Here is a 57,671-nt window from a genome sequence, read left to right on the forward strand (position 1 = left end):
CTGGTCCCCTCGTGGTGCGGATCATCGTGGACAACCCGACCCACGCGGCCGCCGTGCTCCGCGAGCACAATTACCACGTCGAGGAACGGGAGGTCATCTACACGACAGCGCCCAACGACCCCGGCGCGCTGTTGCGTGTCACGCGATTGATTGCCGAGGCGGGGATCAACATGGAGTATCTCTACGCCACGGCCATCGATGGACAGCCGATGGCGAGCCTGGTGGTGGGAGTGCCGGACGCGGAGCGGGCGGCTGCCGCTGCCGGGCTCTGACGGAGGAGCCAGAGCCCGACGCCGAGAGCCCTCCGTACAAAGCAAAACGGCCCTCGAACCCCCGCTTCCTGCCTCGATCCGCCGACCTCCCCTCTTCCAAGGGGAGGCCGGTGAACCGAATCATCACAGAAAGCCAGTCCGAGGACCGTCAGCGGCCTGAAGCCGTCCGGCGAGGCTCTGCAGCCCCGCGCAAGACTACTTCTTGGCCTCTTCCTTCTTGGGCTCGTCCTTCTTCTCGGTCTTGGCAGGCGCGGCCTTTTCGGCAGCGATCGTGATCTTGGTCGCCGTCATCTTGCCATCGGCCTCGGTGAAGGCAACCTTTACGGTCTTGCCCGTGATGTCGGCGGCCGCCACAACCTTCGTCCCGGCCATGATCTTGGTGTCCGCGGTCACCGCGAAGTTCTCGTCACCCTTCTTCGTCGTCACGGTCACGGTCTTGGTCGCGTCGTCGTACTTGGCAACCTTGCCGCTGGCGCTCAGAGGAGCCTTCTTCGCAACAGCCTTCTCGACCTTCTCGGTCTTCGCGGCAGCCTGCTCGGTCTTGGCCACGGCGGCCTTCTCAGCCTTGACGGTCTTCTCGGCGGCAGCCTTCGGCTTCTCGGTCTGAGGAGTCGTCTGGGCGAGAACGAGCGAGCTGAACGCGACAACAGCGAACGCGGCGGTCAGAACAGTGAAGATACGGCGCATCGGATAGCCTCCAGTGATGGATGTTGACTCAACAGCCGCCGCCCGGTGGACGGTCGGCATTCCCTGCATACACAAAGGACGTACCAGGCTGGCCTCGCGGGACGGAATGGTATAAATTACTCTTACGCAGGGACTTACATGACCGACACCACCGCCAAGGTCGTGACCGTCAACCGGCAATCCCGCCCCACCGTGGCAACCTTGTTGGTGCCGCTGCGGGTTCGCCTGCCGCTGCTCGTGGCGCTGGTCGTCACGGTGGTCGTGGGCGCGTCCGGCTACCTCGAGCTCCGAGTCTTCGAATCGAGCATCAGGAGCGATCTCATCGAAATTGCACGCTCGACTGCGCAGGCGGTGGCCGACGACGTCGAGATTGGCGAGGAACCGACCAGACGCGAGGACCTGGCTGAAAGCCTGCGCGAGTTCACGTATGCGTTCCCGTCGATCCGCGCTATCTCGGTCATCAGCGTCGAGAACAGCGAACCGACGCTCGTCGCCAGCACCTCATCCGCCGAGGGCAGCGAGGCGCTGAGCCTTGCGCGTCAGGTGGCAAAGCGCGACGACGTCGTGCACTCCGAGTTGCGGGCACAGATCCACCTCGTCGGCGTTCCCACCAAGCGAAACGATCGTGTATGGGGCGCCGTCGTCGCCACCTATTCGTTCGCGGCCGTCGAGGAACTCCGCCGGCAAGGGCGCATCGTCGTCGTCTGGTTCGTGCCAGCGGCCATCATCCTCGTGACGTTGGTTCTGGACCTGCTCACGCGCCGGCTGATTCACAAACCGATCGCCGGCATTCGCAAGACGATGCAGCGGGTGAGCGCCGGTGACCTGGGGGCGCGCGCGCCCGTCGCGCGTCCCGACGAAATTGGCGTCGTCGCCGACGGGTTGAACGAGATGCTCGCGCAGATGGAAGGATTCAACGAGGCCTTGCAGGAGCGCGTGCGCGAGGCAACGAGCGAGCTCCGGGCGAAGAACGAGGAACTGGTGGAGAGCTACCAGCGGGTGTTCTCGCTTCGCGAGGCGTTGGCGCGGGCCGACCAACTGGCCGCCGTCGGACACATGGCCGCCAACGTCGCGCACCAGGTGGGGACGCCGCTCAACCTCATCTCCGGCTACGTGCAGATGATTCGCGAGGAGGAGGGCCGCGATTCGCGGGTGACGCGCCGGCTGGAGATCGTGCAGGAGCAGATTGCCAAGGTCACCACGATCGTGCGGACGATGCTCGATCACGCGAGGCGGCCGATCCCGAAGGAATTGACGGACATCGGACAGCTCGCGCGGCGTGTCAGCGCGGTGGCGCGGCCGAAACTGGACGCGCTCGGCGTGAAGCTCGATCTCAGCGTGTCGACCGTGCCGCCGGTGATGGCGGACGCGGTGCAGCTCGAATTGGCGCTGTTGAACCTCGTGACGAACAGCCTCGATGCGATGCCGGCGGGCGGGGTGACGTCGATGACCGTGGCTGCGACCGAACAGGGTGCTGTGCGCATCCAGGTGGCGGACACCGGCACCGGCATCGCCCCGGAGTTGCTGCCGCGCATCTTCGACCCGTGGGTGACAACCAAGGAGGCGGGCCGCGGCACCGGCCTTGGCTTGAGCATCACGCGTGAAGTCGTCGCGGGCCATGGCGGCACGATCAGCGTCAAGAGCGATGTCGGTGTCGGCTCGGTGTTCACGATCGAACTGCCGGCGGCGACATTGGAAGGATGAAGGATGAAGGATGAAGGATGAAGGAGGAAGGAGGAAGGCAGGAAGGAGGAAGGCAGGAGGCAGAAGGCAGAAGGATGAAGGATGAAGGATGAAGGATGAACGGCAGCCGCAGAGGGCGCGGGGACTGGAGCCTCGGTGTCCTCCGTGTCTTTGTGGCTTTGTTCTCGGCGGTCTCTGCGACCTCCGTGTTCAGTATGAGGCGGAGAGGCGAATCAGGCGGCTATGCCAAGAATACTGATTGTCGATGATGACCGTGAGACGTGCCGATTCATGGCCGAGTTGCTCGAGGGGCCGGACCGCGAGATCGACGCGGCGTACGACCCGCAGAGCGCACTGTCCCTGGTGCACGAGCACGTCTTCGACCTCGTGATTTCGGACATCAACCTGAACGCCGAGAAGTCTGGGCTCGACATCCTCCGCGCATTCCGCGAGTCGAACCCGGGCGGCCAGGTGCTGCTCATCAGCGGGTTTGGCACGCTTGAAACGGCCATCGACGCCGTCAGGGCCGGAGCCTTCGATTACATCAGCAAGCCGTTCGACATCAGCGAGGTGAAGGCCACCGTCGAGCGCGCGCTGGCACAGACCGGGCCGCGGAGGGGCGGTGCGGCTCCGACGCGCGACGTGCGGCCGCCTGGACTGCTCGGGCGAACGGCGCCGATGCTCGCCGTCTACAAGCAGATTGCGCATGCCGCCGACGCGGTGGTGCCGGTGCTCATCATCGGCGAGAGCGGCACCGGCAAGGAACTGGTGGCGCGCGCCGTCCACTTCCACGGGCATAGGAACAACCGGCCATTCGTCCCGGTGAACTGCGGCGCGATCACCGAGAGCCTGCTCGAGTCCGAGCTGTTCGGCCACGTCCGCGGGTCGTTCACCGGCGCTGTGAGCGACACCAAGGGTATCTTCGAGCAGGCGAACGGTGGCACGGTGTTCCTCGACGAGATTGGCGAGACGTCACCCGCCCTCCAGGTGAAACTCCTGCGAGTGCTCGAAGAGGGGGAAATTCGACCAGTCGGCGCGAGCCGGCCCACCAAAGTCGACATTCGCATCGTTGCGGCGACCAACGTCGAACTCGAGAAGGAAGTGGCCGACCAGCGCTTCCGGCAGGATCTCTTCTACCGCCTGAGCGTGATCGTCATTCGCGTGCCGCCACTGCGCGAACGCCGGGCGGACATTCCGCTGCTCGTCGGACAGTTCCTGCTGAACGCGTGCAGCCGCGCCGGCCGCCAGGTGGAGTTCACACCGGCCGCGCTCGACGCGCTGGCGGCGTACGGTTGGCCGGGGAATGTGCGGGAACTGGAGAACACCGTGGAGCGGCTGGTGCTCTTCAGCCGCGGCACGATAATCGACGCCGGCGACCTTCCCCCCGCCTTCCACGGCACGCCGCCCGAACTGAGCGACAAACTGTTCAGCGGCCTGCCGCCCCTCGAAGAGATCGAACGGCGCTACCTGCTGCACGTCCTCGAGATGGTCAGCGGGAACCGCACGAAGGCGGCCGAAATCATGGGGATTGACCGAAGGACGCTGTACCGGATGGCGGAGCGGTTTGGGCTGGACTTGAAGGATGAAGCCTGAGAGAAGTGCAAAGTGCACGTAGCACCGAGCACTTATCTCCGTCTCAACACCCGCCCCCACCCTCCCGCAATCAGCGCGCTGACGTAGGTGATGGCGACCGGCCACTCCCAGGGGTTCTGGTAGGCCATGTAACGGGGGACCCACTCGGGGCCGAACTTCTCCTTGTAGAGGCGAAGCCCCTGGAAATTGTACCAGTTCTCGCCGTGCTGGAAGAAGAGGTTGGCGAGACGTTCGCGGGTGTGGGCGCCGCGGAACTCGCCCACGCTCGACAGCGGCGCCATGCCCATGTTGAACCGTTTGTAGCCCCGTTCCTTGCCGTAGAGGAACAGCGACGTAAACATGAAGTCCATCACGCGTGGCGCATCGGTCCGGTAGCGCATCAGGTCGATCGACAACTCCCCGCGGCGCGGGCCGGCCAGGATATTCGCAAACGCGATGATCCGGCCGGTCTGATCCTCGACGACGGCGCACGGAAAGCGCTTGATGTAGTCGGGATCGAAAAAGCCGATCGAGAATTGTCGTTCCTTGACGCCCTTGCTCTCCAGCCAATCGGCCGAGATCTCGGCCAGGACCGGCAACCGGCGCTCGACCTCGAACGGAGGCAGGACCCGAAAGCGCACCTGATCGCGGTCGGCCCGCCGCAGGAACTGTCGGTACTCCTTGCCGGCCCGTCCCTCGAGCGTCACCGTCTCGAGCGCAACGTGAGCCTCCTCCCCCAGCTTGAAGAACGCGTAGCCCCGGTCGTGCAGCGGCGGGATCCAGTTGAGCGATACCTGGTAGAACACGGGACGGCGGTCGAGTTCGCCGGCGAACGCGAAGAGCGCGTCGAGGAATGGTCCGCGGTCGGCGGTGCCACGCACGTCCGGGTCCGAGAAGACGACCAGATACGGGCCGATCGTGCGGTAGAGACAGAAACCGCGCGCGCCGTCCACGAAGACGTCCTTGTCGCCGTTGGCGACCATCAGCGGCGTGCTCTCGGATCCGATCGCCTCGTGCAGGTCGAGGGCGCGATCGATGTCCTGTTCCTTCAACCGCGTGAACCGCACGGGCACGCGCATCAGGACGTACGCCGCGCCCGCGCCCACGGCGAGGATGAGCGAGATCGCCGAACGCAGGAACCGGCTCCGTTCCACGTCGAACCATCGCGGGCTGCGGTACAGGACGACCTGGTGGATCGTCTGTGTCTCGACGCGGTGCGCGAAGATGCCGAAGACGATGAACACCAGCAGCGCGATGAAGGCCACGCCCACATCGCGCGATTCCACCCAGTCACCGCGGCTCGGCCGCGAGAACAACGGGCGCTGCGACGCCACGAGGACGCCAACCAGCCCGAGGATGACCGCCTCCTCCCAGTCCAGCCCCTTGAGAATCGCGGACACCGCGGCCAGCACGAGGAGAATGACGGTGGCGTGGCACGCGGCCGCGTAGCCCCGCGACAGGCCACGCGCCAGCACCAGCAGGAGCACGCCGGTCGCGGCGGCCGCGACGTGCGAAACCTCGACGATGGGCACGGGCACGAGTTCGTCGAGGGCGGTGAACCGCATCCGAATGGCCGGCGACGCGGTGCTCAGCAGGATCAACAGCCCCGCGGCCCCGACGATGCCTGCCATGAGGCGCCGGGCGAGTTCGACGCGTTTGGTGGCGCGGTGGGTAGCCCAACTGAGCAGTAGCAGCGAGGCCATGGCCCACGGCACGATGTAGTAGATCAGGCGGTAGGCCAGCAGCGCTGCCGTGGCCACGCTGCTCGAGGCGGGAAGGTGCGCAATCCAGAACGCATCGCTGCTGCCGAACCCGCCGGGCACGAAACTGACGAGGCCAATGGCCTGGCCGAGAAAGAACGACCGAATCGACTCGATAACCGGCTGCTCGGCGCCCGTCGACCGGATGCAGGCCATGTACGCGAGCGAGGCCAGCAACCAGTCCAGCCAGCCGACGAGCGTGAGCTGAAGGGCGCTGATCGCCCCGCCGCTCGGTGTGGCGAACCGCTCAATCCGATCGACGATGGCGCGGGCGATGTGAACGGCGATCAACACGAAGACGAACGCGACCGCGACCAACACGCCGTTCCAGAACGGGTTGCCGGCCTGCGGAACTGCGAGCGACGCGAGCGTCCATCCGGCGAGACCCGCGGTGAAGGCAGTGGCAATCGAGACCACCCCGCCTTCGAGATCGGACGGCTTGTCCACCGCGGGGCGGTAGAGCCAGAACCGAATAGCCGGGCCCGCCAGCGGGCCGAGTGTCAGGAAGTTGCTCCAGGCGAACGACACCGCCCCATATCGCCAACGCTCGGTCCAGCGCGACCGCGTGTGGCTGAACGCAATGACGTCGTACAAACCCATGACGCCGATGTTGAGCAGCGTGGCGAGCGCGGCAACCGCGAGCCACCACGAGTCGAGCTTGTGGAAGGCATCGCGAACCTGGCGTGGGTGGATCTCGCGCAGCGCGCCCCACGTGAAGGCGACCACGAGGATGATGACAATGGCAGGGAGGAGATGTGGGCTGTGTCCGACAAGCCAGAGAACCCCGGTCTTCAGCGCAGTCCCCAGGCCTGTCGGGCTTTCCGAGTCAGGGGCAATCCCGTCGGCCGGCTCGGTCGGCTCGGAGGCCGGCCCGTCGAGTTCGGGAGGGTGGCGTTGGTCCTTCACGTCGTCTGGCATGGGTTCGAGTTCCATACTATACGTCTGTGCCCGGTGGGCGGGAAGACGGAAGGGCGGTAAGCTGGCGGGTCCAGAACATTTGATCCTCCTCTCCCACCGTGATACATCTGTCCTCGCCCCGAGGCGCCCATCGATGAAGAACTCGATTGTCGGTCTGATGACTGCCGCGCTCTTCCTGTCTGGTTATCTGGCTCTCACTCCCGTCGCCCAACGGGCCGCCGATACGGTGCGCCGGCCGGGTCCCGTCGAGGACGGCGCGACACTGCTGCCCAACGGTTGGCGGATCGCACCGGCTGGACGCCACCTCCCGGTGGGCGATTTTCCGATGGCGTTCGTCCCCTCGCCGGACGGCCGGTACCTGATTGTCTCCAACAACGGCTACGCCACGCCTTCGCTTGTGGTGGTGGACAGCCGCACGTTCACGATCAGGAGCACGCTGCCGATCGACTTCGCGTGGCTGGGTCTCGTCTGGCATCCCGACGGCAAGCGACTCTACACCACGGGCCAGGCCATCGTCTCGGAATTCGGGTTCGAGGACGGGACGCTGACGCCGCTCCGGACCTTCGCGCTGCCGCCATCGAAGACGGGCCTTGGCGGCGGCCTCGCGGTGGACGCGCAGGGGCGCCGGTTGTTCGCGACGCGCCCGCTCGAGCAGGCGCTCCTCACGATCGATCTCGATCGGGGGACGGTCGAGAAGACGGTGGACCTCGCGGCCGAAGCCTACGCGTGCCTTCTGGCGCCGGACGGAAGGCGGCTGTTCGTGTCGCTATGGGGCGGTGCGAAGGTGCTCGTGTTCGACGCGTCGACCCTGACGCTTGTGGGCGAGGCAGCGGTCGGCGAACACCCGAACGCGATGGCGCTCTCGCATGACGGCCAGCGGCTGTTCGTCGCCTGCGCCAACACGAATGCCGTCTGGGTGGTGGACGCAGGCTCGCTCGCGGCCACCGAACAGATCGGGGTGGCGCTATACCCGAAGGCGCCGGCGGGCACGACCCCGAACGCCCTGGCGCTGTCGCCGGATGGCCGCACGCTCCTGGTCGCCAACGCCGACAACAACGCGCTGGCGGTTGTCGATGTCTCGAAGGCCGGGCAGAGCCGGGTGAAGGGCTTCATCCCAACCGGCTGGTATCCCACGGCGGTGGGTTTCGACGCGAAGGCATCCCGGTTCTACGTGCTCTCAGGGAAAGGACTGACGTCAAAGGCGAATCCAGGCGGCCCACATCCGACGACCGGGCGCAACGACCAGTACATCGCGGGGCTGCTGATCGGCTCGATTTCAGAGGTGTCCGTGCCGGACGCGAAGACGCTGTCGCAGTTGACCAAGCGCGTCCTCTCGCTCACACCCTACACGGACGTCAAGCGGCTGGCGCCGTCGGGGGCTCCGCTTGGCACGGCGATTCCGACGGTCGTCGGCCGTCCGTCGCCGATCAAGCACGTGTTCTACATCATTCGGGAGAACCGCACGTACGACCAGGTCCTCGGCGACGTGAAAGGCGGAGACGGCGACCCGTCGCTCTGTCTGTTCGGTGCCGACGTGACGCCGAACGTGCACGCCCTCGTTCAGAATTTCGCGCTCTTCGACAACTTCTTCGTCGATGCCGAGGTGAGTTACGACGGCCATGCGTTCTCGACCGCCGCGTACGCGACCGACGTCGTCGAGAAGATCTGGCCGACCAACTACGGCGGCCGGGGCGGCCGGTATCTGAGCGAGGGTGGCGGGCAGATGCGGAACGCCTACGGCAACCTGGCCGCGCCGTCGCAGGGCTATATCTGGGACGCGGCACGCCGGGCGAACCTCACCGTGCGCAGCTACGGCGAGTTCGTGCAGCACGGCACGGACTTCGAGGACAAGGTCTCCCCGCTCAAAGCCACCGTGCCAGGGCTCGAGGGGTTGGTGCACCCCGAGTTCCCGCCGTTCGACATGGACATCACCGATCAGGTGCGCGCCGACATCTGGCTGAAGGAATTCCGTCAGTTCGAGCAGAACGGCAAGCTGCCCCGCCTGTCGATCATCCGACTGCCGCGCGACCACACCGCCGGCACGCGAGCCGGGTCGCACACCCCACGCGCGATGATTGCGGACAACGACCTCGCGCTCGGCCGTATCATCGACGCGATTTCGCACAGCCGTTACTGGAAGAACTCGGCGGTCTTCGTGCTGGAAGACGACGCGCAGAACGGGCCGGATCACGTGGACGCGCACCGGTCCGTCCTCGTCGTCGTGAGCCCGTTCGTCAAGCGCCGCACGATCGATCACACGCTCTACACGACCTGCGGCGTCCTGCGGACCATCGAGTTGATTCTCGGCTTGCCCCCGATGAGCCAGTACGACGCGGCGGCAGCGCCGATCTACCGGGCGTTCACCGGCAAGGCCGATTTGAGGCCGTTCCAGGCCGTGGCGGCGCGGGTGCCTCTCGGGGACAGGAACCAGCGACACGCGCCGGGCGCGGCGGCGTCCGCCCGGATGGACTTCAGCGCCCCCGACCGCGCGCCGGATCTGTTGCTGAACGAGGTGATCTGGCAATCGGTGCGCGGCGCGTCGAGCCTGATGCCGCCACCCCGTCGCGCGGCATGGGTGAAACGGATTGCCGACGACGACGAGAACGACAACCACTGAGCACGCGAAGGCCACGACGGCTCGAGTCCCCAGCGCGCTTCGTGCGCGTCTCGGTGTCTTTGTGGCGAGGGAGGAACCGTTATGAATCGTTTGATACGTGGTGGGTTGTCTGCAGCGGTGATAGCGGGGCTCGCCTTGACGGTGACACTCGGCGCCGCAACGGCACCCAGGGTGCAGTTCACCGACGCGAAGCTCGAGAACGGTCTCCGCGTGATCATCGCGGAGGACCACACGGCGCCGACCTTCTCCATCGCAGTCACCTACAACGTCGGCTCGCGCAACGAACGTCCCGGTCGCACCGGGTTCGCGCACCTCTTCGAGCACATGATGTTCAAGGGGTCCGAGAACGTCGGCAGCGGTGAGCACTTCGTGCTGGTCTACGGCAACGGCGGCGACATGAATGGGTCCACGAACAAGGACCGCACGAACTACTTCGAGCGGCTGCCAGCCAACCAGCTCGACCTCGCGCTGTTTCTCGAGGCGGACCGGATGAAGTCGCTCGACATCACGAAGGACAACCTGCAGAACCAGATCAGCACCGTCCAGGAGGAGCGCCGGCAGAGCGTGGACAACCAGCCGTACGGCAGGACGATGGAGGCGCTCGATGGTCTGATGTACGAGAACGCCAGCTACAGACACTCCGTGATTGGGTCGATGCAGGACCTGACGGCGGCGACGGTCGACGACGTGTCGGCCTTCTTCAGAACGTATTACGCGCCCAACAACGCCGTGCTCGCCATCGTCGGCGACGTCAAGCCCGTCGAGTGCCTCGCGAAGGTCCGGAAGTACTTCGAAGGCATCCCGTCGCAGCCGCCGCCGCCCGAACCGGACATGACCGAGCCGGCGCAAACCAGGGAAAAGCGGTTGACGATCGACGATCCGCTCGTGCGCATGCCGCGGATCGATATCGCGTATCACATCCCGCCGGCCAACACGGCCGACTCCGAGGCGTTGAACGTTCTCGGCACGGTGTTGTCGAGCGGCCGCAGTTCCCGGTTCTTCGAGAACGTGGTGCGGCAGAAGCAACTGGCGACCCAGGCGTTCGCGGGTGCCTTGGAGAGCCGCGGGCCCGGCCAGTTCCGGGCGATCGCGCTGGTGGCGCCGGGCAAGGACGTGGCCGACGTCGAAGCGGCCGTCTATGCCGAGATCGACCGCGTGAAGACCGGGACGATCGAGGATTGGGAGCTCCAGAAGGCGCGGAACTCCGCGCGCCGATCGCTCCTGGGCGGGCTGACCAGCTCGCTGCAGCGGGCGGTCATGCTGTCCCAGTACGCGGTGTACTACAACGATCCGAACATCATCAACACAAAGCTCGGCAAGATTAGTGCGGTGACCGCAGCAGACGTCCAGCGGGTGGCCGGCAAGTACCTGACGCCGGAGAATCGGACCGTGGTCATCACCATGCCGAAGCCGGCGGCTGCGACGAAGGGAGGCGAGTAATGTTCACGCGTACAGTCACCGCACTCGCGCTCGTCGCGCTGTCAGCGGTCGGCACCTCCGCGCAGGTGCCGACGCAAAACGCACCGGCCCAGACGCCGTCCACCAAGGGGGTGGTCCTGAAGGGCAGGGCCCCGGTGTCGAACGACATCCTGAAGGTCACGTTGCCACGCGCACAGCAGGCCGACCTCGTGAACGGGGTGCACCTCATCGTCCTCGAGGATCACCGCGTTCCGCAGATCTCGATACGCCTCGATATCCGGGGCGCGGGCGGCTATTTCGATCCTGCCGACATGCCGGGCGTGGCAACCGTCGTCGCGGCGATGCTGTCGGAAGGAACGAAGACACGCACGTCGCAGCAGATTGCCGAGCAACTCGAGACGCTGGCCGCAAGCGTGAACATCAACAGCGACATGGCGTTCGAGTCGACAGGGGTCACCGCGAGCTGCCTGGTCGACAACCTCGACCAGGTGCTCGATCTCGCTGCCGACATCCTGCTCAACCCGTCCTTCCCCGAGCAGGAGCTGGCGCGGTACAAGCTGCGCACCAAAGCGATGTTGATGCAGCAGCGCGCGAACCCGGGGGCGCTCGCCAACGAGATGTTCTCGCGGTTGGTGTACGGTGGACACCCTGCCGGCCGCACGCTGACGGCCGCGAACGTGGACACGATCACCCGCGACGCGCTCGTTGCCTTTCACGCCGCCCGATATGCACCCGACCACGCAGTCATTGGCGTGGTCGGCGACACGACGTTGAAGGAGATCAAGGCCAAGCTCGACACGAAGCTGGCGGCCTGGACGAAGAAGGGGCTGGCGAAGCCCGATGTCGCCGACCCCGAGGCGATCTCGGCCGGGAAGGTGTCGCTCGTCGACCGAGCCAACTCCGTGCAGACGAACCTCATTGTCGGGACACAGGCGATCCCGAGGACGAGCTCCGACTACGACGTGCTGTCGGTGACCAACGCGATCATCGGCGGGGGACCGACCGGGCGGCTGTTCCTGAACCTGCGCGAGGAGAAGGGCTACACGTACGGGGCATATAGCCGGATGAGCACGCCGCGGTACCGCGGCGACTGGGGGGCCAGCACGCAGGTGCGGACCGATGTCACCGAGCCCGCACTGACCGAGATCCTGAAGGAAGTCGCGCGCCTGCGCGATGAACGGATTCCCGACAAGGAATTCCAGGACAAGAAGCGCTCGCTCGTGGCGAATTTCGCGCTGTCGCTCGAGACGCCATCGGCGATCCTCGGCAACTACGTGACGAGCTGGGCGTACGGGATGCCCGCGGACTACTGGGACAAGTACCCCGAGCGAATCATGGCGATCACGCAGGACCAGATCCAGGCCGCGGCCCGGAAGTATTTCGATTCGACCCGGCTTCAGATCGTCGCCGTCGGCGACGGGAAGAAGATCGGTGAGGGGCTCAAGAAGTTCGGAACCTTGGACATCTACGATACTGACGGGAAACTGGTCGGCGGACGGTAAAAGGTGCAGAGTGCTGGGTGCCACGTGCTACGTGGCACCTATTTCAGGCTCCCCCTCTTCACCACCTCTTCCATCGCCTCCGCGAACGTATCCACCTCCTCCAGCATCGTGTAGACGTTCGGCGTGATCCGCAGGCCCTGGAACTCGGCGTGTACGATCGGCGTCGTGATGATCCGGTATTTCCTGAAGAGATGGCCGTAGAGCTCGCCGGGCTCGATGCCGTCGATTCCAACGTTGGCCAGCGCGCAGGAGTGGGCAGGGTCGAGGTTCGTGTTGATCCGGATCCTCGACAGTTTCTCCAGTCGGCGCGCCCACCGTTCTTTGAGGTAGCGCAACCGCGCGGCCTTCCGTTCGAGGCCGATCCCGTGCTGGAACGCCAGCGCCTCGGCAATCGCGTTGTGGTTGGCCGCCGGGTGCGTCCCGATCTCCTCGAACTTGCGGATGTTGTTCTCGAGCGACAGGCTTGCCGGTGCCAGCGGCCAGAGACTGGCAATCAGATCCCGGCGGACATAGAGGAACCCGGTTCCGACCGGCGCCAGCGTCCACTTGTGCAGGCTGCAGCCGTAGTAGTCGCACTCCAGATCCTGCAGCTTGAAGGGGAAGTGCTGGAAGGCATGGGCACCGTCCACGATCGTCCTGATGCCGCGCGCCCGGGCGATGCGGCAGATGTCGCGCACCGGGAAGATCTGGCCCGTCAGGTTCACGACGTGGCAGACATGAATGATCTTCGTCCTCGGGGAGATCGCCCGTTCGACGCGCGCGGCGATCTCCTCGAGATTCGTGGCGGGCACGGGCAGCGAGATCTTCGTCAGCCTGATCTTGTCGCGCCGCACCCGCTGCTCCCAGGTATCGAGCATGCGCGGGTAGTCCTGATTCGTCGTCAGGACCTCGTCGCCCGGTTGGAGATCGATTCCAAGCTGCGCGATCTCGAGCGCCTCGCTGGCGTTGCGCGTGATCGCCATCTCCTCCGGGTCGCAGCCGAAGTCGGCCGCGAGCATCCGCCGCACGGTTTCGATGCCCGGCTCGAGGATCTGCCACATGTGGTAGACCGGCGCCTGGTTCGAGATGTCGAGATACCGCTTGAACGCCTCGTGCACGACGCGCGGGCTGGGGCAGACGCCGCCGTTGTTCAGGTTGATCAGCGTGCGATCGAGCGTGAACGCCTGCTGGATCTCGCGCCAGTACGTCTCGTCCTGCGCGACGTCCTGGGGCGACCGGTCCGCCACCGCCGCTGCCGCCGAGTGGAGACGGGCCAGCGCATCCTCCCGGAACCCGACGAGGCCGACGGCCGCCGCCGCCCCGCTGCGGGTCATGTGCTGCAGAAACGTGCGACGGCTGGGCATGTGTGCTCCTTCCACCGCTGTCGTTCGAGACACGAAACGCGAGGTTCGCGGAGTGCCGCACGCCGGTGCCCTGCAACCTCTGCGGGTTCGGTGTCGAACGTGTAGAATCACCAGAACGGGCGGAGTATAGCGCAATCAGATGTGGGGGAGCGGTGCCATGGACCTGCGTGATCGCGTTGTCCTCATCACGGGCGCCAGGCGAATCGGTGCGACGGTGGCCTCGGAGTTGGCGAAGCGGGGCGCAGACATCGCCCTCAGCTACAACAGATCGAAGGACGAAGCCGAGGCGACCGCCGAGGCGGTGCGTGCCGCGGGCCGCCGCGCCGTCGTCTGGCAGGCGGATCTGTCCGTGCCGCGCGACTGCGAAGCGCTCGTGGCCGCAACGGTCGCAGACCTCGGCCGTCTCGACGTCCTGGTCAGCATGGCCTCGGTGTACCGGGCCGTGCCGTTCGACCAACTCACCGTCGACACATTGCAGGCAAGCCTCGACGTGGACCTGAAATCGGCCTTCGCCTGCGCGAAGGCGGTCGTGCCTCACATGCGCGCGGCGGGTGGTGGCCGCATCGTCAATTTCGCCGACTGGCTGGTCGTCAGCCAGCGGCCGCGCTACAAGGGCTATCTCGCCTACTACGTCGCCAAGAAAGCGGTCATGGGACTGACCGAGGCGCTCGCGCTGGAACTGGCCGAGGACCAGATCCTCGTCAATGCAATCGCTCCGGGCCCGATTCTCGCCCCGCCGGAACTCGCCGACGACGAACTCGAGGCGGTGGAGAAGGCGACGCCGCTCGGACGATGGGGCGGCGGCGAGGCCATCGCCAAAGCCGTGCTCGCGCTCATCGACAACGATTTCATCACTGGAGAGACGATTCGCGTCGACGGCGGCCGGCACGTGCGCTGACCCGGACGACCCATCACCGTCGGCGCGTGCTATGCGAACAGGCGGTGCAGGGACTCGATCGCGCCCTCGAGTTCGGCGCGGTCGCGGGCGAAGCAGAATCGAAGGTGTCTTTCGCCGCCAGGTCCGAAGTCGGCGCCCGGAATGCAGCCGATGCGGCCCTGCCTGATGAGGTACTCGGTCAACTCCCACGATGCCGAGGCCGACCCGCCACCCTCCTGCGGCGCGGGCGGAAGCGGTTGCGTGGCGCGCGCACGCCAATTCCCGTCGAACTTCAAGAAGGCATAGAAGGCACCTCTCGGCGAACGTCCGGTGAACACACCGTCGAGTCCTCCGATGCCCGCGTAGAACAGGTCGCGCCGCGCCTCCAGCTCGGCGCGGTAGACCTCGACGATGTCCTGCGAGCCCTCGAGTGCGCCAATCCCGCCGTACTGCACCACCGACGACACATTGCTCGCGGTGAAGAACAGCATCTTTCGAATGCGATCGCGCAGCGCCGGATCGCCAACGGCCATGTAGCCGAGTCGAAGACCGGTCATCGCGTACGTCTTGCTGAAGGTGAAGACGGGGATCGTGCGCGGGTACATGCCGGCGATGGAAGCGATGCTGATGTGCTCGCAGCCGAACACGACATCCTCGTACGCCTCGTCGGACACGACCCAGAGGTTGTGCCGCTGCGCCAACTCCGCCACGCCCGCGACATCGGCGCGAGTCAGAACGCCGCCCGTCGGGTTGTGTGGCGAATTCAGGTAGACGACGCGGGTCTTCGACGTGATGCGGGAGGCGAGATCGTCGAGATCGAATCGCCACTCGCGATCCTCGCGAAGCGGGCACCGGACGATGGTGCCACGAGCGCTGAGGATGGTGCCTGCCGTCGGCGGCCACTGCGGATCGGGAATGACGACTTCGTCGCCAGGTTCGAGCAGCGACTGGAACAGGATGTAGAGGGCGTGGATGCCGCCGTTTGTGACCAGCACGTCGTCCGGCCCGCCCACGGGGATGCCGTTCCTCGTACGCAGTTTCTCGGCGAGCAGTTCCTGCAGGCGCGGCACGCCAGCGGTTTGCAGGTAGTGGGACCGGTTGTCGGCGATCGCCTGGCGCATGCCCGCCTTCACGGTTTCGGGCGCATCGAAGCTGACGTCCCCCTGATCCAGGCGGAACGGCCGGTCGACGGCGTACATCATGTCCCTGATGCGGACGATGCCGGAGAACGGAACGGTGTCGAGATAGTGCATGGGTCCTGACCGCGGCGCTCAGCGGGACGCGCCGACACGCTCGGTGATCGCGCTCAGCGTTTCGTGCGTCCGACCGAGCGCGAGGTTGCTGATGTAGAAACGCCGCACGCCGAGACCCATCATGGTCTCGATGGTGCGGACGCAGACATCCTCCGGCGTGGCGCCGGAGTCGAACTCGCGGGTCAGCGCCTCGACCGGTACCGGGATGAACTCCTGCAACTGCGCCAGCGTCCGGGGCTTTGCGCTGCGGTAGTAGAAGACGCCGAACACGCCGGGCATCGCGAGACCGCGGCGGTCGGCCTCTCTCAAGAAGCGATCCACCGGCGCCGGGTCGTGGTGCGACACAACCTGTGTCAGATAGAACTCGCCGGTGAAACGCGGGTCCACGAGGTAATCCACCTGCTTCGAGGCGTGCCGGTACGGGTTCGCCCAGCCGCCGAGGGAGAGATCGGATGTGTGCCCGCGGATCTCCTCCCGCAGTTGCCACGCGTGCTCGACGGAACGAGGGACCCCCACACGCCGGTCGCCGCCGAGCACGACGAGCGATCGGAAGCCGTGCTGACCGGCGCGGTCGGCATAGGCCAGGCAGTATTCGATCGGATGCTTGCTCGTGAGAAACGGCACCACCCGATCGAGCGGGGCATCGTCTCCGAGGTTGACGATGAGGTGGCGGAGGTTGTCCTCCTCGGGCACGCCGACCGCGCTGTCGGTCAGGAAGACAAACGTATTGCGGCGCGTCAGCGCGCGGACCGCGTGATACGTGTCGATCCACGCGTTCATGCCGTCGGCCGACGCGAGTTCGGCCCGCGGGGGCCGCAGTTCGGCAGCGAGAACGAGCGCTCCGGATTGAAGGGTGTCGAGAAACAGGTTCACGGACAGCAGCTTTCTCGTCGAGTGACACGGGCGTCTCGCCGTGTCGAGCACGGCGCGACGAAGTATACAATACGGCCATGTCCAGACCTGACGAGCGGGCCCTCGAGGCCCTTGGATCCATCCCCCGTCTTGCACTCGCGCACTACCCGACGCCCATCGAGGAGTTGTCGCGTCTTCGCGACGCGATCGGCGGCGGTCCGAACCTGCTGATCAAGCGGGACGATGCCCTGTCGTTCGGATTCGGGGGGAACAAGGTCCGCAAGCTCGAGATGGTCGTCGCGCGGGCGCAGGCGGACGGCGCCGACACGCTGATCACGACCGGTGGTGTGCAGTCGAACCACGCGCGCGTGACGGCCGCTGCCGCGGCGCGCCTGGGAATGCGGTGCGTGATTGTCGCCAACGGGACGCCGCCCGAACGCTTGAGCGGCAATGCGCTGCTCGACGCGCTGTTCGGTGCGGAGATCCAGTACGTCGCCTCCCGCGCAGAACGGGCGCCCACGATGGCCGCGACGGCCGAGCGCCTGCGCCTGGAGGGCCATCGTCCCGTCGTCATTCCGCTCGGCGCGTCGACACCGCTCGGCGCGCTGGGGTTCGTGAAGGCGATTGGGGAACTCGTCTCGCAGATGCCGAGCCCGCCTGACTACATCTTTCACTCGACCTCGTCGGGAGGTACGCAAGCAGGCCTCGTCGCCGGCTGCGCGCTCCACGCCGTCGCGACGCGCGTCATCGGCATCAGCGCCGACGAAACCGTGGCGGGAATCCAGTCCACCGTCCATTCGATCATCGAAGGGATGGGCGAGATGCTGAATATCGATGGGCGCGCCCTCGCGGCGGCCCGACCGATCGAAGCCGATGACCGGTTCGTCGGCGACGGCTATGGAATCCCGAGCCAGGCCTCGCGCGAGGCGCAGTCGCTGCTCGCACGCAGCCAGGCGCTGGTCGTCGACCACACCTACACGGCGAAGGCCCTGGCCGGCATGATCGGCTGGATCCGCGAGGGCCGGATCGCGGCGCACGAGACCGTGCTGTTCTGGCACACAGGAGGGCAGGTCGGGATCTTTGCGCTATAGTTCCCCAATGCCATCTCTGACCTTCCTGGGTGCCGCGCGCACCGTGACCGGTTCCAAGTATCTGCTCGAGGTGAACGATCGCCGCGTCCTCGTGGACTGCGGGATGTTCCAGGGACTCAAGGAGCTTCGTCTCCGCAACTGGGAGCCGCTGCCGGTTCCCGCCGATACGATCCACGCCGTCGTCCTCACGCACGCACACATCGATCACAGCGGGTTCCTGCCGCGGCTGTTCGCGCAGGGATTTCGCGGCCGCGTCTTCTGCACGCCCGGGACCGCCGACCTGTGCAGGATCGTCCTGCCCGACGCGGGTCGGATTGCCGAGGAGGATGCGCGCGAGGCGAACCGCCACGGCTACACCAAGCACGACCCGGCGCTGCCGCTGTTCACGGAAGCCGACGCGTACCGCGCGCTCGGCAACCTGCAGCCCGTCGGGTTCGATCGGCCCGTGCCGGTCACCGAGGGTGTGACGGTACGCTTCGTCAATTCGGGCCACCTGCTCGGATCCGCGTTCGTCACGCTCTCGCTCGACGAGGCCGGCGGCCGCCAGGTGGTCTTCAGTGGCGACATTGGGCGGTACGATCGGCCCATCCTGCCCGATCCCCTGCCGATCCGCGAGGCGGACATCCTGCTCGTCGAATCGACGTACGGCGACCGCGTCCACGAACCCGACAACGACGGTGCGGCGCTCGCGCAGATTGTCAACGACACGATGAAGCGCGGTGGCAAGGTGGTCATTCCGGCCTTTGCCATTGGCCGCGTCGAGGAGATCATCTACTGGCTGAAGAAGCTGGAAGATGCCGGCCGCATTCCCGTCGTGCCCGTGTTCCTCGACAGTCCGATGGCGCTCGAGGCACTGAAGTACTACACGCAGCGCGCAAGCGAACTGGACCCGGACGTGCAAACGATGCGCGGGCAGGTGTCGGCGTTCATGACGAAACGGTTCCAGGCCATTGCCACGCCGAAGCAGTCGGCAGAGCTGACCGGGTCGCGGATCCCGTCGATTGTGGTCTCGTCGAGCGGAATGGCGACCGGCGGCCGCGTGCTCAGCCATCTGAGGGCCACGCTGCCGAACCCGCGCAACACCGTGCTGTTCTCCGGGTTCCAGGCGGAGGGCACGCGCGGGCGCAAGCTGCTCAACGGCGAGCGCGAGGTCAAGATCCACGGCGAGCTGGTGCCCGTGAACGCCCAGATCGCTCAACTCCATTCGATGTCGGCGCACGCCGATTCCGACGAACTGCTTCGCTGGCTGTCCGGCTTCGAGCGCGCGCCGAAGCTCACCTTCGTCGTCCACGGCGAGCCGCAGACGGCCGAGACGTTTGCCGGGAAAATCGCCGAGAAGCTGCAGTGGCCGGTGAGGGTTCCGGATTACCTCGAGTCGGTTGAGCTTCCGTAGCTGGTCACAACCCCATAGGACCCCGAGATGTCTGAGCGCACGTACCTGCTCGCGCGCGTCGATGAAGCGGCCATCGTTCAGCTGTATGCGGACGGGTTCGCGTCGCTGCCGCTTCGTGAAAAGGTCCTGATCTGGCACCTCTACAATGCGGCGCTCGCCGGTCGCGACATCTTCTACGACCAGCGCTACGCTCACAGCCTCGAGATGCGGACGGTGCTCGAGGAGATCCTGACGCACGCCGACGGAGTCGAGCCGGCCACGCTCGCCGAACTCCGGCGATACACCACGCTCTTCTGGCTGAACACGGGTCCGTACAACTACCTCACCGCGCGGAAGTTCGTCTTGAACTGCGCGCCGGCGGACCTTGCCGCGGCCGCGCGCGCCGCCGCGGAGTCCGGCGCCCGCTTTCCGGCGGCCGAGGGCGAGTCGCTCGACGTGATGCTCCGACGGATGGAACCGCTGTTCTTCGACGCGTCGTTCGAGCCGCTGTGCACCTGCAAGACGCCCGGTGGGGGGCGAGACATTCTCGAGTCGAGCGCGAACAACCTCTACCGCGGCGTGACCATGGCGGAGGCCGACGCGTTCGACGAGCGGTACGCGCCGAACTCGCGGCTGGTGAAGAAGGACGGCGGGCTGGTCGAGGAGGTGTACCGCCTCGGCGGGCGCTACTCGGCCGCGATTGTGCGCATCGTGTCGTGCCTGGAGGCCGCGCTGCCCTACGCCAGCCAGGCGATGGCGACCGCGCTGCGGGCGCTCATCGCGTCGTATCGAACGGGAGAGTCCGAGGACCGCGCCGCGTACGACATCGCGTGGGTGGCGGACCGATCGTCGCCCGTCGACACGATCAACGGGTTCGTCGAGTCGTACCTCGACGCGCGCGGCGTCAAGGCGGCGTGGGAAGCCCTCGTGTTCTACGTCAACAAGGACAAGACCGAAGCGATCCGCGCCCTGGCCCGGGAAGCGCAGTGGTTCGAGGACCACATGCCGTGGGACCTTGCGTACCGCAAGCAGGGGATCCAGGGCGTCACCGCCAGCGCGATCGACGTGGTCATCGAGACGGGAAACGCCGGCCCCATCACGCCGGTCGGGATCAACCTGCCGAACGACCAGCAGATCAGGGAACAGCACGGAAGCAAGTCGGTGTCGCTCTCGAACGTGGCCGAGGCCTACGAGAAGTCGTTGTCGCCGGCCTACCGGCGCGAGTTCTCGTGGACGGCGGGAGAGGCGGCGCGCGGCGAGCGGTGGGGCGCGTTCGCAAGCGAGCTCACGACCAACATGCACGAGGTCATCGGCCACGGATCCGGACGCGTCGAGGAGCGGCTGAAGGGCAACCCTCAGGGAGCCCTGAAGGAGCAGTACTCCGCGCTGGAAGAGGCGCGCGCGGACCTCGTCGGCCTGTATTTCATCCCGGATCCGAAGCTCGTCGAACTCGGCCTGATGCCTGCCGAGAGTCGCGACGAGATCGTGCTGACCGCGTACGAAGCGTACGCGCGGAACGCGCTCGTTCAACTCCGGCGGATGCGCGAGGGGACACAGATCGAAGAAGACCACATGCGCAACCGCCAGTTGGTCGTGCACTGGCTGATCGCGAATACCGGTGCCATCCAGGTACGGCGGCGCGAAGGCAAGACGTTCTACGTGATGACCGACGCCGCGGCGTTCCGTGACGGCGTCGGGCGGCTGCTCGCCGACGTGCAGCGGATCAAATCGACGGGCGACTACGAGGCCGCCAAGGCGCTCGTCGAGACGTACGGCGTCCATTTCGACGCCCGGCTGCGTGACGAAATCGTGTCGCGCGTCGAGGAACTGCAACTCCCCTCCTACACCGGCTTCGTCATGCCCAGGCTCGAGGCGGTGAACGATGCGTCCGGGACGATCGCGGACGTGGCCATTTCGTACCCTATGGACTTCACCGCGCAGATGCTGGAGTACTCGGGACGGCGGTCGTCATGACGCGGGAGCGACGCTGCCGCGCCAATGACCGGTGATGGTGACTGCTCCCGGAGTGATCTCTCTGGCGGAGTGGTTCTTCCGGAAGGCGGCCGATGCCATACCTGACACTGTTCCTTACGGCCCTGACGGTTCTGCTCTGGAACGTCGGCGGGGCGGAGTGTGCACCGCCGCTTCCCGGGATGACGCGCGCCGCCATCCGGCAGGCCGAGTACGATCGGGCGGCAACCGCCGATCAACTGCAATTGCTGGTGATGGCGGCGACGTCGGCCACCCCGGAGATGCAGGTTCTCGCGGTGCGCGCCCTCGGCCGTCTCGAGCGACCGGCCCTGAAGGACCGATTGGTTCCGCTCCTGGGCGCCACGAATGCCCGCGTTCGCGCCGAGGCGGCAGACGCGATCGCGCAGACGTGCGGCAGAGATGCCGGGTGTGCCGCCAGCGTCCAACCGGCGCTCGTCGAACGACTGCAGGGGGAGAAGGACGCCGACGCGCGCGGCGCGATCTGCGAGGCGCTCGGACGTCTGCCGATTGAACCGCCCGCCGAGATCGCGCACATCGAGCGCGTGTTGTTCGATGTGGCCTCCCGCACGGAGGTGATACGCAACGTGGCGGTGACCCAGAACGCCGCGGGGACACGGCCGGGGTCAATCCTCGCGCTGAGCGTCGCGCCGAAGACCAGGGTCGCGGTGCCGGCACCGGCGTTGATCGGGGCGCTCCGGGGGCTGGAGTCGCTCTCCCGCCTTGAGGCCAAGCGACACCGCTTCTCGAACGACACGATTGACCGCCTGCGGCACGTCGCGCTCGACACGCACGACGCCACGTCCAGCCTGGCCGCCGCCCGCCGAAGCACCGCGCCCGACGAGTCCGCCAGCATCCGGCGGCTCGCGATGCGCGCCCTCCTGCCGATGGGTGGCGTGGACCTGCCAACCGTGCAGCACGCACTCGACGACCCGGACGATCAAGTGCGGCGCCTGGCGTTGCTGGCACCGGCAGCCGACAGGGCTGCGGTCGATCGCGGGTTGCAGGACTCGGCGTGGCTGGTCCGGGTCGAGGCACTGACCGTGTACGGCCGTCGGTTCCAGGCGACCGCGGGCTGTCAGCCTATCCTGGCGGCGATCGGCGCAACAGCCGACCACGTGTCGCTCTTGGCGATCGACCTGCTCGGCCGCGGGTGCCGGCCCGAGGACCGCGCCGCCGATCTCCTGCTCGATCTCGCGGTCGGCATCAGCTCTGCCTCGCAGGTGATGCAGACGCCGCCGCCCGGCGTTGCTGTCATGCACCGGTGGCACGCCCCCGCACACGCGATCGTGTCGCTGGCGAAGATCGCGCCAGACCAGGCCAGGCCGGAATTGCAGCACTTCCTGAAGGTTGAGCCGTGGCAGGCCCGGATGTACGCGGCGCACGCGGCAACCGAACTGGGTGATGCCGCGGTGCTGCGGAGCCTCGCCCGCGACCCGGACGCCAACGTGCGCGAGGCTGCGGTCGGCGGCCTCGCGAAGACGGTCCAGCACGGGGCGGACCCGGTCTATGTCGAGGCCCTGCGCGCGAAGGACTATCAACTGGTAATGACGGCGGCCGGCGCGCTGTCTGGAACCCCCGATCGATCGACGGCAATCCCGGCCCTCCTCGCGGCGCTCGCGCGGCTCACGGCAGACGACAGTGACACGTCCCGGGATCCGCGTCAGGCCATCCTGGATCGGCTGAAGGAGTTGGGTGGACGCGACCAGGCGGCCGCGCTCGGCCCCTATCTGAGCGATTCGGACACGCAGATCGCGGACTCCACGGCGGGCCTGATCAGCGCTTGGACCGGCGCGCCCGTGAAGGCCACGCCCGCACCGCGCAGACGGTTTGCGCTGACGGTGACCGACGGGGACGTGGCCCGTCTGGCGAAGACACGAGTGAGGGTCACGATCAAGGACCTCGGGTCGTTCGAACTTCGACTCTTCGCGGATTTCGCCCCGGCTTCATCTGCCCGGTTCGAAATGATGGCGCGGGAAGGCTACTACAACGGCCTGACGTTCCATCGCGTGCTCCCGAACTTCCTGATCCAGGGCGGAAGTTTCGGTGCCAACGAGTTTGCCGGCTCGTCGCGATACATGCCGGACGAAGTCGGCCGCATCTCGCAGACCCGAGGCACGCTCGGTACCTCAACACGCGGTCGCGACACCGGCGACGCGCAGTTCTACATCAACCTGGTCGACACGCCGCGCCTCGACCACGACTACACCATCTTCGCGGAGGTTGTCCGCGGTATGGACGTCGTGGGCCTGATCCTCGAGGGAGACGTGATCGAAGGAGTGAAGCTGAGCCAATAGGAGTCAGGAGCCGGGAGTCAGATCACCGCGGGTTCCAGCATCCGGATCGTGCCCTTCGTCGCGTCGATTTCGACCTCGATCCCCTCTGCGATCGTGAACTGACGGTCGATGTGGCCGATCATCGCCCCGTACCACGCTGGCACGCCGAGCGGTTTGACGTGATCGCCGAGGACCTCTTCGAGGGTCAGCGACCCGTATCCCTCGCCGGGCCCGCAGTTCGTGCAGTTGCCGAAGACGACGCCACGGAGCCTGTCGAGGATCCCCGCGAGCTTGAGCTGCGTGAGCATCCGGTCCACCCGGTAGATGTTCTCCTCGACTTCCTCGACGAACAGGATGCGGCCGGTCCAATCCGGCAGGTAGCCCGATCCGACGATCCCAGACAGCACCGACAGGTTCCCGCCGAGGATCCGACCGCGCGCAATGCCGGGCGTGATCGTCGTGATCCGGTTCGCGGTCTGCACCAACTGGTCGCCTGTCTCCTTGATGTTCTCGAACGTCACCGCCTCGCCGGCCACGAGCACCCGCTTCGCATAGTCCACGCTGAACGGTTTCCATTTCGAGATGCCGACGGGACCATGGAACGTCACCAGTCCGGTCTTTGCGAAGATCGGAACGAGGAGCGCGGTCAGGTCGCTGTAGCCCATCAGGATCTTCGGGTTCTTCGCGATCATGCTGAAGTCGATATACGGCAGCAGGCGCGCGCAGCCCCATCCCCCGCGAACGGCGAGGATCGCATTGACCGATGGATCCGCGAACATCTGGTTCACGTCGTCCGCACGGTCCTTGTCCTTGCCGGCCAGGTAGCCGTAGCGGTCGCGCGCGTGCGCGCCGGGCCGGGCTTTCAAGCCGAGCGCCTCGACAACCTCGACCGCGAACTGCAACTCGGTCGACTCGAACGTGGCGCTGGCGGGCTCGATGAGGCCAACGGTGTCACCGGCTCTCAGGCGCGGCGGTTTGATGATGGCCTGGCCACCAGATCGGGGCTGCGCGGCAGCCGTGCGGGAGAGTCCGGCAACCAGCGCGGCAGTGCCGGCGCCGTGCAAGAACTGACGTCTCGTGGCAGTCATGGCAGTCTCCGAGGGCGGTCGTGTGCGGCGGGATTCGCGGGGGCGGCCCTGGCGTCGCCGATCAGACCGCGAACGTCCCTTTGACCCGAGCGACGACCTGTTCGCAGAGCCGACCGCTCTCCTGAACGAGCGCATCGGTTTCGGTGCGGCAGTTCTGCTTGAAGCCTTCGTCCTTCACGGACCCGAGGTTGATCAGCACGTTCAGCACGGCCCCCTCGACGCCGGCGCGAGCCATCAGGGCGGCCACGCCCGCGTCGGACGCCGAGTTGGTGTTGCCCGCCTGCGCGACCTCCAGCGACAACTTCAGCGCGTCGAGGCAGGACTTCGCCGTCTGCAGCGGCACTCGTGATGCGTGCCGGTAGCCTTCTTCGAGCGCCGCATTCCGCGCGGCCTGCTGTTCAGGCGTCGCCTTCGGCAGGCGCATGGCGGCCATGACTCCGTTGAACGCGTCGGTATCCTCGTCGATCGCGGACACGAGTTGATCCTTGACGTGCTGGGCGCGCTCGGCCAGATCCGACAGTCTGGTCCAGGACGCCTCGTAGCCCTTCTTGCCGACGGTGAGGTTGGCCACCATCGCCGAGAGGCCGGCCGCAAGGCTGCCGGCCAATGCCGCAACCGACCCTCCACCGGGCGCCGGGGATTCCGACGACACCTCGTCCACGAACCGATCGACGGCCAGCGACACCAGCGGACTCCGCGTGCGGAACTGGTACTCGATGATCTTCTTGTCGGGATCGAACGCGCCCAACTGGTCGAGGCCGAGTGACCGGATGGCCGCCTCCACGATCTCCCGCTCGGGGCCGCCGGCGGACTTGCCCTGTTTTCGCAGGTAGAACCTGCCCGCGTCGATCAGCGGCTGAAGCGGCATCAGGCCGACCAGCTCCGAGCCAGTGACGATGAGCCCGATCTTCTCGGCTTCCTCGCGCACGGTCTCGAAGACGACGTGCAGTGGCGTCGTGTTGAAGTTGATGAGGTTGATCGACACCTGCGCCTGCCGATACTGCTCGATGTACCATCCGATCGCGCGCACGGCCTTCAACCTGCCTGGGGTCTTCACCTGGGTGCCGTGCTCGTCAACGACAGGATTGCCCTGCTTGTCGCGCTTCAGGCGGCCGCCCTCGCGGATGTTCAGCGCGATCTCGTTCGCGAGCTTGCGGTCGCGGGTGTTCAGGTTGACGTTGTAGGCAATCAGGAACTCGCGCGCGCCGACGACCGGCGCGCCGAAGCGCGGGTCGAATCGCGCCGGACCGGCATCGGGCGCCCACTCCGGATCCTGCAGCTTGCGCTCGAGACCTTCGTATTCGCCGGTCCGGATGTTCGCCAGGCTGCGGCGCTTCTCCGATGTCGCGGCGTACTCGTAGAAGTAGACGGGCAACTGGAGCTCGTCGCCGATGCGGCGGCCGATGCCCCGCGCAATCTCCACGCACTCATCCATCGTCACGCCCGAGATGGGCACGATGGGACAGACGTCCATGGCGGCCATGCGGGGATGCGCCCCGTGGTGCTTGGCCATGTCGATGAGTTCGTACGCCTTGTGCGCCGCCTTCAGCGCGGCGTCGGCCACCGGTTCCGGTGCGCCGACAAATGTGAAGACCGTGCGGTTGGTGTCGGCGCCGGGATCGACGTCGAGCAACTTGACGTCGGCGACGCCCTTGATCGCATCGGCTATCGCGTCGATGACGGCGCGGTTACGACCTTCCGAGAAGTTCGGGACGCATTCAACAAGCCTGGCCATCGGTGCCTCCGAGAAGTGAGCCAGACTACTTCGTGCGTTGTGTGAGGGTCAAGCCGCCTTCGCGCTCCGGCGGGCCAGGGCCAATTCCGCCTTCGCGCTTCGGCGGGCCAGGGCCGATCTCGCGCTCTGCGCTTCGGCGGGCCAGGGCCGATCCCGCGCTTTGCACTTCGGCGGGCCAGGGCCGATCCCGCGCTTTGCGCTCCGGCGGGCCAAGGCCAATTCCGCACTCCGCGCTTCGGCGGGCCAGGGTTGGGCGCCGCGGCCTCACACCACGAGATCGTACTCCGCGGGATCGACGACGGCCTCGATGAGTGTCGGCCCGGTGCTGCCGAGCGCCGAGGCGAACGCCGCGCGGAACGCCTCCTCGTTCTCCGCGACAACGACCGGTGCGCCGAATAGCGTGTCGCTCGCACGATAGTTGTCGCCGTAGATCTGCACACCAGTCCAGGCGAAGTGTCGGCGCGTCTGTTTCACGCGGATCAGGCTCAGATACCGATCGCGCAGGACGACGAAGACGATGGGGAGGTGCAGGCGTACCGCGGTGTTGATCTCGCCAAGCATCATCAGGTAGCCGCCGTCGCCCGTGCACGCCACGACCTGCTGCTCGGGGCGCACCAGCTTGGCGGCAATCGCCGCGGGGATTGAGAAGCCCATCGACGACCAGCCGTTCGACACGAGGAAGTGGCCGGGCCCGCGAGTGTCCCAGAGTTGGCCGATCAGGTGCGTGTGCGCACCCACGTCGGCAACCAGGACGCCGTCCGACGCCAGTCTCTCGCGCACGGCGAGCAGGACGTGGTGGGGGGTGAAACCGCGAGACGGCGGTGTGAGCGCGTCGAAGAGCCGCCGACGATGGGCGGCGAGCGCCGACAGATCCCACCCGTGCGAGAACGGCGCGACGCGAGCGAGATACTCGAGCGACTGTCGGATGTCGCCGACCGCTTCGCAGGCCAGTTGGTGTGTCGGGGCGAGATCGGCGCGCACCGTGTCGATGTGCACAACCGGCACATCCCTGCCGACCCAGTCTTCGTAGTTGAACTCGACCGGATCGTAGCCAACGCCGACCACGAGATCCGCCGGCCTGCAAAAATCCGCGACGATGTCACGCCGCGCCCGGCCGACCACACCGACAAAGTGCGGGTCGTCATCCGGGATGTGGCCCTTCGCCATGAGGGTCGAGACGACCGGCAGGCGGTGCCGTGCGACGAACGCGCGCAGCGCGTCGGTGGCGCCGGCGCGGTTCATCGTCAGGCCCACCGCGACCAGCGGGCGCCGGGCGCCGCGAATCGCATCCTCCGCCTGTTTCAGTGTGGCGTCCAAGGGGCCGTCGATTCCGACGACCGCGCCGGGGAAGCCGCCTCCGAGTCCTGGCGATTCTTCCTCGGCGACATCCTCCGGGAAGTCGAGGTGCACGGGCCCGGGTTGCTCTGCCTGCGCGACAGCGATGGCCTTGCGCAGCGTGTCCTCGACCGACGTCGCGTCGAGTTCAGCCGTCCATTTCGTCACCGGTGCGTAGAGCGCCTGGTGATCGATCTGCATCTGGACCGTGCGTCCGCGCCACGTCCGGCCCATCTTGCCGGTGAAGGCGAGCAACGGGACCCGATCGAGCAGCGCGTTGCCGACGCCCGTCGTCATGTTCGTGGCGCCCGGCCCGAGCGTGGACAGGCAGGCGCCCGGCCGACCCGTCAGGCGGGCGGTGACGTCGGCCATGAAGCCGGCACAGGCCTCGTGGGTCACCAGGACGAACTCCACGCCGCTGCCGTGCATGGCCTGGATGAACCGCGTATTCTGCCCGCCCGGGTAGCCGAAGACGTACCGGATGCCGGCACGTTCGAGGGCCTGGACGATGACTTCCGAGGTGTTGAGCATCATGGTGGTCCGGAAGCGTACGACAGATGGCGCCCGGAAATCACTCCCGGAGAGATTTCCGCGGGTAGAATAGAAAAACGGACCCAGTTCACGGGGGGATTCGCATGGCCACGCCAGCACACAACATCCGCGCCCAGCTCGTCGACAGGCGTGAACGGCTCGAGGGCCTGATTGGGAAGGGGCCACCCGCACCCGAGCTCGATCGGCTGCTGGTCGAGGTCGAACATGCGCTCGAGCGGTTCGCGGTTGGGACCTATGGCGTCTGCGAAACGTGCGGCGACCCTATCGAGGCCGTGCAACTCGAAGCCGACCCGCTGAGCCGGTTCTGCCTCGACCACTTGTCCCCTTCTCAGGCGCACGCGCTTCAGCAGGACCTCGACTTGGCCGGTCGAGTGCAGCGAACGCTCCTTCCGCCAGGACAGGTCGTGGCTGCTGGGTGGGAGATGGCCTACCGCTACGAACCGCTCGGTGCGGTCAGTGGCGACTACTGCGACATCGTGCTGCCGTTGGGACCTGATGGAGGGCTCTACTTCCTGCTCGGCGACATTTCGGGGAAGGGCGTGGCCGCGTCGATGCTGATGGCGCACCTCCACGCCAGCGTGCGCACGCTGCTCAGCCTCGAGTTGCCCCTGTCACAGGTGGTCGCCCGCGCGAACCGCGTCTTCTGCGACAGCACGATGTCGAATCACTACGCGACGCTGGTCTGCGCGCGGCTGTCAACGAACGGGGAGGTCGAGCTCTGCAACGCCGGCCACTGCCCGCCGCTGCTGGTGCACGGGAGCGACGTGACGCCCATCGAGGCGACCGGCGTGCCGGTCGGCCTGTTCTGCGTCAACGACTATCCGGCCCGGCGCCTGACGCTGGCGCCGGGCGACGCGCTCGTCCTCTATACCGACGGCGTCACCGAAGCGCGCAACCGCACGGACGAGGAATACGGAGAAGCCCGTCTCGCCTCGCTCGTGGCGGGCTTGTCCGATCGGTCCTCCGAGGCTGTTGTCGCCGCGTGTGTGCAGGCTGTCTCGATCTTCCGTGGTGGGCGAACGGCGACCGACGATCTGACGGTGATGGTCGTCAGGCGGGTTGCCGCGAACTGAGAGCTGGGAAGGCGGATCACGACGTTGCAACGAGCACACAAAGGACGCAGAGCACTCCAGCGGGCCTGCGAGCGCTCCGCCACGCGGCAGCCGCAAAGGGCGGAGAGACCGGAACCTCAGTGTCTCGGTGCCTCGGTGGCTTCGGTGTTGGCGGTGAGGCGAAGAGGCCGGCAGCCGGCACGCACGAGAGGGTACATTCATGCATGATCGACCGGTATTCGTCGTTGTACTCCTGGCAGCCGTCCTGTTGATTGGCGCCCTGCCGCTCGCGGCGCAGTCTGGCCCGCGTCCGATCAAGAAGCTGTTCATCTCCGTGGACATGGAGGGCGTCACCGGCGTCGTGCAGCCGGCGCAGCTCGGGCCGGCCGGCTTCGAGTACGCGGCCGCGCGCGAATGGGTGACCGGCGAGGTGCGCGCCGCGATCGACGCCGCCCGCGCCGCCGGCGTCACCGAGTTCGTGGTGTGCGACTCGCACGGCAACGCGCAGAACCTGCTCATCGACAAACTGCCCGACGACGTGCGCGTCGTGCGCGGGTTCCCACGGCCGCTCGAGATGATGCAGGGGATCGACCAGACGTTCGACGGCGTCCTCCTGATCGGCTATCACGCCAGCGAGTGGAACGTGGACGCCGTGCGCAGCCACACGATCTCGAGCGCGCGCCTGCTGGGCATCAAGCTGAACGGCGCGGGGGTGATGGAAGCCGTATTCAACGCCGCGATTGCCGGCCACTTCGGCGTGCCGGTGCTCTTCATCTCCGGTGATCGCATCGCCGTGAACGAGATGCAGAAGACGCTGCCGCAGGTGGAAGGTGTCGTGGTGAAGGAGCCGATCGGCTTCCATTCCGCGATGACGGTGACGCCGGCCCGCGGGCGCCAGCTCATAGCGGAGGGCGTGAGGCGGGCGCTCGAGAAGGCCGGCCGACCGGCCCCCTACAAGCTGAAGACGCCCATCGATCTCGAGGTCGGCTTCAAGTTCACGCCCGACGCCGAGCGAGCCGCCTACATCCCGGGCCTGTCGCGTGTGGACGCCCACTTCGTGCGCGGCACGTTTGCCGACATGCCGACCGTGACGAAGCTGATGCAGGTCCTGACGAGTCTGGAACCGATTCAATAGGCTGTGGGCTCTGGACTCCGAGCTCTGGGCGTAGCATAGGGAACCGATATGAAGCTGACGCGACTTCTGCCGCTCGTTCTCGTCGCCGTGCTCGTGGCCGCGGACCCGTCGATGCGCGCGCAACCGAAAGGCCTGACCGGTGTCGGGGGAGAGCTGGGCCTTGGCCTCGTGCTTCGCCAGCTCGGCACCACGGCGATCTTCCTCGAGACCGGCGCGCATCCGGACGACGAGAACAACGGCCTGCTCGCGATGCTGGGCCGCGGGCTCGGCGTCCGCACGGCGATGTTCACCTGCACGCGCGGAACGGGCGGGCAGAACGAGATCGGTCCCGAGTTGTTCGAGGCTCTGAGCGTGCTCAGGACCGAGGAACTCGCCTCCGTCCACCGCTACGACGGCGCAGAGCAGTACTTCGGCCGCGAAATCGACTTCGGCTACTCGTTCAGCATCGAAGAGACCTTTCAGAAGTGGGGTCGCGACGAAACGCTCTCGGACTACGTTCGCATGATCCGCACGATCCGGCCGGACGTCGTGCTGACGATGCGCCCGGACGGCGAGGGCGGCGGAATGCACCACCAGGCCCAGGCGCGCATCACCGGCGACGCGTACCGCGCGGCCGCCGATCCGAACAGGTTTCCCGGGCAACTGAAGGAAGGTCTGCGGCCATGGCAGGCGCGGAAGCTGTACTACACCGAACGCTACGGATTCCGCGGCGAGCCGGCACCCTCCGCCGGCATGACACTGCTGTCCGTCAGCAACGACATCTACGATTCGCTGCTCGGCCAGACCTACGTCGAGATTGGCTCCGAGGCTCGCAGCAACCACAAGTGCCAGGGAATGGGTCAACTCCTGTCGCTGCCCGGCCCTCAGACGTTCCAGTTCAGGCTGGGTGACACGTCGCTGCCCGGCGGCGTCACGCGGGCCGACACGGCGCTGTTCGACGGGGTGGACACGACGGTCCCCGGTCTCGCGCAGTTCGTGCGGGGCACGCCACCCGATGCCCTGGCGCAGGGTCTGACAGCCATCGCACGCGAGGTCGAGAACGCGCAGAAGGCGTTCGCTGCTCGAGGCGTCGTGGCGGCCCGCGGTCCGATTGTCGCGGGGCTCCGTGCCGTTCGCGCGCTGCGCGCGCAGTTGTCGTCGCTCGGCATCAACCAGGAGGCGGTACTCGAAATCGACTACCGGCTCGCCACCAAGGAGCAGCAATTCCAGCAGGCGGCGGTGCTCGCGCAGGAAGTCCGCATCGACGTGCTGGCAGACGACGGCCTGGTGATTGGCGGCCAGCCGATCAAGGTCCAGACGATTGTGGCCAACCGTGCTGCGGCCGACATGCAGGTGAAAGCGATCGGCCTCAGCGGTTTCGACGGTAACGCCTCCTGCAGGACCGGGGGCCTCGAGGCGGGAGGTGTGTTACGGTGCGACGCGGACGTGAGGATCCCGGGGGATGCGCGCCTGACGACGCCGTACTGGCGCCCGCTGTCCGATGCCGCCCGGTACGAATTCGACAAGGACGCGCCGTTCGGCCTGCCGTTCCGCCCGACGCCGTTCCGGGCGCGGATCGATCTCGTCATCGGCGGCGTCGACGTCTCGGTTGACGAGCCGGTCAAGTACCGGTACGAGGGCAACATCTTCAGCGGCGAGAAGCGGATGGAGTTGCTGGTGGTGCCGCGCTTCTCGGTCGGCGTGACGCCAGACATCGCGATCATCCCGTCCGCGACGGACGGTTTCAACACAGGGCCCGCGGATCGCGCGAAAACGGCCGAGACGTCGGCCTCGAGATCCACCGTCAAAACCCGGACCGCCGCCTCTGCGTCCTCTGCGAGCTCGGTGTCGAATGCCGTCCGCGACCGCGAGATTCGCGTCGTCGTCATCAATGGCAACAAGGGTGCGGCCAGTGCGCAGGCGTCGCTCGATCTGCCGGCAGGGTGGACGGCAACGCCTCCGTCGCAGCCGGTCGAGTTCGCGCGCGAGGACGCGTCGGAGACCGTCCGGTTCAGTGTGTCGCCTCCAGCCGATGCTGCGCCCGGCCAGTACAAGGTCCGCGCCATCGTCCGCGCCGGCGGCGAGATGTTCGACCAGGGCTACCAGGTCATCGAGTACCCGCACATCAACCGCCGGCACCGGGTGATTCCCGCGGAAACCAGCTTCAAGGTCATCGACGTGAAGGTGGCGCCGAAGCTGAAGGTCGGGTACGTGATGGGCGTCGGCGACCAGGTGCCGCCCGCCATTGAACAACTCGGTGCGGACGTCGTGCAGCTCGGGGCCGATGATCTCGCGTGGGGAAATCTCTCGACGTTCGACGCCATCGTGACCGGCGTACGCGCGTACGAGCGCCGTGCCGATCTTCGCGCCAACAATCGCCGGCTCATCGACTACGCCGACAAGGGCGGCACCCTCATCGTCCAATACAACAAGTTCGAGTTCAACGAGGCGCAGTACGGGCCGTACCCGGCCAAGGTCAGCTCGAGCCGCGTGACCGACGAGAACGCACCCGTGCAGGTGCTCGTGCCGGCCGACCCGATCTTCACGTTCCCGAACACGATCGCCGAGGCGACGTGGAAGAACTGGGTCCAGGAGCGCGGCCTGTATTTCCTCGGCAACGACAAAGACCCGCGGTACGTCGATCTGGTGCAACTCGAGGACCCGTTCCCGGCCAACCGGGGCACCAGGAAGGGGGCGCTCGTGGAAGCCCGGATTGGCAAGGGCCGATGGATCTATGTCGGTCTCGGGCTGTGGCGGCAGTTGCCAGCGGGGACCGACGGCGCATACCAGTTGCTGGCAAACCTCCTGAGCGTCGGCAGGACACCGCGGTGACGGTGCCGTCCGTCCTCGTTGTCGGCGCCGGTCCTGCGGGAGCAACGGCGGCACGCACGCTGGCGCTCGGCGGCGCCCGCGTGCAGTTGCTCGAGCGGTATCGATTACCCCGCAACAAGCCGTGCGGTGGCGGCATCACGATGCGCGTGATGCGCCGCTTCCCGTACCTGGCGTCCGCGCTCGACCGCATCTCCACGCACTACGTGTCGAGGCTTCATCTCGAGGGGCCGTCGGGCGCGAGCGCCGTACTCACGTCGCCCACGCCGGCCGTGCTGCTGATCCGCCGCGTCGAGTTCGACCATCTCCTGTCGCAGTTGGCCGTGGAAGCGGGCGCGGAACTCGTCGAGAACGCGTGGGTATCGCAGGTGTCCGGGGACGACGATGGCGTCCGCGTCGAGACGCGGGACGGCCGGACGTTCTCGGCAGACGCCCTCATTGCCGCCGACGGCGTCAACGGCGTCGTGACGCGGCGCATCGGACTGCATGGCGGGTGGGACGGCGCGTCGGTGGCGCTCGACATGATGGAGGAGACGCCGAACGAGCGGCTGCGAACCGTCGAGCCCGGCACGTTGTGGGTGTCGTACGGTCACGGCGGCACCGACGGGTACGGGTACATCTTCCCGAAGCGCGACCACGTGAACGTCGGGATCGGCTGTCTGCTGTCCTACTTCCGTGCGCACGTCGATCGATCGCCGTACGAGATTCAGCAGCAGTTCGTCGCCGACCTGCGTCGGCGGGGCATTCTCTGCGGTGTGTCGAGGCGCGAGGACTTCACGCCGTACCACATTCCGGTCTGCGGACCGGTTGCCGAGACGGGGCGCGGCCGCGTGCTCGTGGCAGGCGATGCGGGCGGCTTCGTCAATGCCTACACGGCCGAAGGCATCTACTACGCGATGGTGTCGGGCGACCTCGCTGCCCGCGCGGCGCTCGAGGTGGACATGGTCGACGACCCGGGCGGCCCGCGGAACCTGGCACCCTGGTATCGACTGGCATGGCGCCGCGAGATCGGAGCCGAGCTTCGCGACTCGGTGCTGATCCAGCGATACCTGTTCCGCCAGGCCGCGCGCATCGAAGCCGTCATTCGCGGCGCGGCCGCGTATCGGGATGTCGCCGACACGATCATCGGCTACGTGGCGGGCACGGTGACGTACGCACAAGCCCGGCGACGACTGCTCGCGCAGTTTCCCCACGTTGCATTCAGGCTGGCGGGGATTGCCCTGTTCAGCTGAATGCCGGCCTCGCACGCCACGCTTCAGCCCGGCCCCGGTGATGTCACCCCGGCCCGGCCGCCGGCACACTCGTCCTTCGTGATACGCGCGGCAATCGCCTATAATGCGATGAGGCCCCCTCGGTGCAGGCCGGATTCCTGCCTCTTTCCGCACACGGGAGTTCTACCCGTTTCTTTTCCCCGACCGTGACGCGCCACGGGCGCCCCGCGCCGTAGGAGTCGTTGGATCATGACCGACATCATTCGTCAGTCGATGCCTCTGCTCGGGCCGGAGGTCGAGAACCAGCTGTATCCCGCCTGCCGGCTCGCCCGCCTGATCGGAAAGTTCCCGGAAGAATGGACCGTGGACGATTTGATCGGCGTCGTTGGCGCGCTGAACATCCGACTCGTCAGCCTCATGCACGTGGGCGGAGACGGCTGGCTCAAGACCCTCGATTTCGTTCCGCGCGATTTGCCGCACCTGCGCGAGGTGCTGTCGTTCGGCGAGCGGGCGGACGGCTCGAGTCTGTTCGGCGCGATGGGGGTCTCGGTCACGGCGTCCGACGTGGTCCTGCGTCCGCGCTTGTCCACTGCGTTTGTCGACCCGTTCGCCACCCATCCGACGCTCGTGGTCTTCTGCGGCCATTTCGGACGCGACGGTGCACCGCTGCCCGAGTCTCCCGACACCATCGTGCGAAGCGCGTTCGACCGCCTGCACACGGAGCTTGGCGTGGAGTTGCACGCACTGGGAGAAATCGAGTTCTTCCTGGGCAAGCGGCCCGACGAGACGGACATCTACGGCGCGACCGAGCGCGGGTACCACGCCAGTTCGCCGTTCGTCTTCGGCGAGGCGCTCCGCCGGCGGGCGATGGTGATGCTGGGGGAGATCGGCATCCCCGTGAAATACGGCCACAGCGAGGTGGGCTACATCCAGCCGGACGAGGTGGACGCGCGAATCTGGGAACAGCACGAGATCGAACTGTCGCTGCAGCCGCTGCCGCAGGCGGCCGACTCGGTGCTCGTCGGGCAGTGGCTGCTCCGGAACCTCGCGCACAAGGCCGGGTGGCGCTGCAGCTTCGACCCGGTGCTCCGGAAGGGCCACGCGGGGAGTGGCCTCCATTTCCACCTGTCGCCCGTCATCGACGGCGTGCACCAGAAGCACAGCACGCCGGACGGGGCTCTTGACGGCGTGGCGCGCTGGTTGATCGCGGGACTCGTGCGGAACGCGGACGCGCTGATGGCGTTCGGCAACCGGGTGCCGAATTCGTTCGTCAGGCTGATCCAGGCCAAAGAGGCGCCGAGCACGGTGACCTGGGGCCGTTACAACCGCAAGGCGCTCATCCGGCTGCCGATCGTGGCAACCGACGAGCAGGGTCGGTCGGTGAGTCCGGAGACCGTGGAATTCAGGCTGCCGGATGGCTCAGCGCATCCGCACCTGCTGCTGGCCGGGATCGCGCAGGCCTTCGTCGCGGGCAAGTCGTTCGACAATCTCGACGCGCTGCTCGAAAAGACGTGCGCGCAGACGCTGCAGGCGCCGTACGCCATTCCGGTTCCGCGCGGCTTCGGTGAGGTGGGCGACGGGCTTCGGCAGCACCGTGCAACGTTTGAAGCGGGAGGCATCTTCCCGCGCCACGTCATCGACAGGACGGTTGAAGCGCTGGGACAGATGTAGCAGGACGGGGGGATCACGCCTGCCCCCCGACTGTCCTCGGCCGATTGACTACTGATCCGTCACCGTCCCAACCAGTCCGCATACAGTTCCGGCCGCCGGTGACGCAGGAACAGGCGGCGCGCGTGCGAGCGCTCGATCCTGGACAGGTCGACGGTGGCGTAGAGAATCGTGTCTTCGCCGGCCGGGGCCTTGGCGATCACCGTGCCGTTCGGCGCGCACAGGAACGATTCGCCGCCAAACGTCAGACACTCCTCTTCGCCCACCCGATTGCACAGTGCCGTGAAGTAGCCGTTCTGAAACGCGGCGACGCGCATCTCAGCCTCGTACAATCCCTCCGGCCACTCGCCCACCGCACCCGCCTGGGGCACCACGACGACCTCCGCGCCGCCAACCGCCAGCGCCCGCATGTACTCGGGATAGTGCCGGTCGTAGCAGATCGCGACCCCCACCTTGCCGACGGCCGTGTCGAACACCGGTGCCCCGGTGTCGCCGGGCGTGTAGTAACCCTGCTCGTGAAAGCACGGGTAGTCGGTGATGTGCACCATGCGCGTGCGGCCAACGAGCGATCCGTCTGCGTCGATCACGGGCGACGTATCGAACGTGCGGTCACCGTCGCGCTCGAACAGGTTGAGGACGAGGACGACACCGTGCTCCGCAGCCTTCTGCTGGAACGCCTCGGTGATGGGTCCGGGAATCGGTTCGGCCTGGCTGAGCAACTCGGGGGTGGCCACCGTCTGCGGATAGAACGGCTCGAACGCCAGCTCGGCAAAACAGATGAGTTTCGCGCCGTTCGCGGCGGCGGCGGTCACGGCCTCGAGGCCGGCGGCGACGTTGGCGGCCCTGTTCCCGGTGGCACGCTGTTGGACGAGAGCGATGTTCATGAGGAGAGATTCTATAGAAAGAAGTGCCAAGTGCGAGGTGGGAAGTGCGAGGTGTAACCGGCGGCAGCGGCAGGCCGCAGGGGCGCGGCTACCGGGGGCGGCGTGTCACGAAGAACTCGTCGCAGAGGTCACCGCGTTCGAACGACAGCGTCTGCGAGCAGGTGAACGTGCCAAGGCCGAAGCGGCCCGACGGGTCATACGATCCGCCGTAGGCGAGGTCCATGATGGCCGCGCAGATTCCGCGCGTGACGATCGAGGTGGCGCGTGCGCTGGCTTTTGGTGCCGCGGCGAGCAGGCGTGACGAGTCGTAGACGCGGAGGAGCAGCTGCTCGAACGGGATGAGATCGATGATCTCGCAATCGTCGAGGCCGAGACCGCTCAGTGTCGCGAAGGCCGCATGCAGCACATCGTCGGCACTCGCCAGGTCGGACTCGAGCGGCATAATGTAGCCGGTCCACGCGACCGAATCGAGGATGTCTGCACCCGTGTGGTACCCGAACTCCGCGGACGCGGTGAGCAACTGCCAGTCGCCCGGGTCGAGCAGGTCCTCCGAGGCCGGCGCCGAGATCCACTCCTCGAAGCGTTCCATGAAGGAATCGGGCAGGTGATCGGCCGAGCCGCCGTACGGTGGAACAAGACGCGGGAATCCGCTCGTCTCGATGCGCGCCGTCTCGCTCGAATGAGCCTTTCGACCTTCAGCCACTGATCCTCCCCGGTCATGGCGTTAATCGGCAGGACCGGGGAAGAGATGAAAGCGCCCGGGAATCACCTTCGCGGTGTGTCGCGAGCGACCAGAACCGCACAGACCGTCATGCCCAGTGTGCCGACGAGCGGCACGAGCATGCCGAAGCGCACGCCCGCCGCCTGCGAGAGGTGGCCGAGCAGATACGGATACGACATCGATCCCAGCATCGCGACCGAGAACAGGAAGCCGAACACCGTCCCGGCAAATCGATGGTAGCGATCACCGGCGATGGCGAGCGCCGTCGGGAAGACGGCCGAGTAGGCGAAGGCGGTGATCCAGGCGCCCGCCGTCAACGCAGGCAGCCACGCCGCAGCCGCCAGCAGGATCAGGAGGCCGGCGATGGCCATGAGGCCGCTGGCCACAATCAGCCGGCTCTTCCCAAGCCGGGCCTGTGCGCGCGACGACAGCATCCGCCCGAGGATGGCCATGACCCAGTAGCCGAGGAGCACCGCCGTCGCAACCCGCGGAGACCAGCCCAGCGAACCCACGTAGGTCGACGTCCAGCCGCTCAGCGCCGCCTCGTTCCCGGATTGAAACAAGAGGAGGGCCGCGATCAGGAAGATACCCGGCTCGCGCGCGACGCCGACCATTCCCGCGAACGAGAAACCCGCTGCTTCGTGTGGCGGTGGAAAGCGAGGCACCACGCAGGCGACGACACCGAGAGCCGCCACGGCGGCGCACAGGAGGAATATGCCCGGCAGCGAAATGATGCCGAAGAGCAGGGCGACGATCAGCGGGACGAAGAGCGCGCCGACGCCGAAGCAGACGCCCAGCAGGTTCAGCATCCGGCCGCGGTCCTCGGGGTAGATGTCCGACACGAGCGCGTTGCCGCCGGTGTTGAGCGGTGCGGCCCCGAAGCCGAGCAGGGCTGCCGCCACGGCGGCGGCGGCGAACGACCGGGCAAACGAGAACAGCACGAGCGACGCGGTGACCATCATCGAGGCCGACAGCAGCGTGAACCTGCTGCCGAATCGATCGATCACCGGACCGACGAGCACCGTGGAGATGAGCAACCCGACGTACATCGCGCTGAAGACGTCGCCCTGGCTCGCCAAATCGATGCCGAGTCGCGCGCGCAGCTCAGGCAGGCCGAACAGCGTGCCGAGCAGCGCGATCACCATGCCGAACACGAACATCGCGATGCACGCGGCGGCGAACAACGGCCGGCGGTTGAGTGTCATTGGGGTCGGGACTGTCTTCACTTCTTCGGTTGTAGAATTGTCACAAGAACGCCCCCCCTCAGCAGATGGCCCTGTCGGGCTAGGTCGAAGCGAGCCGTCCGCCGGCCATGTTATCATCGAGATCTCAGCCATGAATCTCGTGTGATTCCGTCTCGCGTGCGGATCTGTGCGCTCCGACTGTCGGACGGCGGCATGTAGCCTGTCGGACCGCAGCCCGTAGCCTGGCGGGCCGCGGCATGCAGGGCCGGTCCGTGGACCCGCCCGCGCGATCGTTCCAGACCACCAGAAGAGGCGCCATGCAAAGCGACGGCAAGCGGGCTCCCGCCAAGGTCACCTACGCGACGATGGGCGGCGATCAGATGATCGAGCTCCATCTGGAACTCGATCGGGCGATCGAGCAGGTGAAGAAGGACTTCGGGCAGACGCATCCGGTGTTCATCGATGGTCGCGCCGTGGAAGGGGCGGGCGGCATCATCGAGGATCGAAGCCCGATCGACACCCGGATCCTCGTCGGGCGGTTCACCGCTGCCACGCGCGAGCAGACACAGGAGGCCATCGCGGCCGCCAGGACGGCGTTTCCCGCGTGGAGCCGTCTCCCGTGGGAGGAGCGTGTGCACATCGTCCGCCGCATCGGGCGCAAGGTGCGGGAACGGCGTGCCGAGTTGTCCGCCGTCATTGGGTACGAAGCAGGGAAGAGCCGGCTCGAGTGCGTGGGCGAGGTGGAAGAGGCCGCCGACTTCTTCGACTACTACTGCGATCGGATGGACGCGACCGACGGCTTCACGAACCTGATGGGCATGCCGGGGTCATCCGAGGAAAGCCGCAGCGTGCTTCGTCCATACGGCGTTTTCGGCATCATCGCGCCATTCAACTTCCCCCTCGCGCTGGCCGCCGGACCAACTGCAGCCGCCCTGCTCGCCGGCAACACCATCGTCTGCAAGCCGGCCGAGGACACGCCGCTGTCGGGGGCGAAGTTCTACGACATCGTGTCCGAGTTCCTCCCGGCGGGCGTCTTCAACCTCGTCAATGGGCCGGGGATTCCGGTTGGGCAGGAACTCGCGAACAACGCGGGCGTGGATGGGCTCGTGTTCACGGGGTCGATGGAAGTCGGCATGAGACTGCTGCGCGACAACGGCGCCCGGTCGATCCCGCGTCCGCTCATCATCGAGATGGGCGGAAAGAACCCCGCGCTCGTCATGGGCTCCGCGGATCTCGACAGGGCGTCGGACGGCGTCATGCGTTCGGCCTTCGGCGCGACCGGCCAGAAATGCTCCGCCTGCTCGCGCGTCTACGTCGACCGCGAGGTCCGCGGCCGGTTCGTCGAGTTGCTGGTGGAGAAGGTGCGCGAGCTCAGGGTCGGAAACCCGCTCGAACGGGACGTCTGGACGGGTCCCGTGATAAACGAACGGGCCGTGCAGACGTACGAGAACGCGATCGCGCAGGCGAAGCGCGATGGCGGACGCATCCTGACGGGCGGCCGGCGGATGATGGACGAGCCGTTCAACCACGGTTACTTCGTCGAGCCCACGGTCATCGACGGCCTGCCGAAGGACCATCCGCTGTTCACGAAGGAACTCTTCGTACCGATCACCGTCGTCGGTGACGTCCTGACGCTCGACGAGGCGATCGACCTCGCCAACAGGACGGAATACGGACTGACGGCGGGCATCTTCACGCAGGATGACCGGGAAATCGAAGAGTTCTTCGACCGCATCCAGGCGGGCGTCGTGTACGCCAACCGCCGCGCGGGCGCGACGAGTGGTGCGTGGCCGGGGCAGAACTCATTCGGCGGGTGGAAGGCGAGCGGCTCGACCGGCAAGGGCACCGGCGGCCCGCACTACGTGCAGCAGTTCTTCCGCGAGCAAAGCCGCACGCGCGCCCGGTAAGAACGCGCATCCGGCAACCGGCGTGTCCGATGACTCGTGTCCGACAACCCGTGTCCGATAACCAGTTGACTCGGCCGGCTCATCGGCGGACTCTATACCGATGCCGATGACGACGACCCTTGCGCCCCGCGGGTTTCACGGGTTCATCCGGGCGACGCTGATCGGGACGATCCTCCAACTGGCGTTGGTGGTGGGCGGTCACTCTGCTCCGGCGATTGCGCAACTCTTCGCGCCGCTGGGCATGCTGATCTCGCTCGTCGCCGGGTTCCTCGCCGGCCGATGGCAGGCTGGGACACGGCTCGGCGCGGTCGTTCTCGGCGGGGTCGCTGGCGGCCTGTGCGCCTTCCTCGGCATCCTGGAATCCTATTACCTGAAGGACGTGCCTGCCTGGGTGCTGGCGTTCGGCCCTGCCAGCTCGGCCCTGACCGGTGCGATTGGAGGATTCCTGGGCAGCCTCGGCAAGAGGGCCTAGTTCCGGCCCCCGGGCATCGCGGCTTGCGGCGGGCGCAGCACCTGCGGGACAATATCATCTCGTCCACCCGGTCTCCTTCCCCCCGGGTATCCGTGTGCCTGCCCCGCTGGGACTCATACATCGCCGGACCTCAAGGAGAGGCTATGACGATTGCCTACGACTACAAGACCCGGACCTCCTACACCGAGGACGCGGCCAAGCAGAAGGCGGCCCACAAGGTCCTCCTTCAACACACATTCGAACCGAGCCTGCCCGATCGCGGCTACACGAACCGCACGCTCCACATCGATCTGACGACGCTGAAGGTCACCGAGAAGAAGGTGACGGAGCAGATGAAGGAGATATTCGTGGGCGGGCGCGGCTTCGGGCTGTGGTACCTGTGGCAGGCGATTACGCCCACGACCAAGTGGAACGACCCGGAGAACGACATCATCATCAGTCCCGGGCCGCTCGCCGGCAACACGCAGTACGCCGGCTCCGGCAAGTCGCTGGTGGTCACGCTCTCCCCGCTGACAGGCATCCCGGTGGACAGTAATGTGGGCGGCTACTTCGGCCCGCTCCTGAAGTTCTGCGGCTTCGATGCGCTCGAAATCCAGGGCAAGGCCACAAGCGACGTCGTCGTCGTCATCGACGGTCCGAAGAAGACGATCACGATCGAGGAAGCGCCCGAGGAGAATCACGACAGCCACGTGGCCGCCGAGATCTTCACGCACCAATACGCCGACAACGAGAAGGACTTCGTGAACGTGTCGGTGGTGTCGGCCGGCAAGGGCGCCGACCATGCGCGGATCGGCTGCCTGAACTTCTCGTGGTTCGACCCCAAGCGGGGCGCCGTCCGCCTGAAGCAGGCCGGCCGCGGTGGGATCGGCTTGGTGTTCCGCGACAAGAAGATCAAGGCGCTCGTCGTGCACGGCCAGAAGTTGAAGGCGAACATGAACAACGCGGTGAACTTCGAGCGGACCTCGAAGGTCGGCCGCGTGCTCGCCAAGGAAATCCACGACTTCGACGATCAGCAGTGCAAGATGCGGAAGATCGGCACGGCGCACCTGGTCGAGGTCATGGACGCGTACGACCTGCTGCCGGTGCACAACTTCCAGTACGGCAAGCACGAGGACACGCCGAAGATCGCATCCTACGTCTGGGAGAAGCGCTTCACGCAGGGCGTGTTCGACGGCTGCTGGTACGGCTGCCACATGGCGTGCGCGAAGGGCGCCGATTGCCACAAGGTGATGACCGGTCCGTACAAGGGCGACCTCGTCACGGTCGACGGTCCCGAGTACGAGACAGCCGCCGGCCTCGGATCGAACTGCGGCATCTTCGATCCGAACTGGATCCTCGAATCGAACTTCTACTGCGACACCTACGGCGTGGACACGATCTCGTTCGGCACCTGTTGCGCCTTCACGATGGAGTGCTACCAGCGCGGGATCTTGAACAAGGAGCGAACGGGCGGCCTCGAAATGACGTGGGGCAACGGCGAGGCGCACGTCGAACTACTGCACCAGATGGCGGCGGGCCAGGGCTTCGGCGTCATCGTCGGACAGGGTGTGAAGTACATGCAGGAGTACTTCGCCGAGCAGGGCTGGGGCGACCTTCAGTTCATGCGCGACATCGGCATGCAGGTGAAGGGCATGGAGTACTCGCAGTACATGTCCAAGGAGTCGCTCGCCCAGCAGGGTGGCTACGCGCTGACAAACAAGGGACCCCAGCACGACGAGGCCTGGCTGATCTTCATGGACATGGTGAACAACCAGATCCCGACCTTCGAGGACAAGGCCGAGGCGCTGCACTACTTCCCGCTGTTCCGCACCTGGTTCGGCTTGATGGGCCTCTGCAAGCTGCCGTGGAACGACATCGAACCCGAGGACAACGCGAAGCACGGAAAGAACGCCGCGAAGGTGCCCGACCACGTGCACAACTATCTCGAACTCTACGCCGGCATCACCGGCAAGGAGATGACGACCGACGAGATCATCCTGCAGTCCGAAGCCGTCTACAACTTCCAGCGCGTGTTCAACCTTCGAATGGGCATGGGTGGTCGCAAGTCCGACTGGCCGCCGTACCGCTCCGTCGGTCCAGTGACGAAGGAAGAGTACGAGTCGCGGGCCGAACGCTACGACCAGCAGCTCAAGGATCTGATCGGCGTCGATCCGGCCGGCAAATCCACCGAGGAGAAGATGGCGCTGCACCGCACGTGGCGTGAAGACCGCTACAACAAGCTGTGCGACACCGTCTACGCCCGTCGAGGCTGGACCAACAACGCCATCCCGACGCTCGAGACGCTGAAGAAGTTCAAGATCGACTTCCCGGAGGTGGTCGCGGTGGTCACGCCGCATCTGGGATAGGCACATGGGATTCAGGAGTCTGGATTCGGGATTCCTGACTGCCGCGAGAACGCAGGATGTCTGCAGCGGTTTCGGTCCCATCGAACATCGCCCAGGGACACATGCGAAGCCGTGATGATACGGTCTGCGGAGGTTGGCTGATGCTCAGTGCGAGGGACGAGCTGGGCACCGTTCCTGATTCCTGAATGCTGAATCCTGACCCCTGCTGATGATCACCGTCAACGGCGACCGCATCGAGTGGCGTGAAGGGATGACGGTTGCGGACATTCTCAAGATCCGCAACTACATCTTCCGTATGCTGGCCGTGTCGGTGAATGGTGAACTGGTGCGGCGCGGGACGTACGAGACGACAGTCGTTCCCGACGACGCGGATGTCCAGGTCATCCACATGATGAGCGGCGGCTAGTTCCCGATCCCAATGACAACCACGCGGCAGGCTTCCTGGGGTATGGTGAGCATGCTGGCGGTCACGGCCACCGCCGGGTACATCTGCCGGGTGAACGTCTCCACGGCAGGCGTGCTCCTGATGAAGGAGTACAGCCTGACGCAGGTGGAGATGGGGCGGGTCTTCAGCGCGTTCCTCGTCGGCTACGCGCTCTGCCAGGCGCCAGCGGGAGCCCTCGCGGACCGCTGGGGCGCGCGCCGTGTGCTGGCAGCCGCATCGTGGCTGTGGGTGGGCCTCACCGTCGTCCAGGCGTTCATCGGGTTGGCGCCGTTGCCCACGAGCGCGACGGCCGTGCTGACCGGCCTCGTTGTCATCAGGTTTCTTCTTGGCATCGCGGCAGCGCCGACCTATCCCGCCTCCGGCCGGGGCGTGTCGCGATGGACACCGCCTCTCCTCCAGGGCCGCGCCAACGGTCTCGTGATCGGATCGGTCGGTCTCGGTTCCGCGCTGGCTCCACCGTTGGTTTCGAGCGTCATGGTGGAGTGGGGATGGCGGGCTGCGCTGGCCGTGTCGGCCGTGCCCGCGCTGGCCGTGGCCATCGCGTGGCGCTTCGTGTCCGACCCACCCGACGCCCGGCGTTCAGACGAGCCTTTGCCTGCGAATTCGGCCATGGATCGGTCGCCACAGCCAGCACCACCCGGGCGAAGAGCCTTCGTGCTGCTGACGATGAGCTATGCCCTGCAGGGATACGTCGGCTACATCTTCGTCAGCTGGTTCTACCTCTACCTGGTCCAGGAACGCCACTTCGGCCTGTTGACCGGCGCCTGGGTCAGCAGCCTGCCGTGGGTGTTGTCCATCGTGTCGATCCCGCTTGGCGGGCTGATTTCGGATCGCCTCGCGTCCGGCGCGCTCGGTCCGGTGTGGGGGCGGCGGATCGTTGCCATGGTTGGCATGGCCGGTTCGGGCGTGTTGATCTCGCTCGGCGCGCACACCGAGAGCGCGATCGTCGCGGCGGTGTCGCTCGCGTTTGCGACGGCTCTCGTGCTCTGCGTGGAGGGGCCGTTCTGGGCGACGATGATGCGCCTCGCGGGGCCGCGAAGCGGCTCTGCGGGCGGAATCATGAACACCGGCTGCAACCTGGCCGGCCTCCTGTCGCCGGCCTTGACCCCGCTCATCGCGTCGTACGTCGGCTGGGAGATGGCGCTGCACCTCGCGGCTGCCCTCTCCGTGGTCGCCGCGTTGCTGTGGTTCGGGATAGGTTTCCCTACCGCGCAACCTCGCTCATGAGCTCGAGGACATTGCCCTCACTGTCCTTGAACGCCGCCAGCCACAACTCGTGACGCTCGTCCTGGTGGACCCTGGCCGGGTCCTGGGTGAAGGTCACGCCTCGCTCCGTGAGCGCAGCCGCTGCGGCCAGAATATCGGGCACGCGGTAGTAGATGATCGATGTGTGGTCCAACTCGGGTCTCTCGGCTTTCGCGAGATACAGCCGGACGCCGCCGCAGTCGAAGAACGCCATCCCTGGGAATTCGAACAGGAACGTCATGCCAAGTGTGTCGCGATAGAAGGCAATCGCGCGCGCGACGTCCCTCACCACGATTGAGATCTGGCCGATGGCGTGGAGGCCGAAGGATTGTGGGGGCATGAACCCAGGATACACGAAGGAGAAAGGATGAAAGGAGAAAGGATGAAGGATGAAGGATGAAAGAGCGCGGTCAGAACGCGTCGCCGTGCCACCACGCGATGTCTTGCAGAGTCAGCGGCGGGTCGGGGCGGACCTCGCGTCCGATGGGACGCAGCATCATCGCCACTGGAGGGATCTCGTGCGCGACGACGCGGAGTTGGGGGGGGAGGAAGCCCGGCGGGAACCAGGCGCGGAGGTGGAACGCGTGGGGTTCCTCTCGGGCGACGAGCGCCTGGAGCATCGCGCCGACCCGCGCGCCTGACGGATCGCGGTCGCCGCATTCGGTGATCATCCAGTAGTCGGCGACTTCGAGCAGCACGACGTACGCGGCCGCGCGTCCGCCTTCCTCGACAACGAAGAACTCGACCTTCCGGTGACCGGGCCGACCGCACGCCGCGAGCAGGCGCTTCTTGGTGATCGCCTGGCGAACGTAGCCGCGGTCGCGCACGAGCGCCATGCGGAAGCCGCTCGTCTGGGTCGCGTTCATCTCGACGATCGCGGGAAGATCGGTGAACTCGCCCCAACGCATCGGGATGGCCGGCGAACCCCGGTGCCGACCGGGCAGGACGTCGAGCGCGAGCTGGTTGATGGGAAGTGCGCGGAAGCCAAGCCGCTCGTAGTACCGCGGGTCGATCTCCGAGAACAGCATGGCGTGGCCGAAGCCTTCGCCGGCTGCGCCTTCGAGGACCCGCCTGATCAACTCCGTCGCGTAGCCGAGGCCACGCATCTCCCCGGGAGTGAAGACGGCGCCAATGCCGATCAGTCGCGTCTCCTGCCCGTCCATTCGAAGACCAAGGTCGTAGCGCTTCGCGCTGGACAGCACGCGGCCGTTCTCCACGAGGGCCACCCGCGTCAACCGCGTGGCGCCCCATGGCGTGCGAAGCTGGGCCTCGTTGTACTTGGCGTACGCCCGCCGATCGAGACCCTCACCCCACAGCGGGTAGGTCTCATCGAGGATCTCGTCGAGAAGTGCGCCGGACGCCGGAACCAGGGCGAGTGACATCTCCTGCAGTCTACGCCGCCGACGAGGCGCCGGTCGCGGGGCTTCGCGGGGACGCCAAGTCCCACGAGGCCCCGCCACCGACGGCAATCGGCAGAGTCCGCTATCCCATCACTTCCCGGCGTCGAGATGATTCCAGTTCAGAATCGCGTTGAACCCCAGGTTGAAGCTCCCATGCGTCTGCCACCGCCAGTAGGGTCGGTTGGCGAACATCACCACGTGGCCCTTGCCGAGCTGGGCATCCATCACCACCGGACGTCCCACCAGAGCCTGCTGACCCAACAGCCCGCCGCTGAGGAGCATGTCGCTCGGATCGCTCGGGAATCGCAGGATGACACGCGGCCGCACGGCGTCAACGTTGAATCCCATCTGGCGGGCCATTTGCGTCATCTGCGCGGCTTCGTCCGTCTGCGGACGCACCGCCGATGGCGGGGTCTGCCCTTCGAGGGTCGCCAGCGTCTGGGGAACGGCGTTCGGCGTCAGGTTCTGGCCGACACCAGGAATCTGCGGGCCGCCCCGACCACCGCCGCCCCCCCCCGTCCCGCCAACCGCGAACACCGGCGCCTGGTTGAAGTACACCGCCAGCGTGTCGCTGTCGTAGCCGTAGGCGATGGGGCTCTTCTTGTCGGCGAAGACGCTCTTGATCACCACGCCGCGCGCGAACAGCCCGGCCGGTTCCTCGATCGTGATGCCAGGGAGCAATCCGTACTCGGGGAAGACGGTCGTGGTCGATCCCTCGACGATGAGAAGGCCGCCCTCCTGAACGAACGTCGCGAGGTGCGCAAGCCCTTCGAGACCCATTCCGCCACGGATGTCGTCAGCCTGGTCCTGCACGCCAAGGTTCGGCGTCAGCTCGGACTTCTTGTAGGGTATCGGGTCGCCCGTCATCGGCAGTCCGTTGACCAGCGACTGTGGCGTGCCCCCGACGTGCGGGAACACGATGACGTCGTACTTCTGCTTGAGATTTCCCTCGCGGAGTTTGACGTCGCCAAAGTAGCTGTAGGGGATCTTCAGCTTGTCGAAGGCCATCCGCACCCAGCCTTCGTCCTGGGTGCGCGACCAGGAGTGAACGTACCCGATCCTCGGCGCGACGAGTTCGTGGTTCTTGACCGTCGGCACGGCCGCCACCGCAAACGCAGACAGGCCGAACTCCTTGATGGACGGTTCGAGCTTTACCCGGTCGGCATCGGGGATGATGAACGCGCCTGCGCCGAACTTCTGCCCTCCTGCCTCGAACGCCTCTTCGGCGGCCAGCATCCGCACGGACTTCTGCGCGAAACGGAACGGCGCCAGGTTGTTGTCACCGTTGTGATCGACGATCAACACGCTCCCCGTTCCCGTGATGGTCCCTGGCACGCGGACATCGGCGGCCAGCATGGTCATCGGCTGCCCGAGGACCGTCTTGTCGTCGATCTTCTGCGCCTTGACGTTGCGCAGCAGCGGCAGCGTCCAGCCGGTGTCGTCGTACGGCGACGGGTTGCCCGGAGCGAAGAACTGCGTGTCGAGGAAGTTCGTGACCAGGTTGCTGTACGGCTGGTCCATGCGGACGATGAAGTCGCCAGCGGCCACCGGCACCTTGCCGGCCGTGAACGCGGAGTTGGCGGTGTGCACTTCGACGCCCTGCAGACGCAGCAGGTTGACGAGTGCCGCGGCCTCGCCTCTCCGGCGCTGGGCGGCGGGAATCACCCATGCGTGCGGAGCCTCGTTCCTGCCCTTCTCGATGGCCCGCCTGTTCTTGAGGTAGTAGTTCTCGAGGAACATGTCCTTGTTCTTCGCGACGAACTGCATCGCGAGGAGCAGGGCGCTCTGCTGGATGTTCACGTTGTTGCGCGGGCCCCACTTGATCGTCGGCAGTGGCGGGTTCGGCCGGTACCATTCCCGGCTGGTCGACGTCACGGGAAGGTTCAGCGTCTGGTTCTGCGGCCCGTAAGTCTGCGTCTCGTAGAACCGGCCGATGGCGTTGTGCGTGTTCGCGATGAAGAACAGGTAGTTCGGCACCCAGCCGTCGTAGAAGCCGCCAGTCCACACGCCCGGCACGCCGCGCTTGGTCATCTCCGCCACTTCGTACTTCGACAGGAGCCACCACTCGTCGGTCTGGACCGGGTCGAGCGCCACGTTGTACGGGCCGGCGCCGGTGGACGAGTAGAGGTACGACACCGACTCGTGCAGGTCGTGGAGCACGGTCGGATGCCAGTCGAGGAAGGTGCGCAGCACGTTCTCGGTCAGCTTGAGGCCGACGCCGAGGCCGTCGCGGTTGTTGTCGTGCGCGACGTAGTTGCCCCAGTACACCAGCGGTATCGTCTTGTTCGTCTTCTTGCGGTAGTAGAGGTTGTCGACGATCTTCTCCCGGCCGTCGACCTCGAGCACCGGCGTCAGGAAGACGATGACGTTGTTCCGGATGTTCTGGATGAACGGCGACTCCTCCACGATCAGACGATAGGCCAGCTCCATCTCCATCTCGGCGCTGCCCGTCTCGCCGGTGTGCAGGTTGCCGGTCGCCCAGTAAATCGGCTTGCCGGCCGCCATCAACTGACGCGCCTGCGCCTCGGTGAGCTTCCGCGGATCGGTGAGGTCGGCGAGGATCTTCTTGTACTTGTCGAGCGTCTTGATCGTCGCCTCGTCCGCGATCGCGAGGACGATCATGTCGCGGCCTTCTTCGCTCTTGCCGATCTCGAACAGCCTGGCGCGCGGCGATGCCTTGGCGAGCGCCTCGATGTAGCGCTTGATGTCCTTGTAGTACGTCAGTTCGTCGGGCGTGCCGACGACGCGGCCGAGGAACTTCAGCGGTGAAGGCACGGTGTCCGAGGCCGGGAGATGGTCCACCAGTTCGGTGATGACCCTTGGATCCTGGGTGAACTCCTTGATCTTCGCGGTGTATTCCGCATCGATCTTCTGAGGAGCCTTGGCAGGCGGAGCGCCGCTCCCGATAAGGGCGGTCGAGCCGCCCGCGAGGACCAGCGCAAGAAGACAGGGCAGAAACAGCATGCGCGCGAAGCGCCGTGACATCGAGACCTCCTGTTGTCGTCGGGGCAGAGTGGTCGGCGTGATGCGCGGTTTATAGCACAGGAAGGAGAGTAGCCGCGATCAATTCCCGCAGACGCCCGCTCGAGTGAGCATCTGCGGGAGTCTCGCCCATGCTGGCCGGCGAACAGCCGTCACTCGGCGCTGCGAGCGTCGGCCTTTGTCGCTCCCGCGAAATCCTTGTCGGTGATTCCGCCTACGCTGTGCGTCGAGTAGCTCAGCGTCACCCGCTTGTAGTTGATCGTGATGTCGGGGTGGTGGTCGGCCGCCTCAGCCGCAGGCACGAGCCGGTCCACGAAAGCCACCGCCTCCGGAAAGCCTGCGAACGTAAACTGCCGGACGATGGCGTCGCCCTCGCGACGCCATCCGGGAAGTTCCTTCAGACGCCGGTCTATCTCGTCAGGAGCGAGTCTGGACATGTGGCGCCACCGCTCAGTCGTCCACTCGGAGAACCGCCGTATGCTTTTTGAGCAGGCTGCACACCATGAATACGGTCGCTGTCACGCCGAACACCGTCGTCCACAGCGGATCGAACACCAGCCGCCCCGTCGCGAACGCAGCCCGTGCGAGATCCAGCACGAACAGTACCGCACCGATGACGAGCAGGCCGTGGAACTCGCGACCGAGGACGCGCCGCCAGATGAACGGTGTGTCGGACGGTACGTAGGTTGAGAGGCGCGGAATGGCGGCCCGCACGCGGACTGCCCACGCGCGAAACTGGTCGCCAAACCGATCTTCGAGGAACGCTTCTTCGCGCGCGGCAATGCGCTCGTGGTAGAGCAGGCTGGCAAGCCCGACGATGATCGGGACGTACCAGGTGGTGGTGAAGCACGCCAAGCCCACGGCCGTGAGCGAGTTGCCGAGATAGAGTGGATGGCGAACCAGCGAATAGACGCCTGTCGTCCGCAAACGCGACGCACGCGGGTTCGTCGTGCTGCGCTCGGACGTGCCGGCCGGTGCGGTGCCGATCGCTACCACGCGCAGCGCCAGACCGCTGAGCGCGACCAGGAAGGAGACGACCTGCCAGGCCCTGAGGCCGGGCGGAACGGAGGCCGGCAGGCGGGCGTCGAACAGGCCGAGGACGAGGAGCGGCAGCATGATGAGCGGGAGCTGTCCGCGCCAGCGAAACAGGGTGTCCCCAGAGCCCGTGAAGTGATCGATCAATCGCATGGTGTTCGGCCATTCTGCCCAACGGGTGCCAGAATTGCAACAGAACGAAGGATTTGAATGGCTGACACCTCGCGGGGACGTTGGATCGGCCGAAAGATCAATGGAGGACCGGAGCCGGCGGCGAATACCTGACGATTCCGGGCGTGCACCGCGGCACATGTCTTGCTGGTTCTGATGGCAGTCAGGGAGCGCCCATGTTCTCGAAACCCTTAGCATTTGGCCTGGTGGCTGCCGCGTGCATCGTGGCGGCGGGCGGTGGCGCATACCTCGCGACGCTCGAACACGCCCGGGCAACCTCTCCCGTGGCGGCTGCCGCTCCAGGACCACTGGCTGCAGGACCATCGACCGCCGCTCGAGTCCCACAATCTGTTGGGGCGTCTGGGACGAGCACCCCAAGCACAGCGGAGAACGTCCAACCGCCGCCGGTGTCTCCCGCTGCGTCACCTGATCGCGCGCCGTCGGCAGCGGCGTCGGCCCCTGATCCTGCCGCACCGGCAAGTTCCGCGCGAACAACCACCAGGTCGCGGGTGAACGCGCCGTCCACTCCCGCAGAACGGCCGCTCCCATCCCGTCCGTCCGAGGTGACGCCCCCGATGCCAATCGCGGTTCCGGCGACGGCTGTACCGCGTGAGGCCGTCGCACCGGCGATTGTTCCGCCGATCGCGGCGCCAACCGACGTGTCGACTCGCGACCCTGAAGCCCCGGCTGCGGCCGAACCGGTCAAGCAGTGGGACGAACTCATCGTCCCGACAGAGTCCGTGCTGGGGCTGCAACTCGAGACGCCACTGAGCAGCGAACGGTCGCGTGTCGAGGACCGGGTTGACGCCCGGGTGACGCGTGATGTGCGGGTGGGCGGGCGAGTGGCGATTCCCGCCGGCGCGCGCGTCATCGGATCCGTGATGCTGGTCGAGCGGGGCAGCAAGATCAAGGACCGTGCTCGCCTGGGCATTCGATTCCATACGCTCGTGCTTGCCGACTCCACCAGATTGCCGATCACGACCGACATCGTCTACCGGGAAGGCGACTCACCGGGTGACGGCGCATCCGCGAAGATCGGCGGGGCAGCCATTGGCGGCGCCATCATCGGTGCGATTCTTGGCGGCGGCAAGGGGGCGGCGATTGGTGGGGGCATCGGTGCGGCGGGCGGCACCGCGGCCGCGATGGCCGGCGATCGGCGTCCGGTGGTGTTGCCGCCTGGCACGCCGATGAGCGTGCGCACGCTCGCGCCGCTGACGATCACGGTCGAAAAGTAGGCGGGCCGGGCGGCGGGGACGGCCCCGACGCCGGCCTGATCCTGGAACTGGCGGCCGGTCGAAGACCACTCCTGGAGTGTTCTACAATGCCGCCATGAACACCACACTGCGCAGCAAGCTGGCCCTTCTCATTGTTGTCACGGTCGCCGTCGTCGCGACCACCGCGTCCGCTCTGCCCCCGCAGGACCAGACGGCCACTTCGAAACCGGCCGTGTCCGCCGCGAAGAACTTCACACAAGTCGATGCCACCCTCGCGTGCAGCGGCGCGCTCGCTCCCGAGGCGTACGCGCAACTGAAGAACGCAGGCTTCGCGTCGATCGTGAACCTGCGAGAAGCCTCGGAGGAGGGCGCGAACGTCGAAGCCGAGGCCAAAGCCGCCGCCGATGCCGGTCTCACGTACATTCACTTGCCGTTTGCGAGCAAGACACCCGACGCCACCAAGGTCGACGCCTTTCTGAAGGCAGTTGTCGCCGCGGAGAACCAGCCGATGCTCGTGCACTGCGCGAGCGGCGGCCGGGCCTCGATGTTCTGGGCGATCAAACGCGTGATGGTTGACGGCTGGCCGGTGGAGAAGGCGATGAACGAGCTGCCGGACCTGACGAAGAACGTGGGACAGCCATTGCGGGCGTTCGCGCTGGATTACCTGAAGTCGCACGGGAAGTAGGATCGCGCCACCACACAGAGCCCACAGTGGACGCTGCGCGGTTCAGCCTCTGATCGGGTCGGCGCCTCGGCGGCTTCGTTCTTTGCGATTTTCGTGTGGGAGAAGACCGACACATGTCGAGCGAACACAACCCGTTTGGTGATATGGACCCAGAGGTGTTTCGGCGGGAGGGGCACCGGATCGTTGACTGGATCGCGGAGTACTTCGCGCACCCCGAGAGATACCCGGTCCTGTCGCGCGTGAAGCCAGGTGACGTACGACGCGCACTGCCCACGCACGCGCCCGAGTCGGGAGAACCGTTCGACGCCATCCTCGCCGATTTCGAGCGCGTGATTGTGCCGGGCATCACGCACTGGAATCACCCGGGGTTCTTCGCGTACTTCGCCATCACCGGGAGCGGCCCCGGCGTGCTCGCCGAGCTCCTGTCGGCGGCGCTCAACGCCCAGGGGATGCTGTGGCGGACCTCGCCGTCCGTCACGGAACTCGAGGAGGTGTCACTCGGCTGGCTGCGGCAGCTCATGGGGCTGCCGGACGTTTTCGATGGCGTCATCTACGACACCGCCTCGGTGTCGAGCCTGCACGCACTCGCCACGGCCCGCGAAGCCGCCATCGCACGCGTCCGCAGCGCGGGGATGGCGGGCCGAGCCGATCTCCCCCGCTACCGTGTCTACTGCTCCGACCAGGCGCACTCATCGATCGACAAGGCCGTCATCCTGCTCGGCCTCGGCCACGACTCGCTCCGAAAGATCCCATCGGACGCCGAGTTCCGGATGCGTCCCGACGCGCTCGAGCAGGCGATCGCAGACGATCGCGCCGACGGCATCGTCCCGATGGCGGTCGTGGCCACCGTGGGCACCACGTCCACGACCAGCGTCGACCCCGTGCCGGCGATTGCCGGAATCTGCGAACGCGAGCACGCGTGGCTGCACGTGGACTGCGCCTACGCCGGCGTCGCCGCGATCGTTCCGGAGTACCGCCACATCCTCGACGGCGTCGATCGCGCCGACTCGATCGTCGTCAATCCGCACAAGTGGCTGTTCACGCCGTTCGATCTCAGCGCGTTCTACTGCCGGCGCATGGATCTGCTTCGGCAGGCGTTCTCGCTGACGCCGGAGTACCTCCGCACGGTGGAAGCCGGCGAAGTCCGGAACCTGATGGACACGGGCGTTCAGCTCGGCCGCCGCTTCCGAGCGCTCAAGCTGTGGATGATCCTTCGCTACTTCGGCGCAGAAGGCATCCGCGCGCGGCTCTCCGAGCACATGCGCCTCGCACGCCTCTTTGCCGGTTGGGTGGACGCCGACCCGGAATTCGAGCGCCTCGCGCCCGTCCCGTTCAGCGTGGTCTGCTTCCGTGCCCGTCCGCGCGGCCGCGACTGGACCGAGCCCGACCTGGAGGCGTTCAACCAGAAACTCCTCGACGGGATGAACGCCACCGGAGAGGTGTTCCTGTCGCACACGAAGCTCAATGGACGCTTCGTGCTTCGGCTCGCGGTGGGAAATCTCAGGACCGAAGAGCGGCACGTCAGGAGGGCGTGGGAGTTGGTGAAGGAGAAAAGTGCTGAGTGCTAGAAGAGTGCTGAGTGCTCGGTGCTAGCTCCCGAACTCTCCAATCTCCGCTTCGATCGCGCGGATCTCCCCGTTGACTCTCTGGATGCGCATCAGCTGGTCAAGGTCCTTCTTGCCCTTATCCACGACGCCGCCCACCGCCTTCGTCCCGTTGTGCAGGAACGACATCACGACTCCTTCGGGGCCGTTGCACTGAGTGGGAGCATCGCCCGGGCCGGCCCGCGACGAGACACTGTCCGTCAATCTGGACCTCGTCGCCATCGTCGCCGCCGCCGAGCGCGCCATGCAACCCGCGCGCCCAGCCCGCTCTCGAGACGCAGATCTCCCTGCAATCGAACATTTCTCGTGCAAGTCCATTCTCCGGCACTTCTCCCTGCCAGCATGCCGCATCGACATCTCCGTGGTGGCTGCAGCGCGTCGGGCTCGTCGCTGTCGATGATCGGACGGCCGAGTTCCTGCTGGCCCTCACGCCGCACACACGCGGACGGCAACCGTCACGAGGAAGGACGCGTTCATGTTGGCGAGACGGACCCTCCTGGCCTTGGCACTCATCCTGGTCTCTTCGGCGGCCGCGCTGGCGCAGCCGTCACTCGCCGTCAACGATGTCCTCCCGCCGGCGATTGTGACAGCGACTGCTGGCGGGTCCGTCTCCGTCCTTGTGTCGGGCGGGCCTGGCAGTCGGACGGACTGGATCGCCCTCTATCCCCTGGGCGCGTCCGACCGCGCTTTCCTCTCGTGGCAGTAATTGAGCGGCACGACGTCGCCGCCCGACACCGGCTTGCCGACAGCGGTGCTGACGTTTTCGGTGCCTGTCTCCGCCGGAGACTATGAGTTCCGCCTCTTTGCGAACAACGGATACTCACGCCTCACCACGAGCACGGTCGTGAGGGTCGCAGCGTCTCAGGCGCGAGTGGCCGTCAACGGAACGGCGCCCGGAACGCCCGTGACTGCTCCGGCGGGCGCAGAAGCGATCGTTGCTGTCGCCGGCGGTCCGGCGAACTCCACAGACTGGGTGGCCCTGTACGCCAGTGGAGGTCCGGACGCCGCACCGCTCTGGTGGCAGTACTTGAGCGGCTCTACGGCGCCACCCGCAAGCGGAGTGTCGGAGGCCTCTCTGAGCTTCGCTCTGCCGGTCGTTGCGGGAGACTACGAGTTCCGATTCTTCGCCCACAACACGTACGCGCGCCTGGCCACGAGCACCACGGTCACGGTTACCGCGTCGCAGGCGCAGCTCGCTGTCAACGGGGCGCCTTCGGGAACGCCGGTGACCGTGGCCGCCGGTGCGGGCACCAGCGTGGTGATCTCCGGCGGGCCCGGCAACGCTACCGACTGGGTCGGCCTCTACGCCGTCGGAGCGCCAGACACCTCGCTCCTCGCGTGGCGCTACTTGAGCGGAACGACCGCGCCGCCAGGCACTGGTCTCACCGAAGTCACTCTGCTCTTCGCCATGCCGACGGTCCCCGGCACCTACGAGTTCCGGTTCTTCGCGAGCAACGGGTACAGCCGGCTGGCGACGAGCGCCGCTATCACCATCCCGCCCTCGCCCGCACGGATCGCCGTCAATGGCGTGATAGCGCCCGCCACCGTGACCGCGGAGCCGGGCCAGGCAGTTGCCGTTCACCTCACCAACGCGCCCGGGAACGCAACCGACTGGGTTGCCCTGGCCCCCGTCGGCACGCCTGACACCGCGTACGTGGCGTGGCAGTACCTCTCCGGCTCGAGCACGCCACCCTCGGTGGGCATGAGTGAGGCCACCCTGACCTTCGCGATGTCCTCGACGATTGGCGCGTACGAGTTCCGGCTCTTCGCCAGCAACGGGTTCGCCCTGGTGACGAAGAGCGGAACCGTCGCCGTGCAGGCCGGACCGCAAGGCTGTGCCTACGCGCTGTCGCGGTCCACGCTGGCGACGTCATGGGCAGCCCGCTCTGACGGATTCAGCCTGACCACCGATGCCGCGTGCGCGTGGACCGTCAGCCATCCCTGGATCGACGTCACGAGGGCGTCCGGCCAGGGCAACGCCGCGATCGGGTTCGTCGTCGAAGCGAACACGACGGGCGTGCCGCGGCTGGGGACGATTGAGGCCGGCGGGCGCACGTTCACCATCAGCCAGGCAGCAGGGCCCTGCGCGCTCTCTCTGGCTCCGGCTTCTGCCGACTTGGCACAGACCGGAGGCGCGGGTAGCTTCATCGCGAGCGCGTTGTGGGGATGCCAGCGACCGGCGGTCTCGAACGCATCGTGGATGAGCGCCGGACGCCTGGGATACGCGAGCGTCGTCCTTTCGGACGCCCCGAAGGCCTATTGGCGGCTCTCCGACGTGGGGACCACGACGGCCGCCGACACCAGCGGGAACGGGATCGACGCGCAGCTCGCGGGCACCTATGTACAGGGCGTCGCGGCGTCGTTCGCAGATGGGGACGCCGCCACCTTCTTCTCCACGGACGGGTACGCCTACGTCGGTTACCGCACCGAGCTCGACCCTTCATCTGGCTCCTTCAGCCTCGAGGCCAGGGTGCGATTCACCGAACCGACCACGGGCACTATCGCGGGTGCGGTGTCCGACGTGTACGGCTACCAGCTGCAACTCGTCGGCAATCGCGCGCAGTTCCGGGCGGACTACTTCGACCCCGTCTTCAGTCTCGACAGCAGCGCCGAGCTGAACGACGGGACCTGGCACCACCTCGTCGGCGTTGCCGACGCCACGGCAGGCGAGGCGCGACTGTATGTCGACGGCCAGCTCGATGGAACGTCGCCCGCGACCGGTCCGGTCATCTTCGGCGGGGACTTCATCATCGGCGCCCGCAGCTACGCCAGCGAGGGGTTCATCACGGCCTCGATCGACGAAGTCGCGTATTACCCCCGGGCACTGACGCTCGAGCAAGTGTCGCGACACTTCAAGAGCCAGCACATGCCGCTGGCGAGCGACGGTCCGATCGAGGACGTCGTCGACTACGCGGCACAGGCCAACCCGACGGGCCTCACGCGCAACGGCGCGCTCTCGCTGGGCGACACGACCTTCACGATCACGCAGGCCGCCTTGCCCTGCAGCCTGACCGTCGCGCAGGCCGCCGCAACGGCGCCCGAACAAGGTGCGACCGGAACGCTGGAACTGACGGGCGTTCCCGGGTGCGGTTGGTCGGCCTCCACCGACACACCGTGGATCACGATCGGTCGCCAGCTGGACGGCTATCGAGGTCAGGTCCTTGCCGACGGCCCCTCGGCCTACTGGCGTCTGGACGACGAGGGTACGACAACGGCCGTGGATGCGAGTGGCAACGGTTTCGACGCCACCTACGAGGGCGGCTACCAGCAGGGCGTACCCGGCGCCACCGCCGACGGCGATCCCGCGACG

General features: G+C 66.6%; 43 protein-coding genes (1 of these 43 running past the window's edge). 26 read left to right on the top strand and 17 right to left on the bottom strand.

Features of this window, described 5'->3' with window-relative positions; all coding sequences use genetic code 11:
- The coding region (locus VGK32_14180) for a hypothetical protein (protein HEY3382919.1) at window positions 1–272 on the top strand (272 nt) is incomplete at its 5' end.
- A gap of 195 nt (window positions 273–467) precedes the next feature.
- On the opposite strand, the gene VGK32_14185 is transcribed toward VGK32_14180, so the two are convergent.
- Window positions 468–959 (bottom strand): hypothetical protein, encoded by a 492-nt coding sequence (locus tag VGK32_14185; GenBank protein HEY3382920.1) that lies wholly within the window; start codon window positions 957–959, stop codon window positions 468–470.
- Between the two features lie 138 nt (window positions 960–1,097).
- Between VGK32_14185 and VGK32_14190 the strand changes: the two genes are divergently transcribed.
- On the top strand, window positions 1,098–2,663 hold the full coding sequence (locus tag VGK32_14190; protein ID HEY3382921.1) for an ATP-binding protein: 1,566 nt from the start codon (window positions 1,098–1,100) through the stop codon (window positions 2,661–2,663).
- Window positions 2,664–2,885: 222 nt separating this feature from the next.
- The gene (locus tag VGK32_14195; protein ID HEY3382922.1) at window positions 2,886–4,235 is read left to right on the top strand and encodes a sigma-54 dependent transcriptional regulator; all 1,350 of its coding nucleotides are present in this window, start codon (window positions 2,886–2,888) and stop codon (window positions 4,233–4,235) included.
- Window positions 4,236–4,267: 32 nt separating this feature from the next.
- On the opposite strand, the gene mprF is transcribed toward VGK32_14195, so the two are convergent.
- Window positions 4,268–6,907: a bifunctional lysylphosphatidylglycerol flippase/synthetase MprF gene (gene mprF / locus VGK32_14200; GenBank protein HEY3382923.1), complete on the bottom strand. Its 2,640-nt coding sequence runs from the start codon at window positions 6,905–6,907 to the stop codon at window positions 4,268–4,270.
- 118 nt (window positions 6,908–7,025) lie between these two features.
- On the opposite strand from mprF, the gene VGK32_14205 reads away from it, so the two are divergent.
- From VGK32_14205 to VGK32_14215, 3 genes are all read left to right on the top strand, one after another.
- Entirely contained in the window at window positions 7,026–9,509 is a 2,484-nt protein-coding gene (locus VGK32_14205; GenBank protein ID HEY3382924.1) for a bifunctional YncE family protein/alkaline phosphatase family protein, read from the top strand.
- Window positions 9,510–9,590: 81 nt separating this feature from the next.
- Window positions 9,591–10,949, top strand: a complete 1,359-nt coding sequence (locus tag VGK32_14210; protein HEY3382925.1) for a pitrilysin family protein — start codon at window positions 9,591–9,593, stop codon at window positions 10,947–10,949.
- Window positions 10,949–12,430: a pitrilysin family protein gene (locus VGK32_14215; GenBank protein HEY3382926.1), complete on the top strand. Its 1,482-nt coding sequence runs from the start codon at window positions 10,949–10,951 to the stop codon at window positions 12,428–12,430. Before VGK32_14210 ends, VGK32_14215 begins: the two co-directional genes overlap by 1 nt.
- A 38-nt stretch (window positions 12,431–12,468) precedes the next feature.
- On the opposite strand, the gene VGK32_14220 is transcribed toward VGK32_14215, so the two are convergent.
- Complete coding sequence (locus tag VGK32_14220) at window positions 12,469–13,773, bottom strand: aminotransferase class V-fold PLP-dependent enzyme (GenBank protein ID HEY3382927.1); 1,305 nt, start codon at window positions 13,771–13,773, stop codon at window positions 12,469–12,471.
- 157 nt (window positions 13,774–13,930) lie between these two features.
- On the opposite strand from VGK32_14220, the gene VGK32_14225 reads away from it, so the two are divergent.
- Entirely contained in the window at window positions 13,931–14,671 is a 741-nt protein-coding gene (locus VGK32_14225) for an SDR family oxidoreductase (protein ID HEY3382928.1), read from the top strand.
- A gap of 29 nt (window positions 14,672–14,700) precedes the next feature.
- Here the strand turns inward: VGK32_14225 and VGK32_14230 are convergent, their stop codons facing one another.
- Window positions 14,701–15,903 carry a pyridoxal phosphate-dependent aminotransferase gene (locus tag VGK32_14230; protein ID HEY3382929.1) on the bottom strand — a complete coding sequence of 401 codons (1,203 nt, stop codon included), beginning with the start codon at window positions 15,901–15,903 and terminating at the stop codon, window positions 14,701–14,703.
- A gap of 18 nt (window positions 15,904–15,921) precedes the next feature.
- On the bottom strand, window positions 15,922–16,776 hold the full coding sequence (locus tag VGK32_14235; GenBank protein HEY3382930.1) for a hypothetical protein: 855 nt from the start codon (window positions 16,774–16,776) through the stop codon (window positions 15,922–15,924).
- 77 nt (window positions 16,777–16,853) lie between these two features.
- Between VGK32_14235 and VGK32_14240 the strand changes: the two genes are divergently transcribed.
- The 4 genes from VGK32_14240 to VGK32_14255 all read left to right on the top strand — a co-directional run bounded on the left by VGK32_14240 (window position 16,854) and on the right by VGK32_14255 (window position 23,504).
- The gene (locus tag VGK32_14240) at window positions 16,854–17,846 is read left to right on the top strand and encodes a D-cysteine desulfhydrase family protein (GenBank protein HEY3382931.1); all 993 of its coding nucleotides are present in this window, start codon (window positions 16,854–16,856) and stop codon (window positions 17,844–17,846) included.
- Between the two features lie 7 nt (window positions 17,847–17,853).
- Window positions 17,854–19,239 carry an MBL fold metallo-hydrolase gene (locus tag VGK32_14245; GenBank protein HEY3382932.1) on the top strand — a complete coding sequence of 462 codons (1,386 nt, stop codon included), beginning with the start codon at window positions 17,854–17,856 and terminating at the stop codon, window positions 19,237–19,239.
- A gap of 27 nt (window positions 19,240–19,266) precedes the next feature.
- On the top strand, window positions 19,267–21,192 hold the full coding sequence (locus VGK32_14250) for a hypothetical protein (protein ID HEY3382933.1): 1,926 nt from the start codon (window positions 19,267–19,269) through the stop codon (window positions 21,190–21,192).
- Window positions 21,193–21,284: 92 nt separating this feature from the next.
- Window positions 21,285–23,504 (top strand): peptidylprolyl isomerase, encoded by a 2,220-nt coding sequence (locus VGK32_14255; GenBank protein ID HEY3382934.1) that lies wholly within the window; start codon window positions 21,285–21,287, stop codon window positions 23,502–23,504.
- Window positions 23,505–23,521: 17 nt separating this feature from the next.
- Here VGK32_14255 and VGK32_14260 read toward each other — a convergent pair whose 3' ends face one another.
- From VGK32_14260 to VGK32_14270, 3 genes are all read right to left on the bottom strand, one after another.
- Window positions 23,522–24,571, bottom strand: coding sequence for an LD-carboxypeptidase (locus tag VGK32_14260; protein HEY3382935.1), 1,050 nt, complete (start codon window positions 24,569–24,571; stop codon window positions 23,522–23,524).
- Between the two features lie 61 nt (window positions 24,572–24,632).
- Window positions 24,633–26,306, bottom strand: a complete 1,674-nt coding sequence (gene ftcD, locus VGK32_14265; GenBank protein HEY3382936.1) for a glutamate formimidoyltransferase — start codon at window positions 26,304–26,306, stop codon at window positions 24,633–24,635.
- Window positions 26,307–26,570: 264 nt separating this feature from the next.
- Window positions 26,571–28,175, bottom strand: coding sequence for a thiamine pyrophosphate-binding protein (locus VGK32_14270; protein ID HEY3382937.1), 1,605 nt, complete (start codon window positions 28,173–28,175; stop codon window positions 26,571–26,573).
- A gap of 101 nt (window positions 28,176–28,276) precedes the next feature.
- Between VGK32_14270 and VGK32_14275 the strand changes: the two genes are divergently transcribed.
- From VGK32_14275 to VGK32_14295, 5 genes are all read left to right on the top strand, one after another.
- Window positions 28,277–29,266, top strand: coding sequence for a SpoIIE family protein phosphatase (locus tag VGK32_14275; protein ID HEY3382938.1), 990 nt, complete (start codon window positions 28,277–28,279; stop codon window positions 29,264–29,266).
- Window positions 29,267–29,465: 199 nt separating this feature from the next.
- On the top strand, window positions 29,466–30,380 hold the full coding sequence (locus VGK32_14280; GenBank protein ID HEY3382939.1) for a M55 family metallopeptidase: 915 nt from the start codon (window positions 29,466–29,468) through the stop codon (window positions 30,378–30,380).
- Between the two features lie 48 nt (window positions 30,381–30,428).
- Window positions 30,429–33,191: a PIG-L family deacetylase gene (locus VGK32_14285; GenBank protein ID HEY3382940.1), complete on the top strand. Its 2,763-nt coding sequence runs from the start codon at window positions 30,429–30,431 to the stop codon at window positions 33,189–33,191.
- Complete coding sequence (locus tag VGK32_14290) at window positions 33,188–34,420, top strand: NAD(P)/FAD-dependent oxidoreductase (protein HEY3382941.1); 1,233 nt, start codon at window positions 33,188–33,190, stop codon at window positions 34,418–34,420. The genes VGK32_14285 and VGK32_14290 overlap by 4 nt, the downstream gene beginning before the upstream one ends.
- A 228-nt stretch (window positions 34,421–34,648) precedes the next feature.
- A complete protein-coding gene (locus VGK32_14295) occupies window positions 34,649–36,070 on the top strand; it encodes a glutamine synthetase beta-grasp domain-containing protein (GenBank protein ID HEY3382942.1) in 1,422 nt (473 codons plus the stop codon).
- A 59-nt stretch (window positions 36,071–36,129) separates the two neighbouring features.
- Here the strand turns inward: VGK32_14295 and VGK32_14300 are convergent, their stop codons facing one another.
- The 3 genes from VGK32_14300 to VGK32_14310 all read right to left on the bottom strand — a co-directional run bounded on the left by VGK32_14300 (window position 36,130) and on the right by VGK32_14310 (window position 38,877).
- On the bottom strand, window positions 36,130–36,951 hold the full coding sequence (locus tag VGK32_14300) for a nitrilase-related carbon-nitrogen hydrolase (GenBank protein ID HEY3382943.1): 822 nt from the start codon (window positions 36,949–36,951) through the stop codon (window positions 36,130–36,132).
- An 88-nt stretch (window positions 36,952–37,039) separates the two neighbouring features.
- Complete coding sequence (locus tag VGK32_14305; GenBank protein HEY3382944.1) at window positions 37,040–37,654, bottom strand: hypothetical protein; 615 nt, start codon at window positions 37,652–37,654, stop codon at window positions 37,040–37,042.
- Between the two features lie 62 nt (window positions 37,655–37,716).
- Window positions 37,717–38,877, bottom strand: coding sequence for an MFS transporter (locus VGK32_14310; protein ID HEY3382945.1), 1,161 nt, complete (start codon window positions 38,875–38,877; stop codon window positions 37,717–37,719).
- 296 nt (window positions 38,878–39,173) lie between these two features.
- Between VGK32_14310 and VGK32_14315 the strand changes: the two genes are divergently transcribed.
- The 5 genes from VGK32_14315 to VGK32_14335 all read left to right on the top strand — a co-directional run bounded on the left by VGK32_14315 (window position 39,174) and on the right by VGK32_14335 (window position 45,252).
- The gene (locus tag VGK32_14315; GenBank protein HEY3382946.1) at window positions 39,174–40,763 is read left to right on the top strand and encodes an aldehyde dehydrogenase family protein; all 1,590 of its coding nucleotides are present in this window, start codon (window positions 39,174–39,176) and stop codon (window positions 40,761–40,763) included.
- A 106-nt stretch (window positions 40,764–40,869) separates the two neighbouring features.
- Window positions 40,870–41,235 (top strand): hypothetical protein, encoded by a 366-nt coding sequence (locus VGK32_14320; protein HEY3382947.1) that lies wholly within the window; start codon window positions 40,870–40,872, stop codon window positions 41,233–41,235.
- Between the two features lie 143 nt (window positions 41,236–41,378).
- A complete protein-coding gene (locus VGK32_14325; protein HEY3382948.1) occupies window positions 41,379–43,580 on the top strand; it encodes an aldehyde ferredoxin oxidoreductase C-terminal domain-containing protein in 2,202 nt (733 codons plus the stop codon).
- 208 nt (window positions 43,581–43,788) lie between these two features.
- Window positions 43,789–43,986 (top strand): sulfur carrier protein ThiS, encoded by a 198-nt coding sequence (thiS, locus tag VGK32_14330; protein HEY3382949.1) that lies wholly within the window; start codon window positions 43,789–43,791, stop codon window positions 43,984–43,986.
- 42 nt (window positions 43,987–44,028) lie between these two features.
- Window positions 44,029–45,252, top strand: coding sequence for an MFS transporter (locus VGK32_14335; protein ID HEY3382950.1), 1,224 nt, complete (start codon window positions 44,029–44,031; stop codon window positions 45,250–45,252).
- Here the strand turns inward: VGK32_14335 and VGK32_14340 are convergent.
- The 5 genes from VGK32_14340 to VGK32_14360 all read right to left on the bottom strand — a co-directional run bounded on the left by VGK32_14340 (window position 45,230) and on the right by VGK32_14360 (window position 50,840).
- The gene (locus VGK32_14340; protein HEY3382951.1) at window positions 45,230–45,610 is read right to left on the bottom strand and encodes a VOC family protein; all 381 of its coding nucleotides are present in this window, start codon (window positions 45,608–45,610) and stop codon (window positions 45,230–45,232) included. The two genes, VGK32_14335 and VGK32_14340, sit on opposite strands and share 23 nt — an antisense overlap.
- Window positions 45,611–45,680: 70 nt before the next feature.
- Complete coding sequence (locus VGK32_14345; GenBank protein ID HEY3382952.1) at window positions 45,681–46,652, bottom strand: GNAT family N-acetyltransferase; 972 nt, start codon at window positions 46,650–46,652, stop codon at window positions 45,681–45,683.
- Between the two features lie 108 nt (window positions 46,653–46,760).
- The gene (locus VGK32_14350; GenBank protein HEY3382953.1) at window positions 46,761–49,655 is read right to left on the bottom strand and encodes a M14 family zinc carboxypeptidase; all 2,895 of its coding nucleotides are present in this window, start codon (window positions 49,653–49,655) and stop codon (window positions 46,761–46,763) included.
- Window positions 49,656–49,804: 149 nt separating this feature from the next.
- Window positions 49,805–50,089, bottom strand: a complete 285-nt coding sequence (locus VGK32_14355) for a 4a-hydroxytetrahydrobiopterin dehydratase (protein HEY3382954.1) — start codon at window positions 50,087–50,089, stop codon at window positions 49,805–49,807.
- 13 nt (window positions 50,090–50,102) lie between these two features.
- Entirely contained in the window at window positions 50,103–50,840 is a 738-nt protein-coding gene (locus VGK32_14360) for an isoprenylcysteine carboxylmethyltransferase family protein (protein ID HEY3382955.1), read from the bottom strand.
- A gap of 593 nt (window positions 50,841–51,433) precedes the next feature.
- On the opposite strand from VGK32_14360, the gene VGK32_14365 reads away from it, so the two are divergent.
- The 3 genes from VGK32_14365 to VGK32_14375 all read left to right on the top strand — a co-directional run bounded on the left by VGK32_14365 (window position 51,434) and on the right by VGK32_14375 (window position 54,325).
- Window positions 51,434–52,093, top strand: a complete 660-nt coding sequence (locus tag VGK32_14365; GenBank protein HEY3382956.1) for a hypothetical protein — start codon at window positions 51,434–51,436, stop codon at window positions 52,091–52,093.
- A gap of 94 nt (window positions 52,094–52,187) precedes the next feature.
- Window positions 52,188–52,757 (top strand): sulfur transferase domain-containing protein, encoded by a 570-nt coding sequence (locus VGK32_14370; GenBank protein HEY3382957.1) that lies wholly within the window; start codon window positions 52,188–52,190, stop codon window positions 52,755–52,757.
- A gap of 113 nt (window positions 52,758–52,870) precedes the next feature.
- Complete coding sequence (locus VGK32_14375; protein ID HEY3382958.1) at window positions 52,871–54,325, top strand: pyridoxal-dependent decarboxylase; 1,455 nt, start codon at window positions 52,871–52,873, stop codon at window positions 54,323–54,325.
- 21 nt (window positions 54,326–54,346) lie between these two features.
- Here the strand turns inward: VGK32_14375 and VGK32_14380 are convergent, their stop codons facing one another.
- A complete protein-coding gene (locus VGK32_14380) occupies window positions 54,347–54,490 on the bottom strand; it encodes a hypothetical protein (protein HEY3382959.1) in 144 nt (47 codons plus the stop codon).
- A gap of 346 nt (window positions 54,491–54,836) precedes the next feature.
- Here VGK32_14380 and VGK32_14385 point away from each other — a divergent pair, with 346 nt between their 5' ends.
- Window positions 54,837–55,067: a hypothetical protein gene (locus VGK32_14385; GenBank protein ID HEY3382960.1), complete on the top strand. Its 231-nt coding sequence runs from the start codon at window positions 54,837–54,839 to the stop codon at window positions 55,065–55,067.
- Window positions 55,068–57,671 carry the beginning of a LamG-like jellyroll fold domain-containing protein gene (locus VGK32_14390; GenBank protein HEY3382961.1) on the top strand. 6,867 nt of this gene lie beyond the right edge of the window, so 2,604 of the gene's 9,471 nt are visible here — the first part of the coding sequence; it begins with the start codon at window positions 55,068–55,070; its stop codon lies off the right edge, out of view.

Source organism: Vicinamibacterales bacterium (genome assembly GCA_036504215.1).
Classification (GTDB): domain Bacteria; phylum Acidobacteriota; class Vicinamibacteria; order Vicinamibacterales; family Fen-181; genus FEN-299.

Excerpts from the sequence above, each read along its gene's own strand:
- VGK32_14185 (HEY3382920.1), bottom strand. The coding sequence starts at position 959 with ATGCGCCGTATCTTCACTGTTCTGACCGCCGCGTTCGCTGTTGTCGCG.
- VGK32_14190 (HEY3382921.1), top strand. The coding sequence starts at position 1,098 with ATGACCGACACCACCGCCAAGGTCGTGACCGTCAACCGGCAATCCCGC.
- VGK32_14195 (HEY3382922.1), top strand. The coding sequence starts at position 2,886 with ATGCCAAGAATACTGATTGTCGATGATGACCGTGAGACGTGCCGATTC.
- mprF (HEY3382923.1), bottom strand. The coding sequence starts at position 6,907 with ATGGAACTCGAACCCATGCCAGACGACGTGAAGGACCAACGCCACCCT.
- VGK32_14205 (HEY3382924.1), top strand. The coding sequence starts at position 7,026 with ATGAAGAACTCGATTGTCGGTCTGATGACTGCCGCGCTCTTCCTGTCT.
- VGK32_14210 (HEY3382925.1), top strand. The coding sequence starts at position 9,591 with ATGAATCGTTTGATACGTGGTGGGTTGTCTGCAGCGGTGATAGCGGGG.
- VGK32_14215 (HEY3382926.1), top strand. The coding sequence starts at position 10,949 with ATGTTCACGCGTACAGTCACCGCACTCGCGCTCGTCGCGCTGTCAGCG.
- VGK32_14220 (HEY3382927.1), bottom strand. The coding sequence starts at position 13,773 with ATGCCCAGCCGTCGCACGTTTCTGCAGCACATGACCCGCAGCGGGGCG.
- VGK32_14225 (HEY3382928.1), top strand. The coding sequence starts at position 13,931 with ATGGACCTGCGTGATCGCGTTGTCCTCATCACGGGCGCCAGGCGAATC.
- VGK32_14230 (HEY3382929.1), bottom strand. The coding sequence starts at position 15,903 with ATGCACTATCTCGACACCGTTCCGTTCTCCGGCATCGTCCGCATCAGG.
- VGK32_14240 (HEY3382931.1), top strand. The coding sequence starts at position 16,854 with ATGTCCAGACCTGACGAGCGGGCCCTCGAGGCCCTTGGATCCATCCCC.
- VGK32_14245 (HEY3382932.1), top strand. The coding sequence starts at position 17,854 with ATGCCATCTCTGACCTTCCTGGGTGCCGCGCGCACCGTGACCGGTTCC.
- VGK32_14250 (HEY3382933.1), top strand. The coding sequence starts at position 19,267 with ATGTCTGAGCGCACGTACCTGCTCGCGCGCGTCGATGAAGCGGCCATC.
- VGK32_14255 (HEY3382934.1), top strand. The coding sequence starts at position 21,285 with ATGCCATACCTGACACTGTTCCTTACGGCCCTGACGGTTCTGCTCTGG.
- VGK32_14260 (HEY3382935.1), bottom strand. The coding sequence starts at position 24,571 with ATGACTGCCACGAGACGTCAGTTCTTGCACGGCGCCGGCACTGCCGCG.
- ftcD (HEY3382936.1), bottom strand. The coding sequence starts at position 26,306 with ATGGCCAGGCTTGTTGAATGCGTCCCGAACTTCTCGGAAGGTCGTAAC.
- VGK32_14270 (HEY3382937.1), bottom strand. The coding sequence starts at position 28,175 with ATGATGCTCAACACCTCGGAAGTCATCGTCCAGGCCCTCGAACGTGCC.
- VGK32_14275 (HEY3382938.1), top strand. The coding sequence starts at position 28,277 with ATGGCCACGCCAGCACACAACATCCGCGCCCAGCTCGTCGACAGGCGT.
- VGK32_14280 (HEY3382939.1), top strand. The coding sequence starts at position 29,466 with ATGCATGATCGACCGGTATTCGTCGTTGTACTCCTGGCAGCCGTCCTG.
- VGK32_14285 (HEY3382940.1), top strand. The coding sequence starts at position 30,429 with ATGAAGCTGACGCGACTTCTGCCGCTCGTTCTCGTCGCCGTGCTCGTG.
- VGK32_14295 (HEY3382942.1), top strand. The coding sequence starts at position 34,649 with ATGACCGACATCATTCGTCAGTCGATGCCTCTGCTCGGGCCGGAGGTC.
- VGK32_14300 (HEY3382943.1), bottom strand. The coding sequence starts at position 36,951 with ATGAACATCGCTCTCGTCCAACAGCGTGCCACCGGGAACAGGGCCGCC.
- VGK32_14310 (HEY3382945.1), bottom strand. The coding sequence starts at position 38,877 with ATGACACTCAACCGCCGGCCGTTGTTCGCCGCCGCGTGCATCGCGATG.
- VGK32_14315 (HEY3382946.1), top strand. The coding sequence starts at position 39,174 with ATGCAAAGCGACGGCAAGCGGGCTCCCGCCAAGGTCACCTACGCGACG.
- VGK32_14320 (HEY3382947.1), top strand. The coding sequence starts at position 40,870 with ATGACGACGACCCTTGCGCCCCGCGGGTTTCACGGGTTCATCCGGGCG.
- VGK32_14325 (HEY3382948.1), top strand. The coding sequence starts at position 41,379 with ATGACGATTGCCTACGACTACAAGACCCGGACCTCCTACACCGAGGAC.
- thiS (HEY3382949.1), top strand. The coding sequence starts at position 43,789 with ATGATCACCGTCAACGGCGACCGCATCGAGTGGCGTGAAGGGATGACG.
- VGK32_14335 (HEY3382950.1), top strand. The coding sequence starts at position 44,029 with ATGGTGAGCATGCTGGCGGTCACGGCCACCGCCGGGTACATCTGCCGG.
- VGK32_14340 (HEY3382951.1), bottom strand. The coding sequence starts at position 45,610 with ATGCCCCCACAATCCTTCGGCCTCCACGCCATCGGCCAGATCTCAATC.
- VGK32_14345 (HEY3382952.1), bottom strand. The coding sequence starts at position 46,652 with ATGTCACTCGCCCTGGTTCCGGCGTCCGGCGCACTTCTCGACGAGATC.
- VGK32_14350 (HEY3382953.1), bottom strand. The coding sequence starts at position 49,655 with ATGTCACGGCGCTTCGCGCGCATGCTGTTTCTGCCCTGTCTTCTTGCG.
- VGK32_14355 (HEY3382954.1), bottom strand. The coding sequence starts at position 50,089 with ATGTCCAGACTCGCTCCTGACGAGATAGACCGGCGTCTGAAGGAACTT.
- VGK32_14360 (HEY3382955.1), bottom strand. The coding sequence starts at position 50,840 with ATGCGATTGATCGATCACTTCACGGGCTCTGGGGACACCCTGTTTCGC.
- VGK32_14365 (HEY3382956.1), top strand. The coding sequence starts at position 51,434 with ATGCCAATCGCGGTTCCGGCGACGGCTGTACCGCGTGAGGCCGTCGCA.
- VGK32_14370 (HEY3382957.1), top strand. The coding sequence starts at position 52,188 with ATGAACACCACACTGCGCAGCAAGCTGGCCCTTCTCATTGTTGTCACG.
- VGK32_14375 (HEY3382958.1), top strand. The coding sequence starts at position 52,871 with ATGTCGAGCGAACACAACCCGTTTGGTGATATGGACCCAGAGGTGTTT.
- VGK32_14380 (HEY3382959.1), bottom strand. The coding sequence starts at position 54,490 with ATGTCGTTCCTGCACAACGGGACGAAGGCGGTGGGCGGCGTCGTGGAT.
- VGK32_14385 (HEY3382960.1), top strand. The coding sequence starts at position 54,837 with ATGTTGGCGAGACGGACCCTCCTGGCCTTGGCACTCATCCTGGTCTCT.